A 57,671-nucleotide genomic window follows, 5' to 3' on the forward strand; every position below is an offset into this window, starting at 1 on the left:
GCCGCTTACTAGCCGTGATGTGGGAACGAATGTAAACTTCGTTTTTACCATAAGATCACGATTTGTTTGAAATAAAAAATTGGTTAAAAAAGGTCGTTATTCTTGATGTACAAGAAGCAGCCGTTAAACTGCTCATTGCCAATTTTTTATATTAGGTCGTCTTAAGTTTTGGCGTAAGCCACTTGAAAATCAGGACACAAATTATACAATTATCCACAAAAAACGGAAAGCAGGCGACAAAATTTGGGCCCAGCCCCACTTAAAAAGCCCCTCGGGCATCGCCATTGGTCCTATTGTAAGGAATGTTGAGGAAATCCAGAGAACCTGGCTTCACACGAATGTAAAAGCTGTAAGTGCCCCGCTGCGGCTGCCAGCTTGCTCCCGCTTCCCAGCAATGCAGGTCGCGTGTAAACCCGAGAGAGGGATAAGTGATGCCCTTTCTGACAAAGTCATAACCAAAACTGCCGATATTGATGAACCAGTTTGGCGTAAGCTGTACACTGCCATTGAAGTTGATCGCGTTGGTGCTTATGAATAAGGTGTCCCGCCCGTCTGCCAGTGCGTCCCATTCAAGTGCCATGTTGTGGCTGATGCGGAAATTCTCGAAAAGGCTCAAAAAGTCGGTTTCCTCTACCCTCTCCCTACGCCCATCCTGCCGTTCCCTAGCCTCCTCTGCAGTGGTCTCAGTGACAAGCTCCTCTTCTTCCCCAAAAAGGAGCGCTCGTATTTTACCGACCGTAATATTGGTATTAAACCTGGCCGAAGCGCCGTCGAAACGCAAAAGCTTCTGATCTGCCTTCCACCTCAGCTCATCGATACGCCTGCCATTGGCATCCGTATTATAAGGATCGAAAGTAGCTCGGACCCCTACCGTGGTCATCCCTTTGAACATACGTGTGGTGCCCGAAAGGTTAACGGGGCTCCACTGTAAGGAGTCCGCCGCAAAGTTGTAATTGCCAGAGACGATGATGTTGTCGAACAGCTTCAGCTTCTCCTCTGTAGAATCTTTTTTGGAAAAGTATTTGGCCTCGAAAATGTTGTTGATGCTGTAGCTCAGCGCCATTTGCTCCCCACTAGCCGAGGGGGCGCCAAATATCCCGCCCTGGAAAATGGAATACCGGTCGAACATATCAAGGGTATTGGGGTCTCTGACTTCCCGGAAATAGCCGAGCTCTTCGCGGGTGTAGTCGGGCGTATAGCCAAAGGAAAGGCTTGGCTTCATGACGTGGCGGAGCCCTCTGAGCTTGCCATTGCCAAACCGGACCGTACCGAATATCTGTGTATTCAGGCTGATGCTGGCATTGAACTGCCGGTAGGCTTCGAAGCCAGAGACCTGCCGCTCCACCACCTCCCCATAAGAGAGGGTGTCAAAAGTGACCTTCCCGCCGTCCACCAAAGTATCTACGCGCAGAGCAGAAGGGTCGAAATCCCTGCGCAGGGTCCTTAAGTACCATACCTCATCGTAATTCACGGAAGGGTTGAGGTTGAAATAGCGCAATACCTTGAAGGACGTACCTGCATTGACCCTTTGCTGCACCCCAAATTGTGCATTATCGAGAGTCTCCTGAGTAAAAAGCGTAGAGTCTACCGCCTCGAAGCGGTTGCGGGCTTCCGCATTGTAGCGCAAGGTGATGGCTTCATACCATTTTTCCGGCCCGGCCCTGTTTTTTCGCTTGAACGGGTTGAGGGCCTGTGTCTGGAATTGCAAGTTGGGGAAGCTCACCGAAACAGCGCCAGTGTTGGAGTTCTGGCTATGGTTAAAAGAAGCTGCAAAGTTGAGGGGCTTGTCCCTCCAAGTTTTTGAGAAGGTCAGGTTGGAGCGCAGCTGATTGTTCTGTACCCGCTGATCATTAAAAACCCGCTGCTGGTAATTGTTGGTCTGTATGTTTATCGAACCCCCAAAATTGATAGTGGGATGGGCCGAGCGGTCCTGCTGATGGTTCCACTGGAAAATAAAAGACCTTGGCCTGGTAATCACTCCTTCATCATCCTCATTCCGCCTTATATCGTACCCAAGCTTGAAGTTGCCATTGTACTTATAGCGCTTATTGTACTGGGAGATGGCATCTACCCCAAAGGTGCCTTTCAGGTACACCCGGCTGGTCAGGGAGAGGTTGAAGTGGTCCCCAAGAGGGAAATACCAGCCTATGCCTTCCAGCCCAAACCCCCATTGGGGGGAAAACTGATAGTCCCGGGGGAAAAGCAGCCCGGTCTGCCTGCCTTGCGAAATGGGGAAAAAGCCAAAAGGCAGCCACACTGGCGTGGGGACGTTCATGATTTCCAGGTTGGAAGGCCCGACCACGACCAGCTTGTTGGGCACTACTTTTTGCTTTCGGCTGCGTATGCCGAAGTGGGGTTCTTCATGTGTACAAGTGGTGAAGATGGCATCGGAGCTGTACACTATATTTTGCGCTTCCCCGGTGCTATCTGCAGGCTCCTGGGCCAAAAACTTAGACCGGCTGCCGCGCACGATAACGTCTTCCTGCTGAGTGACGACCTCATACACTACCCCGCGCTTGGAGTTGAAATTGTACCGGATGCTATCCGCCGTGAAGCTTTGCCCGCCGTCTGCAAATTCAGGAAGCCCAGCCTGCCGCCCCAGGCTGTCAGGCATGCCTTCTGCTGTGACGATATTGGTTTTCCAATTGAAGATAATGTGTGCCGCTTTCAGGGATATATTGGTATAATTCACCTGCGCCTGCCCGTAAAGATGGACCTGCTCATTGGCCAAGTCGTAAATCATAGAATCCACTGCGCTGTAATCCACCGGCGCATCGAGCGAATCTTTGGACAGGATGATCGAGCTCATGTCCAAGCTGGTATTCACGGCAAGGGTATCCAAGAATGTAGGCAGCATCGTATCCTTGCGCAAAGAATCCGCCACAGGCTCCTCTCCTTCTTCGGGCGGCAAGGTATCCACCACAGCAGGCAACAGCCCTCCGGCAAAAAGCGTATCCACTTTGGGCGCAGCGGGCGGGATGCTATCCTGTGGGCTTGCAGGCTCCTGTGCCTGCAAACTGCTGTAGGCCAGCGACAGGAATAATATTATTATTGGTAACTTTGTCTTCAAGAATTCAATGACTTATATATGCGTCTGAAGAATGCGATAACCTTCCTACCAACGATGCTTGTCTGGATTGTGCCGCTGAGCGCTGCCGGGTTTAACATTTCGTTATCCTTTCCCCCCCTGGCCTGTGGTGCTACGGATAGTACCTTAACAATTCCTGAGCAGGACAGCAGCACCGTTTGCGATTACAGCCAAGAAAGCGGCAAAGGTATCAAACAACCGCTAATCAGCGAAGCAGATTACAGGATAAAAACCGTAGTCATTGATCCCGGCCACGGTGGCCACGACCCCGGGTGCCTGGGCGGGCACAGCCGGGAAAAACACCTGGCCCTCGGCATCAGCCTCGAGCTCGCAGCAGCGTTGAGGGCTCAACACCCTGAGCTGAACGTTATCCTTACCCGCTCTACCGACGTTTTCATCCCCTTGCACGAAAGGGCCGCTATCGCCAACCGCAATCAGGCCGATCTATTCATTTCCATACACTGCAACTATATGCCTGGCTCCGCAGCCACCAAAGGCAGCGAGACGTATGTCATGGGCCTGCATACCGCCGGCCACAACCTCAAAGTGGCTAAACGGGAAAACGCTTCCATATTGCTCGAGGAGGATTATGAAGCCAATTACGACTACGACCCCAACTCCGCAGAGGGGCATATCATGCTGAGCATGTTCCAGAGTGCCTACCTGGAGCAGAGCATCCTGTTTGCAGAAATGGTCGAGCAGCAGTTTGCTTCCAACGGCCGCAAAAGCCGGGGCGTTAAACAAGCAGGCTTTGTCGTGCTGAAAGAAACCACCATGCCCAGCGTTTTGGTAGAAACCGGCTTCCTTAGCAATGCCATTGAGGAGGCTTTCCTCATGACACCCGATGGGCAAAAAGCTATTGCCGGTGCCATGGCCCAAGCTTTCGAGCAATACAGAAGGGCCATAGAAGCTGCACCAGAAGACCAGCCACTGCAAGCCGTGCCTCAAGCTGCCCCCACCGCCCTGGCCTCCGTTGAGCAGCCCGTTTACCCCCCTACGCCAAAAACTGCAGCAGCGCCGCAAGAGCCGGCACCGCATCAACGCCAACAGCTCACTGCCCGTACACCCGTAAACACACCTCCTCCTCCTCCTGCCCCAACCCCTGTCTCCCCATCCCCTAAAATCATCACCATCCGGGGCACGGAGGCCGAACCGGCAAAAGCCTCCCCGCCCCCAACAGCTGAAAAACAGCCCCAACAGCGCCCAGCGCCAGCGCCCATTACCTTCAATGTGCAGCTAGCTGCCTCTCCCAGGCCTATCGATACCACCCACCCCAAATGGGATGATACCGGATACCTTATTGAAGTCATACAAGAAGGCAAACTCTTTAAGTATCAAGCCCGCAATTTCCTTACCCTGGAAGAAGCGCTCATCGCGCGCAAAGCACTTGAAGATAAAGGCTTTAAGGGGGCTTTTGTCGTGGCTTACCAAGGCAGGGAGCGCATTAGCCTGGAATTGGCCCGGCAGATACAGAGCCGGCCCTAACTTTGATTATTCAGAAAATAATTACAGTTTTCTGCCAAAGCAGGCTACCTTTGCACCGCTTAAACCGAACACGGCTATGTCAAACGAAGTAAAGGTTGGTATCCTGGCAATTGTCGCCCTCGCAGTTTCTTACTGGGGCTACAAATTCATCTTGGGCAGCAACGTCCTGCTCAAGTCAAACACTTATACCGTCTACTACCCACAAGTTGACCGCATGCAGGTTGGCACTCAGGTGTTTATCAACGGAGTGACCGTGGGCAGTGTAGCCGATGTTTCCCTGCTCAATGATATTGACCGGACCGTGAAAGTGGTGCTCGACCTCAACCCGGACATGACGATACCCAAAGATACCCGCGCCGTGATCGTCTCCACTGGGTTTATGGGCGGGAAAGCGGTCTTGCTCGAGTACGACAAGCCTTGCTCGGGCGATGACTGTGCGCAGTCAGGGGATACCCTCGAAGGGGTTTACAAGGACCTCTTGGGCTCTATGGTAGGCGAAGATGCCGTCGCAGATTATATGTCCATTGTGCAGAAGGGGCTGAACAACGTTCTGGACTCCCTCAACGCAGCGCTGCTCAGCGAAGACAGCGGCTCTCCCGTAGCAGAGGCAGTCCGCAACTTAAACCAGACCTTGGCCAACCTCAATTCCTCCACTGGCCAGCTCGACCGCATGCTGCGAGCATCCTCCGGCAATATACAGGGGTCTTTGAAAAATGTAGAGGCCATCACCGCCAACCTGCAGGCCAACAACGAAAAAATCAGTGCCATCCTTTCTAACGCAGACAGCCTCAGCAGCCAGCTCGTGGCAGCAGACTTACAGGCTACCATAGCTGAAGTCAATGCCACTATCGCTCAGCTCAAAGGCACACTGGCCAAAACGGATAGCGCCCTTGGCAATGTCAATGGCATTGTGGAATCTATTGGGGCAGGGGAAGGCTCTCTGGGCAAGCTCATCAAAGATGAAGCCTTGTACCAAAACCTGAACGATGTCAGCCGCAAAGCAGATTCCCTCATTACCGATTTCCAAGACCGCCCTTATCGTTACATGCCGCTGAAAAGCCGGCGGAAAGTTGAAAAATACGACCGCCAAGACGCCGCTTCGTCCAACTAATGGTGGAGTACCTGCCACGCTCTATTCGCAGCTTTTTGTACACTTTAGCCGTTAAGCAGGCATTCCTTGCCCTGTGGTGAGCTCAGCCGGCGCTTCCGCAGCTCCCGCCTGCCCAAGCCAAAGTACGGGGTAATCAGCTGCTGCCCCACGGAACGCCTCCCATTGCGCAGCAGCGTGAGCCCGGGCAGCGGTGAGGGTTGGAAAACGGTAAACAATCTCCCCTTTTGCTAAAACCGGCTCGAGCAATGCCCTGTAGCCCTCTCCCAGCTCATCCGCCCCAAGCGATACATCCGCTACCTTGTCCCCTACCGGCCGTGAGCCATCATATTTACGATATACCTGAAGCCGGCCGGGCACCGACTGCTTAGCCGCATCTTCAGAGTGTTTGGCTTTGCCTGCCCATTCCCCATTGGCTTCCATTATCGCAGAAAGCTTGTAGACGCCACCTAGAGAAGGGCTGCCATCTGCTGTAGCCAGCTTCGTGCCTACCCCCCATACCGAAATAGCGGCCCCTGCGGCCTTCAGCCGGGCGATCTCCTGCTCATCCAGATCATTGCTCGCTACGATTTTGGCATCATGCAGCCCGGCATCGTCTAACAATTGCCGAGCGGCTTTGCTCAGCTCCTTCAAGTCGCCAGAATCCAAGCGTATACCTGAAAGCGTATGCCCCCTCCCCTTCATCCAAAGCCCAACTTCGACAGCTTTGCGCACGCCCTCAAGCGTATCGTAGGTGTCTACCAACAAAATAGTATTGCCCGGCATCTGGGCCGCATAGGCAAGGAACGCCTCCTCCTCCGTACTAAAGCTCATCACCCAACTGTGGGCGTGAGTCCCTCTGACGGGTATGCCATAAATACGGCCCGCCATGACATTGCTCGTAGCGTGGCATCCTCCAAGAAATGCCGACCGGGAAGCGGTCAGTGCACCGTCAAGGCCTTGCGCGCGCCGCATGCCAAACTCCAGTACCGGATCGCCTGCAGCAGCTGCGGCGACTCCAGCCGATTTGGTGGCGATAAGGGTAGAAAAATTGACCAGGGTCAACAAAGCCGTCTCCACCAGCTGGCACTGAAGCAACGGGCCTTCCACCCTCAGCAACGGCTGATTGGGGAACAAGAAGGTGCCCTCAGGGGCTGCATGTACATCTAAGCTGAGCTCCATCCGCTGTAAGTAGTTCAAAAACCCTTCATCAAACAGCGGGGCGCCCGTGCCATCTTTCAGCCCCCCCAGATATTGGATGTCTGAAGCAGAAAATTTGTAGTGGCGGAGGAAGTCCACTGCCAGCTCCAAGCCCGCTGCAATCGCTCCGCGCCCTCCAAATGGCGGCTTCCGGTAGAACAGCTGAAAAGCCGCCCGCTGCCTGTACTTGCCTGTTTTCCAATACCCGTACGCCATAGTGAGCTGATACAGATCGGTCATCAGCCCGAGGTGCCCGGGGTAAAGCTGGGAAATGTGTGTGGCAGGCATTTTCATATACTTAGTTTTAATTTCAAACTAAGTTAAGGTTTGTTTGGTTCCCGCGCAAGCCCCGCACTAAAAAAAGCGCCCCTGCCCTACACCGGGCGTGAACCAAATTGTCGCAGGCGTTGACGCTACCCTGGCTTTAGGCTGGCATTGGCCTAGCGCTGCGAAGGGGTGGCAAGCCCGGTAGGGCCGAGCGGACAGCGAGCCCCGGAGCATAGCGGCACCTGCCCGCTGGCAGGGGCAGGCCCCTATACTTTCGGAAGGGGCAAGCCCTATCCCCCAAAAAAAACGACAATCTGGTTTGCGCCCCCTGCACCTGACCAACCCCCGGGGCCCGGGCTGCGTTATTAAACCGGACCAAACCACAAGCAATGCCCTCTCAACCGCTACACCTGCTTTTGCTGCCCGCCTTGCTGCTGCCGGCACTGTGCCATGCGCAAGCCTGGCAGTACCACAAAGACTTTGAAGGCCGCTTTGCAGTAGAAGTGCCCGGGGAAATGGCCAGTAGCACAGACACCGTAGAGGCCCCTGTAGGCCAGCTGGTTTATCATACCGCTTTCTATCAGCCGCCAAAAGCGGACAAAGCATCCGACAACCTCATGTACATGGTGAGCTATTGCGACTACCCGGAAGGCACTTTCCACAAAGACAGCCTCTCGCTCACTACAGCATTTTTCGAAGCGACTATGGACGCTGCCGCCTTTTCCGTCAACGGTGAGCTGCTTTATCAGACCGAGCGGGCATACCGGGGGCAGCCCGGGCGTTTTTGGCGCATTGACTACCTTGACGGCAATGCCATCATCAAAACTTGGGGCATACTTGATGGCGACCGCTACTACGCTGTTCAGACAGCCACGGTGAAAACCCGCAGCCTCAACACCTCAAGCGACCGTTTTTTCGACAGCTTCCGCATCATACCCCCTGAAGGGCTGCCGCCGGACGAATAGTCAGCCCTCCTATTCTTCATGCCGCCCCTTGCTCAGTTAGGGCAATGGCCCGCATTTGCTTATTTTGGGGCCAGACCAAACGAAACCGCATGCCCAAGATTGCTATTTTCCCCGGATCTTTCGACCCCATCACGGTAGGACACGTAGACCTTGTAAAACGGGCCCTCCCGCTTTTCGACCAAGTCATCGTTGCCATTGGGGTGAACAGCCAGAAAAAATACCTGTTCTCCCTAGAACAGCGGCTGCAGTGGCTCGAAGAAGTCTTTGCCAGCGAGCCCAAAGTCCGGGCTGGGCAGTTTCAGGGGCTCACGGCACACTATGCCAAAGCTACCGGTGCCCGCTATCTGCTCCGCGGCCTGAGGAATGCCTCCGACTTTGACTACGAAAAAACCATCTCCCAGCTCAACCACATCGTGGGCGAAGGCATAGAGACCCTTTTCCTCATCAGCCAGCCGGCCTATTCCCACATCAGCTCCACCATCGTCCGGGAGATCATCATCGGGCAAGGAGATGCAAGCCCTTTTGTGCCGGGCGAAATCCGGGAAGCCATCCTCAACAGCCCCCGCTGAGCACATCCGCGCCAACCCGACAACCGTTTTCATGGGCCTCCCCCTGCCTGAAGGCATGGGGCCGCTATGCTCCGGGGCTCGCTATCCGCTCGGCCCTGCGGGCTTCACACCCCTTCGCAGCGCTAGTCCGGCTCCGCTTTGATTGCCAGGCAATGCCAGGGTTATGCCCACCCTTTTGGCGGACAAAAAACTTGGCGCTTGCATAAACCGACCGTTCGGTTTATTTTTACAGCATACCACCCATCTGATGCCATGTCCAAAGCACAACTTACCCGCCAAAAAATAGTATCGCACACCGCTGTGCTGTTCAACCAAAAAGGCTTTGCCGGCACCTCTATGGAAGACATCACAGCCGCCACCGGGCTTTCCAAAGGCGGGCTATATGGCCACTTCCCCAACAAAGAAGCCATTGCGGTAGCCGCCTTCGAACATGCCGTACAGCAGATACGGCTCAAAGCCAGCGCCTATACCCGCCCCCACGAGCATCCGGCAGACAAGCTGCTCGGGGTCATTGAATTTTACCGTCAGCACATCCTTTCTCCCCCTATTGCCGGGGGCTGCCCGATACTGAATACCGCGACGGAATCAGATGACACCCACCAAGCACTCCGCGCATGCGCCATCAATGCCCTAGCCGCTTGGCAAGCCAGGATAACACAGCTGCTGACCGCTGGACAAGGACAGGGGCTCATCAAGCCCGAAATACAGGCAGTGGATTTCGCCATCTGTTTCATCGCATTGCTGGAGGGCGGCATCATGTTCGCACAGCTGCACAAGAGCAGCTACCACTTTGAAGCCGTAGCCGCCCAGCTCTCACAAATGGCAGAATCGCTCCGTGCCTAACCCACAACAACAATATGGATACTGCAAAAACGCTTGACCATCTTCAGACACAGCACATCCCAGACCGTCCAGAGCGCCCTACGGATTACCCTTGGGCCCTGCAGCTGATCCGCCTGGCCTTTCAGACCCTCGGGCGCCTCTTCCCGGGCAGCATGGCACGGCTGGCCTACCGGCTTTTTTCTACCCCAAGGGGCCGGGCCCGCCACCGCAGCAGCGACCCCTGGCTAGAAAAGGCACGCCTCTTTGAATTCCTGTACGGAAAACAAGTGCTCAAGGGGTACGAGTGGGGCTCAGGGGAAAAAGTTGCCCTCTTGGTGCATGGCTGGGAATCTCGGGGCACTGCCCTGAGGAGCTTTGTGCCCGCCCTATTGGAGGAGGGGTACCGTGTAGTAGCTTTTGACGGCCCAGCCCATGGCGATTCAGCAGGCAAACGGACAAATATCGTCCATTTTGGCGGTGCGGTGCGGTCCATCCTCAACCACCTGGGCCAAGTGCACAGCATCATTTGCCATTCTTTTGGGGGGGCATCCACCGTCTTTGCCCTGTCCAACCTGCCAAACGGCCACCAAGTGGAGAACCTCGTCCTGATCGGGGTGCCCAGCAAAATGGAACGGGTACTGAACGACGCGCTCGACACCATGGGGGCGCCAAAAGCCGTGAGGCGGAAGTTCGTACAGTTTGTAGAAAGGAAGGTCAAATTCCCCATACACCACGCCGATACGGCCAAAGGGGACCTCAACGGGAAAGTAGGGAGGATACTCGTCGTGCACGATGAGGAAGACCACCTCGTCCCCTTTGAAGAAGGGCAAGCCATTTTTGAAGCCCAAGAAGGAGCCTGCATGCTGGTTACCAAAAAGCTGGGCCATTTTAAGCTAATGAAAAATCCGGACCTCATACAGTACGTAGCCCGCTTTCTCAGAGGTGGCTGATGCCCCCCCTTTTGTCTTTTGCCCGCCCTCCCGCTACAAGAAAAGAAGGAGAATAGCAAAATTTGCTTATTTTTAGCCAGTTCAGAAACGGGGAAACTTTACCCGCAAAAACATCATTAACCGGCAAACATGAGACTAATCTTACGCTTCATTCCTCTCCTCTTTTTTGCAAGCGCACTCACTGCTCAACCTGTAAACGACGATTGTGACGGGGTCATTGACCTTGGCACGCTTCCTGCATGTACCGAGGACGTTTATGATAATGTTGGCGCTACAGCCTCCGATATTGGCTTTGGCAACATCCCTGCCTGCTTCAACGGTGGCAGCGTTCAGCGAGACGTGTTTTTCTCTTTCACTACAACTGCAGACCTTACAGACGTCACCATCACCCTTACCGGGGTGACAGACGGCGCTAACGGCAGCATTCTAAACCCTCAGATAAACGTTTACCGTGGCTTGTGCGCTTTTGACAACCTCGCCGACCTTGGGTTTTGCGTATCGGCAGCTGATGGCGAAGCTACTGCCCAAGTCGATATCCTTGGCTTGAGCCCAAACACTACCTACTTTATCCGGGTCAACGATTACTCTGCAACAGGCACTCCAAATTCGGGAGATTTCACCCTCTGCATTGACGAGTACGTCCCTGCCATCAATATCGGCGACTCCCCGGGAACCTCTGCCTGCTTTGGCACCCTTTACGATTCCGGCGGCCCGGAAGAAGATTACGGCAATGGCGAAAACAATACTTTCACCATCACGCCAGCCAATTTGTTCGAGTGCCTGGAGCTTGAGATACAGTCGTTCAATATTGAGAACAACTTTGACTTCCTCAACGTATATGCCGGCCCCAATACCGGCTCTCCCCTGATCGCATCTTTCACCGGCGCCAGCCTTGATCCCATTCAGCTGCAAGCGAGCACGACCAGTGTCACGATAGAGTTCACTTCGGATGGCAGTGCTACACAGGCTGGCTTCGAACTGACCTGGAACTGCAGCCCGATCGCCTGCGACGGGTCTTCCATTGACAATCCTACCGTCATCAACGGCCTGCCTTTTGAAGATGATGGGTATACCACCTGTGGCGCTATCGCTACTTTTGCGGAATCGCCCTGCGGCACCGCCCCCTTCCTGAACGGCGAGGAGTTTGTTTTTGCTTACGACTCCCCCGGCGGGTTTTGCGCTACGGTCTCTGTGACCGATGCTGCCCCGGGCACAGGCCTGCTTATCCTCGACGGCCCGCCCAACGATCCGGAAACGAGCTGTGTGGGCATAAGCGAGACCGGGACCATTCAGGGCGCGAACTTTGAAGATGCCGGCACCTATTATATTGTGGTCGCCCGCGCGAACGGCTGCACAGATTTCGGGCTTTCCATCACCGAATCAGATTGCAACCTCGAACCTTCGCTCGAAAATGCCTTGTGCAATCCGCTCAATGGCTGTATCTCTCCTGATGCACTGCCTTCTGTTTTTGTCTTCAACCAGGGCTTTGAGGACATCGCTTTCAACCAGGGGCTGAACGATGGCTGCTGGTTCAACACCGGCTCTACACAGCCCAACTACTATTGGTTCACCATCGAAGCCCAGGCTGATGGCCCATTTGGGTTTACCGTACAGGCAGACAACCCTGCAGAGGCTTCCGATATCGACTTCCAGGTGTGGGGGCCATTTACGCGTGAGCAGACTTGTGAAGACCCCGATTTTGTGGTGAACTTCATTGAGAACAACCAGCCAATACGGTCTTCCTACGCTGGCGGAGCAGACCCTACAGGGCTAGCCTCTATCCACCCAGTTACTGGAATTGAGGTGCTCGATGAGTACGACTGTGCCCCAGACCCTAACGGCAACGGGGACGATTTTTGCCGGGTGATCGACTGCCAGGAAGGCGAAATTTATGCTGTGCTGATCAATGACTGGGGCGATGATATTGCCAGTGGTGCTATATCCATTGATTGGATTGCTTCAGACCCCGATGTCCTTGCCCCGGTCACTGCTAATATTGCTGTGAACGATACCGCTATCTGCAGCGGCGAGAGCGTTGCGTTGCTGGTGGAGAGCTCTGTGAGCGACATCACCTGGCTCAAAGACACGGCTACCTTGTCCTGCCTCGACTGCCTCGACCCGATTGCTACGCCTGAAGAGACCACCAACTATGTAGCCATCATTGATGCCGTCTGCTATCAGGATACCGTCGAAGTCATTGTTGAAGTGTATGATGTAGACGCAGGCCCTGACGTTACCGTTTGCCGGAACGAAGAGATCGAGATCATTGCGGGCAGCAATTTCCTGGACGCAACCTATGAGTGGGATGCCCCTACAGGAGTAACGCTGAGCTGTACCAACTGTCCTAACCCGACCATTAGCGCAGACGCGCCCGGAGACTATGTGCTCACCGTAACTCTGTTTGCAAATGGCTGTACCCTGGAAGACCAAATGACGATGACCGTCCTTCCTCAGGAAGCAGCACAATATGAAATCAGCGATGACCTTGAAATATGCTTAGGCGAGACCGTTTCCATCGGCGGGCCGGGCATCGCGGGCGTTGATATCACCTGGAGCTCAAGCCCCGAAGGTTTTGTATCGGCCCAATCGAACCCTGCTGTTACGCCAGATACGACTACGCGCTACTACATCAGTGCCATGAACCAAGAATGCCCCCTGCCTACGATTGATAGCGTAGATGTAAGGGTTTTCATACCGCCAACCATTACCGTCGCTAACGATACGGCTGTGTGCCAGGGCGATTCTCTCATCTTGGGCAATACCATGCTCCAATCTGGAGTCGTTTATCAGTGGTCCGGGCCTTCGATTATCGATAACCCTGCCAACCCTAATACGCTAATTTTCCCGCAAGAAGAAGGCACGTACACCCTCACCGCCACTCGCGGCGCTTGTGTGGAAACTGCAACGGTAGACGTCACCATCACCCCTATCGCGATAGAAGTATTGGCTGAAGATACCCTTCGGATCTGCCGGGGCGTAGATGTCGTTGACCTTAGCGCAAGCATTACGCCCGCAGCAGAAACCCCGATATGGACTTCCACTCAGCCCGGGTTTGATACTCTGGTTGCGGCTAATATCACAGTAAGCCCGGAGTCTGTATCCACTTACTACGCCGAAGTAGCCGTGTCTGGATCTTGTTTCCGGATCGACTCCGTAGTCGTATTGGTCGACAGCCTACCTTCCGACCTTAGCCTCGCCCCTTTAGATACGACCATCTGCCAGGGTGAAATCATCACGCTGCAATCGCCAATTTATGAGCCGGGCGACTTCCCCGGCATTGATTTCCAATGGGGCCCACAATCGGGGCTGGAAACCCCAGACTCTCTTTACAATATGATTTTGACCGGTCAGGACACCATAGACTATTTCCGGGTAAGCACCCTTGGCGTCTGTGAAGACACGGCTTTTGCGCGGGTCAATGTAAACCGGGTGCCCATCATAACCATCTCGCCTATGGACACCACCATCTGTCCGGGCGATCAGGTACAGTTCCAGGTAGAAGTAAATGGGACCGCCACCGAGCAGGGCTGGGAAACTAATGCAGATCAACTGTCCTGCGATGACTGTTTGGACCCTACTACACTCCCGCTTGGCAATACCACCAGCTTTAGCTATAAAGCGACTAATGGCGAATGCCCTAGCGAGGTGAGCGTGCAGGTCGAAGTCCTGCCAACCCCTCCTTTTGAATTAGAAGGCGATATGGCCATCTGCTTGGGCGAATCCATCACCCTGATCCAAGGTACAGACCCGGATGCGGTTTACACTTGGACTTCCACAGACCCTAACTTCGGAACTGTGGCCGATGGTGCGCTGAATATTACCCCTACCGAATCGCACACCTACTATGTTGCTGCTACCTATGGCATCTGCGAGCCGGTCGTTGACAGCGTGCTGGTTGAAGTCATTGGGGATGTCGTCATCGATATTGTCCCTAACGACTTCATCATCTGCCCAGGAGATTCTACGGATATCAACGTAGCTGCCATCGGAGGGTCTAGCAGTGACAGCTATGAGTGGTCGGGCAGCGATGGCTCTACCTTCTCTGGCCGCAGCATCACGGTCTCTCCTGCTGATTCTACCGTTTATGTGCTCAATTATATCAGTGGCGGCGGCTGTACAGAGCTGACCGACTCCGTGCTGATTGAGGTAGAAGACATCGTAGACCTACAGGACATTACCATCACGCCCGATACGGTCTATGTTGAAGGCGATGATGTGGCCTTACAGGCGATTTACGAAACGACCTTTGACCCAGCCAACCTCACTTTTACCTGGAGGCAGGTTGGCCCAGATTCTACCTTTGTCATCGCCACCGGAGCAGGGCTGGATGTCATTGACTACACCCTTGACAACCCTGGGGAATACGGGCTGCAGGTCGAAATCACCACAGCCGTTGGTTGTACCTACATCCTGACTATTCCGGTTGAAGTCCAGGAAATTAAGGTCAATATGCCCAACGCATTCACTCCGAACGGTGATGACACCAATGACTTCTTCAATTTCCTGATTTCTGCGAACCCGGATAAAATCGAAATCCTCGAGTTTAAGATCTTCAACAGATGGGGGCAAGTCGTTTATGACAACGACACTCCAGAAACAGGATGGGACGGCAGGTTCAACGGCAAGGATCAGCCCTCTGAGGTCTACTACTACCGCGTGCAGCTGGCCCGCCCCAATGGGTTTGAGCTGGGCACTTTCCAGGGAGACCTGACCCTTGCCAGGTAAGGCAACAACGGGCGTGAACCAAAATGTGGCGTTTAAACTTTTCGGGCTTTATAGTCTGACATCGGCCTAGCGCTGCGGAGGGGTGATAAGCCCGATAGGGCCGAGCGGACAGCGAGCCCCGCAGCATAGCGGCACCTGCCCGCTGGCAGGGGCAGGCCCCCTAAAAAAACCGACACCCGGGTTTGCGCTCGGCAACAACTTAGTTCTAAAAAGCCGGTAGCTGGAGGCCCTAGCTACCGGCTTTTCTTTGCCCTCCAACGATAGGCCAGCTTATCCCGTAGCCAGCAAAGCATTTACCCTCAGCAATCCCGCTATTGACATCAGGTCTGTGATCTCTCCTGAGCAGGCCATCTGTAAAGCCTCGGCAAAAGGCAGCTTCCTCACCCTAAGATCTTCCGTATCTTCCGGAGCGGGCTGCCCCTGTACCAAGCCCCGTGCCAAAAAGATCGCCCCGGCCTCGTCCGTAACAGAGTTGGAGGTGTGAAAATCCATGATGTGCTGCCACGACGCTGCTTGCAGCCCTGTTTCCTCCAACAGCTCCCGGCGTGCACTTTCCAGAGGGGCTTCTGCCCCGATCGGGCAGCCGCCTTCCGGGATTTCCCAACTGTATCTGCCTAAGGTATACCGGTACTGCCCGACTAGCCAGGTATTGCCCTCTTCATCCAAAGGCACAATGCCAACAGCTTGGTTCTTGAAGTGGACCACCCCATAAACCCCTTCGGAGCCGCCAGGCGTGATGACTTCCCTATGGGTCACCTTTATCCAAGGGTTATCGTAAACCGCTTTAATAGACCTTGTTTTCCAGGGGCTTTTCATCTTGCTTTTTGCACAAAGAAAAGAAAAGGAAGCCTATCTTAGGAGCGCATGATCAAAATGAGCCAACTGTTATGAGCAAGAAGAAGACCCTAAAGCATCTAGACCGCGCCGACCAACGGCTGTCAGCCCTACTGCGCCATCTTGATAGCCGGGACAATGCCACCCTCAATCAACAGCCCTCCACAGGCGGATGGTCGGTCATACAGATTATGCACCATTTGATCTTGGCTGAAAAAGCATCGCTTGGCTATGTCCAAAAAAAGCTCAGCTTCAACCCAACCCTTAAAAAAGCAGGCATCGCTGCGGAATACCGTTTGCAGCTTGTGAATTTGCTTTTCCTGCTGCCTAAGCCCTTCCAAGCCCCTGCCGGAGTTGGCGATGAGGCCCTGCCAAAAGAAGCCGACTACCAAACGACCAAGGAGGAATGGCTCAACAACAGAAGGGCTTTGCGGGCTTTCCTGGCTGACTTGCCGGACGAGCGGTTTGGCAGAGAGCTCTACAAGCATCCGCTTGCTGGGAAAATGACGCTGAGCGGGATGGTACGGTTCTTCGGCACACATGTAAAACGGCACTTGGGCCAGATTGATCGGACACTGAAAGATGTTGAAGCCTAAGCGCGCTTAGGTGCCCGCCTCAAAGATACTTGCTCCCTTCTCGGACAGTGAGGCTGGGCAAGGGCTGTTGCCCAATGAAAGCACGGACCTTTTCAGGTTCAAATTTAGCATATTGCCGTAGCGCCCAGCCGCTCGCCTTATGCAGGAAAAACTCCCTGGTGCCCGCTACCGCTCTAACGTAAGTGAATAGCCGCTCTGCGTCTGTGTCTGCCTTCCACTTCAGCTGGAAAAGCAAGGCCGCACGCTGGAACCAGAAATTAGAGTGCCCGATCCAATTATCTGGGAACCGGCTGATCAGCTCAGGGTGGCGCTTGAGTATGCGCCCCGCAATGGCCGGCGACAAAAAGTCTACCGAGTCCCACCAAGTATGGAGAGGGATCAGCTCTTCTACCAGCTCTAGGATATCAGCGCCATGCAACGAAATCTTGCGCTCGAGCAAAGCCTGAGTACAATATTGCAGTTCCCTGGGCGCATCCTCAGCGAAACAGAGCCTGCATACAGATTTGAGCGCTTCTGCCTCTGGCCAGCCATATTTGTCGGTATGTATTTTCAAGACCTGCTTCCGTTCTGGGCTTTTGACCCCGAAAAAGCGAAAATGCCCTTTCATATAGGCAGACATGGCCACTGCGTTATCCTGCCGGCCGGCATGAGCAAGGGCCTCCGCTAATGCCCGTACGTATGTTGCTGCACTTACCTGCACAGTTCCTTTATCCTAGACTTGAAAACAGCGGGCGTTGCGGGCTCCATATCCATTCGGAAAACCTTTTCCCGGGCTTTCCGGGCGTTGCTGATGCCCAAGTACAATTGCCCCTGCCAAACCCCTGCGACCACCACTTGCACATTGGCATTTGCAGGCACCTGAAGGGCTGCAAACCCCCTTCCGCTTTGGTACATCCCAAGTAAAGCAGACTGTGCAGGGACAAGGACAAAGGCTTGGCATGCGCTTACTGGCAGTGCCCCCAATGCAGGCTTTGCAGACACCATAACACCGCGCCCTTGCTGCTGTACTGCTGCACAACAGTACCAGCCGGGGGCGGTTGCGCCAAAGGAGAGGTAGTCACGGGCAGCTTGCCGGATGGGGGTTGCTTTGCCAGACATCAGCCGCCACTCTAATACCTGACCGCCCCTTACTGCTTTCAAGGTGGGGATGGCCTCTGAAAACAAAGCCCAAGATTGCCCTGGGCGGGGGCGGGAGCTTAGCGGCACGTCTACTTGCAAAGGCAGTATGCTCTCTTGTGGGGCCCCATTGATAAGCACCTTCAGGTGTACCTGCGCCCGAGGGCTATTGCTATTGCCGCCTGCAGGCCGCCCAGCAAGCAGATAATCTTCCAGCCCTAAAAGCTCTGTCATCCGCACCTCCACGTAGGGCACGGCAACCCTCCCAAACGCGAATGCAGGCAGAGTAACTCTTGTACCTTTCTCCCCCACAAGGACGGTCCTGCGGGCAGGGTTTACCGTGAACACTTGCTGCTGAGGCCGGTTCTTCAAGTATAAGACCTGTAGGCTAGGCACATGCTCTTCTACAGGCATAGCAGCTACAGTAGGCACTATCCCCGTTTCCATATCGCTACTTGCTGGTATTTTTTTCCTCATAGTACTAACGCCCTTGCAGGGCTGTACTTCTCGCACTGCAATGCCAAGAAGCCAGCCCCTTATTCATCAAACCGAACGAGCGCAAACCTGATTGCCGATTTTTCAGGCCTGCCCCTACCGCAAGGAGGGGACCTGCCCAGCCTTCTTCGCAGGATGAGGGGCCTGCCCCTGCCAAAAGGCAGGCGCCGCTATGCTGCGGGGCTCGCTGTCCGCTCGGCCCTATCGGGCTTATCACCCCTTCGCAGCGCTAGGCCAATGCCAGCCTAAAGCCAGGATAGCGTCAACGCCTGAGGCATTTTGGTTTACGCCCAACCTAACCATAATAGGGGGCTGCAACTTTATACGGTACTTAGGCCGCTAAGGTTTCGGCAAACCCTAAACTAAGCTAGCTGTTGCCCAGCAACTTAAGATTATGCCTTGCACCTGCTGCATTAAGTGAAAGTATAGCGCATTGGTTTTACCCGCAAACTGCCAGCCACTAGACCGAGTTATTGGATAGTATTTCCACGCTCTAAGCCTTTTCTGGTACGCGGCCTTTAGCTGTCAAAATACGGCCCAATCCACTAACTTTCCTGCCGGACAGGCAAGCAGAGGGCGCGAGATAGTAAGGAGCAAGTCAAAATCAAAAACCTTGGATTGGCGGACTACAAAAACGCTCCGGCCATTCAACAGCGGCCGGAGCATTTTAAAGATAAGGATATCTTTCAATACCCTTGGGTGCATCAACAAGGGCAAGCCCGGAAAGGCAGCAATCACAAGGGCTAAAAGGAAGGATAATTATTTTGCTAAACTATTTCAGTTGCTTGTTATGGCAGCCCTATCGCTACTTCTCCGGCCAACTGTGCCTCAGGCCCTGCCGCTCCCGAAGCGCTGAACAGCTGTAGGCGCAGGTTGATGGCAACCCGGCGGGTAGCCTGCCCGAAAGCATTCACTTCATAAGGGGAAGCACTGATGACTTCAAAAAAGGTGCCGGGAGGCTGAGCGCCCCATTCAGAAGAAAAGACATTGCCATCAACATCTGTATACATTAAGGCGACCCCATTGAGGGCTCCCGGAAAATGGGTAGCTACTTCGCTAGGCTGCACCTCAATAGAAAAGTCATTAAAACAGCCAGATGCAGCTCCGCCCGGCTGCCCGGGAATAATAGTTTGGCACTGCTGGGCTATGCAGCCGTCTAAGTTTATACCCTCCAAGCAAATATCCAGCGGGGCTTGGAAAGGTAGAAAGGTGGTAAACACCTCTCCTTCTACAACGCCCTGCCACCGAAAGGTCTGCACCCAGTCCTGCCCAGGGAGCACCGTTGCGATGATCACAGAATCCAAACCGCCCGAATCAATTTGGAAACCCACCGTACAGGGCAGCGCATTGCCCGATAGGGGCGACACCTGCTTGGTAGTCGTGCTCGTACAATTGTCCGCCATCGTTGTCGTCAGGGTAACTTCAACTGGCATCTGTAAATCAGGGATAACGGCAGTCTGCCCTATAGCAAAAACGCTGTCTGCCAGCTCCCAGCTGTGCGCTGCGGCAGCAATGCCCGAAAAATGCCCGGAGGAAGCAGACAAGACTGCCTGGAAGATTGTGTCTATGACGGTTTCTCCGGGGCTCAATACTGGGACAAGCCCCGGCAAAAGCAGGCTGTCTAATTGAGCCTCCCCTGCGGATTGAAACCTAAAGGAAAGCTCAGGAGGGCAACCAGATTGGCAGCCGAGCGCTCCCAGCCGGCCTGTTGCCTGCCACAGCCCGCTGCTGTCTATAGCCCCTTCGGTATACATAAAATACCCCTCAAGCCCAGCAGAAAGGTTCAGCGGGGCTCCCTCCACCTCTCCTGCAACGCTGAATACAATATCCCCCTGAGATGGGGGCGGCAGTTCATTGGGGTTGCAGCTCAGCAGCAGCAGAGCAATCATATTCCCCCACACTGCACGCCTCATTTGCTTTCTCTTCATAACTGAAAATATAGTGCCAGGTCTAAGCTTGATGGATTTTGATGGATGTGGCCTGTCAGGGCCCAATTGAATTGAGCGCCTAAACGCAACCGATGGCTGAGGGCGAAATCGTAGCCTGCAAATACCCCTGCCTTCCCGTTAGGCAGGGCGCCCAGTGCTAAGCTGCCCGATGCCCAACGCTCGGCATCGCCTGGGCCGGCCTGCTCTTCCAACTTGACCGTTTGGCTGATGAAACCGGTTCCAGCGGCCAGCCAATGGAAGCTCCCCCCCGCTCTCCACCGGTGGCGGCCCAAACGATAAGTAGCGCCAAGCTGCCCGCCAAGATAATGAAGGGCCGTAAAGTACTGTTTGAACGTACGCTCTTCCAGGCCGAACCCAAAAGCTTGCTGCACGCTCTGCCCCCCTTCTACCCTGTTCAACGGCTGCGCCCGGTAATCTAACTGTAAAGCCCATCCCCAATTCCCGCTGAGCGGCCCCTCTGCAAAAACACCTAGCAGAGCCCCGCCATTTATAGGATTAGGGTATAGGCTCCCGCCGGCTATTGCGCCAAAAGCTAAGTGGTTGCCGGCAACCCTGCGCACCGGTTTGATGTAGGGTTCAGCCATGCTTGCCCCGGCTATGCTGAAGGTCAGCGTTGGGAGCTTGGAGAAAGAATAGGCCCTCTGCCCGGGCTTGCCGGCAGGGCTTTCAGCATTTGAGGCAACAGCTTCCTCTGCTTGTAGCTGCCCCGTGCTGCTCCATCCCCCTACACTTGAAGCTGCCGGCGCTATTGCTTTACGCTCATCTGCCCCAGCAGCTTTCCCGAGCTGGGCCACCTGAGCTGTCCGGCCAGCGCTAAAAAGAGGGCCCGTGTGTGTTCTCTTTGCCTTAGGGCTTGCAGCCTGCTCAGAATCGATCGTTTGTGCACGGGGCAAAGCTTCATCGCTAGCCCTTCCGCTACGCTGCCCTTCAACAGCAATTGCCCCGCTACGGCTTGCTACCGGCACTGCCAGTGCCTGAAGCTCAGGGGCCAGGCAAAGCGGAGCCCAAAAAGCGAGCAGGCCAGCTGTGACAACAATAAAAATGCCCAAGAAAAACCATACCCTGGCCTTGCCGCGCTGCCGGTCCCGCTCGTCCAACAGCGCAGACGCAGCTTCCCAAGCAGATTCGTCAAAAGCCAAATCCCGCTCAGATAGTTTTTTTTGAAAAAAATCATCCAGTCGATCCATAATACTTCTTTGTTCAGACTGCCCGGTAAATGCCCATAGCCCGGCTCATCATGTCCTTCAATTTCTTTCTTGCAGAGGACAAATGCCAGCGCGAAGTCCCTTCGCTAATGTCCAATAGCGCTGCTATTTCTGCATGATTGTAGCCGTCAATGGCAAAGAGATTGAACACCTTAGCTGAAACCGGTGGAAGTTGCTGTACCATTGCCTCCAATTGTTCTGCATCAAATTGCTTTTCTGCCTCATTGTAATCGACAGGAGCCGTTTCCAAGTCTTCCCCTGGCTTGTCCGACAGGGCGATCAGCTCCTTGACTTTCCGGTTTTTCCGGAAATCATCGATGAGGGTATTGATGGTAATCCGCTTGGCCCAAGGCAGGAAAGGCACCTCCTCGCCCAACTGATCCAGGTGGTCGAGTATTTTCAAGAATGCTTGGTTTAAGATACTGTTGGCGTCTGCCTGATTGGACCGGTACCGTAGGCATACCGCCATAAGCGGGGGATAGCAAAGTTTGTACAGCGCAAACTGAGCTCGCCTGTCGTTCTTCAAACAGCCTTGTATCAGGTCGCGGCTAACTTCCAAAACGGGGCTTAAATTCGGTGGTCCTAAATAATACCCCGGGGGCAGTTTCGAGCACTGCCCCCGGGGGGCATTGATTACGCGCCCCTAAGTTAGAGCTTTATCAGCTTCCGCGTCACCTGATGCCCATCCATGGCCACTTGCAGCCAGTACACCCCTGCTGGCAGTGTGCCCAAAGGCAAGGTAACCGTCTGGGCTCCAGCCTGGTTTTGGTGCGTAAGCTGTAGTTGGCCCTGGCTGTTGTACAAGCGGATGGCCTTGGCCAACGCCACGCCTTCTATATCAATGGTCACCGATCCGCGGGCGGGGTTAGGGGAAATGGCAACCGTTGTCAGCTCCTTAAAGGAAGTGGTAGAGCTGATGGCGTCTGCGCCTACTTCAAAGTATAAGCCTTCCACCCTGGGGTTATCGGGGCTGAGCGTCACCCAGTAAAAAGCCTGGTCATATCCTGGCACTTCTATGGCCACCTTGTAGGTCCCCCAGGCAAGAGAAGTAAATTCAAAATTGCCGTCCGCGTTGGAATAAGCATAAGCAACCGGATTTTCAGACTCGTCCAGTACAATCACTGTAGCACCTTCCAACGGCCCGCTGCTGCGCACATCAATATCGCCAGGCAAAAGGTTGGCGCCATCTTCTACGTAGCCGCCGATAAAGCCAGGCCCGCCAGGGTTTTCACCGGGCAGCAGCGTGATGCTGGGCGTCCACCAACTAGTGAACGGCAAGGTGAAGGTGCTGGCTTCGTCCCACCAAAGGACATTCCCGAAATAAGTGGGCAGGTGGCTTTCATAACCATAGGCCCCCTCAGCAAGTGCGACTTTGATGAGGTAATCGCCAGCTGGCTGTGGGTCAAAAGTGAAACTCGATGCGCCAAAAAACTGTGCATCCAAAGCCGTAGTATCTACTGCGGTCAGCGTCCCTTCTGCTTCATCGTACTGGATCAAGTAGGCCCAGCCTTCCACATATACCTCTTGGAGGCTATCGGGAAGGTATGCATAGCCATTGATAATGTAAGGCTGGTTGGGGTCTGGGACATAAGTACAGGCTGTCACTTCACAGCCAAGGTCCGTAGAGACCGTGACACAGAGGCTCCCTGGCTCAGCATTGGCCACAATTGGGCCAGTGGTGCCATCGCTCCATACAAAAGAAGCCTCGCCAGAAGCACCGGAAACTACTGCCTGGTAAGTGCTGCCTTGGAGCAAAATGATTTCCACGATGCAAAGGGAGTCATTGGGCGTGATCAGTTCAACAAAGGCACAGTCAGTAGCCGTACAGCCATTAGCAGAAGTGACCGTCAGGCAATATTCCCCGGTAGCGGTAACCGTGATGCTTGAGGCGTTTTCCCCTGTGCTCCAGCTGTAGGCAAATGGCGCTTCGCCACCTGCTACGGCATTCAGCTGAGCGCTGCCTTCCCCCATGCTGCCCACGGATACGATAGCATAGCAGGTAGTATCCTGGGGTTCTTCCCAAGTATAGCAATCTATGGCGAAACAGCCGTTGGCATCCGTGACGGTGACACAGTAGTTGCCAGGAACAGTTGGGGCTATAGCCTGAGTAGACTGCCCGGAGCTCCAAGAGTAGGCGAAGGGCGGCAGCCCTGTTGCATTTGCCGCCAGGCCTGCTGTAGAAGAAGCAATGGAGACACCGCAAACCGGCTGTACATCGCAATAGGTAAAGTCAATAACGACTGTGTAGGAGGAGGGGTCCCAAGTCCCGTCCCCAAAAAGGATGCTCCCATCGCAATTGGTTATGGAAGCGAAAACCCAGCCTTGTGTATCCACTTCGCCAATTTCCAGCTCAGCAGAATACGCCCCGGCCTCATCGGTGAGGGCGACAGCAGTAGAAAACCCTCCACTGATAAGAGAATCGGTCATGATATTGACCACCTGCCCGGCAATGGGGCTGCCATCGCTGTCTGCAACGGCCCCGCTCACGGTCAGTGTCTGTTGAGCCTGTAGTGTAGCCCCGAAAGCGAGCGCCAGGACGAACAAGCTGATTGTTTTCATAGAACGCATATTCAATAGAATTTTGGATGGGCAGCAGCCCGCGGCCTTCAGCCACCCGGGCGGACTTTAGCATCGCTGAGCTTATGCCAGTTTTAAATAATCATTTTACTTTGTGCCGGGCCGTCTGCCCTTTCGCAAGGCCCGTTCACCTACATACACGGAAGGAATAGCCCCGGCGTTGGGCAGCCACAAAAAAAAAGTTATGAAGCCACTTGCAGAAAGGATGCGCCCCCGCACATTACAAGAATATAAAGGGCAGGAACACTTGGTCGGGCAAGGTGCTGTGCTCAGGCAGGCGATTGAGTCGGGCAAAGTCCCTTCCTTTATTTTATGGGGGCAGCCAGGCATTGGGAAGACCACGCTCGCTCGCATTATAGCCAATGAACTAAAACGGCCTTTCCAAACCCTTTCTGCGATCAATTCGGGGGTAAAAGACGTACGGGAGGCCATACAGCGGGCAAAAGGGCAGCGTTTTTTTGACAGCCCCAACCCTATCCTTTTCATTGATGAAATCCATCGCTTTAGCAAATCTCAGCAAGATTCGCTGCTTGGTGCTGTAGAAGAAGGCACCATCACCCTTATTGGAGCGACCACCGAAAACCCTTCGTTCGAAGTCATACCCGCCTTGCTTTCCCGCTGTCAGGTTTATGTACTGCAGCCTTTGTCCAAAGCCCACCTTGTAGCCTTGATCGACGAGGCCCTCCTGCAGGATGAATTCCTTAAAGGGCAGGACATCAAAATCGAGGAATACGAGGCCATGCTCCTTCATTCAGGCGGCGACGCGCGCAAGCTGTACAATATCCTGGAGCTCGTCACCAACTACGGGAAAGCATCCGAGGCTATCCTCATCAACAACAAACTGGTGACAGAGAAGCTGCAGCAGAACATCGCGCGGTACGATAAATCAGGGGAGCAGCACTACGATATCATCTCTGCTTACATCAAATCTATCCGTGGGAGCGACCCCAACGCAGCAGTGTACTGGCTCGCCCGGATGCTTGAAGGTGGGGAGGATGTGAAGTTCATTGCCCGGAGGCTGCTGATTGCTGCCTCAGAAGACATCGGCCTGGCCAACCCCAATGCCCTTCTCATGGCATCGACTGCATTTCAAGCGGTACAGGCTGTTGGCATGCCAGAAGCCCGGATCATCCTCTCTCAAGCAACCATCTACTTAGCGACCTCACCTAAGAGCAATGCTGCATACCTAGCTATCAATCAGGCGCAAGCCAAAGTTAGAGAAACGGGAAACCTGCCTGTCCCTCTCCCATTGCGCAACGCCCCAACCCAACTCATGAAAGCGCTCAACTACGGGAAGGGGTATCAATACGCCCATGATTTCCCAGGCAATTTTGCCCCTCAGGCTTTTCTCCCCGAAGAGATTGCGGGCGAAAAGCTGTTTGACCCGCAGGATAACCCCGCGGAGCGCAAATTGCGGGCGCAGCTCAAAAGTTGGTGGGATGGCTGGTACGATTACTGATGCCTATAAGTATTTTGGCTGCGGCCCACCTACAGGCAGGTCTGGCAGAATAATGTCGCAGGCGTTGATGCTTTTGGGGCTTCAGCCTGGCATTGGCCTAGCGCTGCGCAGGGGTGTAAGAGCTGTTCGGATTTTACCCTTCGGGCTGCTCTTGCCAACTTTTGTCCTGCTCTTCGTTGTTTTTCGGTCACGTAGCTAGGCTATGTTCCCTCAAAACGCCTCGATCAGGGCAAAATTTGGCTGCGTTCGCTCCAAAAGCAAAATCTGAACAGCTCTAAGCCCGACAGGGCCGAGCGGATAGCGAGCCCCGTAGCATAGCGGCTCCTGCCCGCTGGCAGGGGCAGGCCCCTTAAAAAGACGGCAAACTAATTTGCGCCCCTTGCCGTAAGGTAAGAGCCATGCAAACAAAAAAGGCTGTGCAAATGCACAGCCTTATCTTATAATCCCATGAACATATCTAAATCGTGATGTATCAGTACCGTACAGAATCTTCCTCAATAGAAACGACCCTATTATAACCAATTAGCTTTCTGTACGCTGACCAATAATATTTTGAGCAGGGAAAACGGTAAGCCGCCCGTTTTAGTGCCGGGCGGCTCACTACTAACAAATTATAATCCCATGAACATATTAATCTGATGAAGCAACTCGATTGCTACTTTTTGCAAGAGTTATCTTCCTTTCACGTTACAAATATTGGGCTATTTACAGCGGATAACAAAGACACCTCACAGCAATTGTGAATACAAAAAAAATGCGCAACCCCTTCCCGAATTGGCTCCTAAGTCTTTTTTGTGAAAAAAAGGCATGCAATAGGACAAAAAAAAGTCGCACATTTCTGTGCGACTCTAAGCAATGATTATAATTCCACGAATGTATATACAACTTAAAAGGCGTTTCAAGCCTTTGTATTTCAGGTGTTTAGCAAATTAAACGGTAGTCAGGGAAAAAAATTATCAAGACCACCTTAAAATCAGGTCAAATTTAGCGTAAAACTTGGAACTTCTTATTGACTACGCCATCCTTTGTGAAAGCGCTCAACACATACATCCCGTTTTGGAAATTCGTGAGGGGCACCTGCATCCGATTCCCGAAGACGGCCTCTGTATCATAAAGAACCCGTCCGGTCAGATCATAAACAACTACTTTTTGCAGGTCGCGCTGCCCGTTCATATGCACATTGATGAAGTCCCTATTTGAAGGGTTGGGGTACAGCTTCAACAAGTGCTGATCGAGAGGCTGTGCCTCGTCTTCTTCATCAAAAAGAATGTGTACGGTAGCACCAGAGACATTCATCCCGAAGGACTGCCCGGCTCCATTCATGACCGTAGAGGTGCCGCCACCGACTTGGAGGGCCAGTTCGTTGTCATCATCACGGAAGCCATCAAGGTCATCGGAAATGATAAACCTCACCGTACCGATACGGCCGTGCCCGCTTGTGGCAATCGCATTGGTGCGGGTAAAGGCGGCATCAAGCCTCCCTGCCTGATCATCTCGCTGCATATGAAGCACTGCCGAGTTGTAAGTCAGCCAGCTATTGGATTCAAAATCAATAGCTACAGAGCCAGGCACTACGAAATCAGGGTTGTAATTGAAGGGGAAGGTGAAGCCATAAATATTTTCGGCAGGATCATTAGGCGTACCGAGCAGCATAGGCAGCTCTACCAAATCGCCGGGGCTGACAAAGATATTGCCCGACAGCACGATCTCATCCTCATAGTAAGGCATTTTCACAGCAGTCATACTGTGGGCACGCCCATAAAACTGGCTAATTGCGACCGTATCGAGTGCGGTAATCACGCTATCTCCATCTGTATCAAGGTGCTTGAGGTCTATAGGCAACACTTCAACGGGCCCTTCCCAGTCATCGCCATATTGGCCGTACCAAACATCGAAATTGACATCTGAGCGGGGGTGCCCCACCTCTCCTGTGGCCAAGCCTATCGGCAGGAGGTCTTCCATATTCACTACGCCATCAAAGTTGGTATCACCAGACCAGATGCAATCATCAAAACACATTGGGCTCTCCCCATCCCCTACATTCAGGATTTCGATATCGATCTTTACGGTTTTCTGGAAAGCACAGCTGCCATTTGCACGGACGCAGTAAGTCAGCTCGATTTCATCATTGCCCTGTTCCACCCCTTCATTAGGTATATAAATGACAAGGTTATAGCCTTTGACTTGCTGCCCAAAGATCAAGGTATCCACATGGCCTTCCAAAAATTGGGTTTGACCCATGCTGCCGCTTTCAACGATCTCGAAATTGTAGGTTTGAATGGGCACACTATAGCCTACGATAAGCGGCGTCTTTTTAGGCGTGCTCATTTGGAAATTCGTGAGGGAGGGCTCGTATTCACTTACATAAACATAAACCTTAGCAATTTCAGAATCTCCAGCGCCTCCGGGGGGGCAGGAAGAATAGGTGAACCAATCCACTCCGGTAAACCCGGCAGGGGGAGTGTAGCGGAATACGCCCCGGCCATCTGTTTGAGGTGTGTAGCTGACCGTGCCATACTGTGCCCCCTGCTGCAGGTTGACACAGCTCGCACTATTGCCGTAGCCATCGTTCGCTAAAACGTTGAACTCTGTTTCCCCATCGAAAGGCGTAATGTACACCTCGTCATCAACGGCAAAGGTATTGTCCTCGAAGTCAAGCACCTCCACTTGAATAACCTTAGACATGCCATTGTACTCGAAAACGAGGTAATCACCCCCCGTGAACCCCTGTTGGGGCTGATAGGATGCGATAAAGCCAGACTGATCATAAGTGCCGTTTTCCGGGCTTTGGACCAGTAGGTATTCTTGTGGGACAAAAACAGGGAGCTCCTGCCCACGTTCAGTGAAAAGGACCGTAGTATCAGGGATATGCCCTTCCTCGCCCAAGACATTTACGATGACCGTGCCCCTGTCACAGGCGCCGGCGTTGTCGCAGACTACATAGTTGAGGTAAGCAATGCCCTGAAACCCCGGCGCAGGGGTAAAACGGATTTGCGGGCTGCCGCTCACGAAATCGGCGGTGCCGTTGTTGACAAGCGGGATATTTTTGATGTGGATATTGCCCGTAGTCGTAAAATCGTTAGCCAGGACATCAATAAACACCTCTTCGCCCGTGGTCGTCGTTGCCTGATCAGGATGAGCAGCGACCGCTGATGGCTGTACCGAAATGTGAAAATTAACCTGCTCGTAGGTAAAGACAGAAGTATTGGGCTGTTTTTTCCAAACCAAAACCCGGAAGTTGTCAGAGCCCAAAGCCCCGTCCTCCCGGCGATAGGTGAGGGTGTAATGGAAAGGCTCCGTTTCTATCCAGGAAACGGTGCCAAATTCTGGCTGTGAAAGCAGCGTAGGGTCATTCGGCTCCGAAGTGAAGTCAATCTGAGCCGTAACTGAACTGTAGCCAGGAGCCTCGTAAATAGTATCCCGGACAGTCTCCTGCGCCCAGGCCATCACAGGGAGCCCGAACAAAAGCAGGATTTGGAACAGTTTTTGCTTGTGTAAAAATACATTCATGGATTGTGGATTTGACCTTGGCTTCATCGTGGACTATGAAGCCAGGTTTTCATTGCTTGCGTGAAACTAAAGTACAACAATTCTAAAAGTTTGTACGCATTTGAGACGGATAAGTTCCGTCTTGCGTACTCTCGTTTCCTTCTCTTTCATCCGGCTGATGCCTAAAAAGGCTAGACAAACCTAAAGGAACAGCTAGATTGTGAAAAAAATATCCTTACTTTTGTGCTTAATCCCGGTGCTATAGAGGGGCTTTCAGACCGGTCTTGATGTAGTTTTCGTTGCTATGGTCCAAAAATAACTAAAACACCTGACATGCACAACAGTAAGCTGTATGCCATCCTCAGGCACTTTGACAAATACGAGCAGAACCGGTGCCGCAAATACATCACCTCGCCCTACTTCAACCGCAGCGATGCCCTGGCCAGCCTGTACGACCATTTTACGGGCCATATCAATGGCAAAGCGGTAAAGCTAGGGAAAGAAGAGGTGTGGGAGGTTTTGCAGCCAGGCTCCCCTTATGATGATACCCGCTACAGAAAATACTGTTCTGACCTGCTCAAGCTCGTCGAAGGCTATCTGGCCCAGCAGGTCTACGAGCAAAACCCCATAGAGCAGGCTGCGCACTTCATGCAGGCCGTTGAGAACAGGAGGATCGATGCCCTGACCGCTACCGCCATGCGGACGGCCAAGCGGATTTCGGCCAAACAAAAATACCGTTCTGCAGACTATTACCTCCATCAGTACCAGATCGAGCGCCAGAAGTACGACCTCACCGAGTTTGAAAACAAACGCTCCGACCGGACCAATATTGAAGACATTTCTAAAAACCTCGACCTCTTTTACCTTGCTGAAAAGCTCCGTATCCTTTGCGCGGGGATCACTCAGCAGACTTTCGTCAAAGTAGAGTACCAGTTCTCGCTGGTCAATGAAATATTGCAGGAGCTCCAACAAGTAGATTACAGCGACTACCCCCCTGTTGCACTGTACTACCAAATTTACCTGACCCTCACAGAGTCAGAAAAAGAAGAGCACTACCACAAGCTCAAAAACCTGCTCAATGATTACGGCCACCTCTTCCCTGCCAGGGAGGCCAAGGACGTCCTCTACATGGCCGCCCAGAATTATTGCATCCGCAAAATCAACAAGGGCAACCGGCAGTTCACCCAAGAGCTCTTTTCCCTTTACCAGGACCTCCTTTCCAAAGACATCCTCACTGTGGACGGTGAGCTCTCCCCTTGGTATTTTAAAAACATCATCAATATTTCTCTGCGGGTGGGCGAATACGACTGGGCAGAAGAGTTCATCAAGGCGTATTCCCCAAGCCTGCCCGAACAGGTACGGGAGAACTCCCTCTCTTACAACCTCGCGCAGGTTTTCTTTTTCCGTAAAGAATACGAAAAGGTGCTGGAGCAACTGAGGAACGTAGAGTACGATGACGTCGCCTACAACTTAGGCTCAAAAACCATGCTGCTCCACACCTATTATGAAACGGATGAGATCGAGCCCTTGCACAGCCTGTTCGAAAGTTTCCGCGCTTACCTCAACCGGCATAAAGACATCCCGGCCAACCGGAGGAAAAACTACGGCAACCTCATCCGGTTCACCCGCAAACTTACGCGGATCGTCCCCGGAGACCATGCTTCTGTAGAAAAACTGCGCAAAGAGCTCGGTGAGACCAAAAATGTTGCAAGCCTAAACTGGCTAAAAGAAAAGCTGGCAGAACTGGAGCATTGAATAGGCCCAATTGATTATTGGCTGCCGCATACCCACCCTGCTCTTGACGGCAAAACCGGGTGTTCAGCCTTTTCAAAACACGGCAGCTGAAATATGTACAAAAAAAATAAAGCCTTGTAAACCAATGGCTTACAAGGCTAATTTGTAGCGGGAGCAGGACTCGAACCTGCGACCTTCGGGTTATGAGCCCGACGAGCTACCAACTGCTCCACCCCGCGATTTTGTTGACCGCTTTGCTCTTCTGCGTTAGCGGACTGCAAATATATAGGCACATAATGGGATAAACAAGTTTTTTTTTAAAAAAATAAAAAAACAACTGCCCCGCTACTCGTTTCCTTTACGCTGCCCCTAGTTCCTTAAGTCATAAATCTCTGATAATTAAGTTGAAGTTATTTTCCGGCTAATCAAGGCGAAGGGTCGCGACTTTAGCCCGAGCTAAAGGAGCGGTTCTTTAACGAAGCGTAGGCGGAAAAGAACGAAACTTGGGGTAGCAAGGGTTTATGGCTTGAGGCACTGGGCACCAAGGCTATCTTGGCTTATTTTTCTAGAGCGTGTTGGGGTTTTGGCCTTCTAGTCGAAAACGAGCAAATTTTTGATTAGACGAGACCCGAAAACCGGAGTTTAGCCAGGCCCCGCTTTTGATGCACAAAAGCGGGAAGGATTTCCGGGGCGGAGCATGAGCGAAAAAGAGTCCCGCTGTCTAGCGGGATAGACCGATTACTAAAGTCCCAATACGCTCTTAGTGGCCATAACTCAGCTTTTGTCATTTGGATGTTAATATTATTCCCTGCAAAAGGAGATATTAGCATTTTATTTTTCGGCAGCTGGTGCAAACACAAAATTTGTAAACCTCTGGCTTCCGTTTTTTCCAGCTTTCTGCTGATTGGCTAGGCCTTCATCCTGCCAACGCGCGAAAAAAGCATTCAATGCACTCTCGTTCTAAGGAGCGTGTTGGGATTTTGGCCTTCTAGTCGAAAACTAGCAAATTTTTGATTAGACGAAACCCGAAAACCGGAGCTTAGCCAAGTCCCGCTTTTGATGTACAAAAGCGGGAAGGATTTTCGGGGCGAAGCATAAGCGAAAAAGTGTCCCGCTGTCTAGCGGGATAGACCGATTACTAAAGTCCCAACACGCTCTAAAACCTAGATGTACAGCTTTGTATCCCTTTGCGCTTTCAACAAAGCACCAGCCCAAAGTCGTGCAAAACCTATCATTAATCGAAAATTCAACTTTTCCAGTGTAAACTCCCTCTTCATGAAAAAAGTGTACTTTTTTTTACTAGCGCTGCCCTTGCTCGGGCACTACACCCTCCAAGCACAGGAAGATTGCCCCCAAGGGGAACGCCTGCTCCTTGTTGAAATCCTCACTGATGCCTACGGGTACGAAACAGCATGGTCTGTATCAGACCCGGCGGGCAATGTGTATGGCAGCAGTGATTTTTTCGCTTACGAAAACAACGCCCTCTACCAGGCTGAAGTCTGCATACCAGACTCCACCTGCATTGCATTCAACATCGAAGACTCTTTCGGCGATGGGATTTTCTCCCCCGGCTACTATATGCTGGTCTTGGACGGAGATACCATAGCCTTGGGCGGGCAAAACTTTACCGATGCCATTGAGGAGTCTTTCAATTGCCAGCCCGGGCAGAAGTGCAATACGGCTATCACCGTATCAGAAGGCCAATACATCGCTGAATTTGACGACACCTGGTATTCCTTCACCCCTGATTCTGTAGGGACCTACCTCATCAGCACGTGCGGGCTAAGCGACTGCAATACCAAAATCTGGATTTACGACACCTGCAACGGTATTACTATTGCCGAAGACAATCAGAGCACCATATTCTATAATGACGATGAAAATGACTGCGCCCCACAAGCAGTGGTCGAGGCGTACTTTGACCCCGAGGCGACCTACCTGATCCGCATCGGAGACCATGAGGACGCCTGCGAAGGGGCCATCAGCTGGGAGCTCACCTACACCGGGCCGGTCGTAGGCTGCACAGACCCGGCCTCCTGCAACTTCAACCCGCTCGCTTCCGTTGATGATGGCTCCTGCCTGCCCCAAGGCGACCCCGATTGCCCTGCTGCACCGGACCTCCTCATCCGGCAGGACATCCTCGAGTCTTCCATCTACCTGACCACCATCAACTCCACAGACCCCTGCCTGATCGAGGAAGGCTGCCTGCACGGCTATGGCCAAAGGGATATCATACGGTTTACCACCCATATCGCCAATATCGGAGAGCTCGACTACTTCATCGGCCAGCCAGCCTTTTCCAATACTCAATTCACTTGGGACAACTGCCACAACCACTTCCACTATGATGGGTACGCAGAGTACATCCTCTTCGAAGAAGATGGCACGGAGCTCCCGATCGGCTTTAAAAATGGTTTCTGCGTCATCGACCTCGGATGTACGACGGGCTCCCCTCAGTACGGCTGCAACAACATGGGCATCACAGCAGGCTGCCACGACATCTACTCCTCCGGGCTCGAGTGCCAGTGGATCGACATTACCGATGTACAGGACGGGCGCTACACCTTTGTCACCCGGGTCAATTGGGACAACGCGCCGGATAAGCTCGGCCGGGTAGAAAGAGATACCCTGAACAACTGGGCACAGGTCTGTATATTGCTCGACCGCTCTTCCGGAGCCTTGGAAATCTCTCTGGATGACAATTGCGACCCCTATGTAGACTGTACAGGTACGCCTTATGGCGGTACAGCCGTAGATTGCAACGGCGAATGCGGTGGCACCGCCCTCCACGGAGACCTCGACTTCAACGGGGAACAGGAAATTTCAGATGCCATGGAATACGTCACCAACTTGTTCGATGACGACCTCGATGCCCTCCCTTGTAACGACCTGAACGCTGACGGGGAAATCACAGTGTACGATGCTAGCCTGCTCGCCAACTGTGTCAACTACGGCGTAGCTCATGCTCACGATGGCAGCGGCGCCCACGACCACTGCAATTTCCCCGCTGGGCTTACCAATGAAACCGATACTACTGTGCTGGCCATCATCGGCACCAATTTTGAAGAAAACTACGTCGATATCGGCCTGTACAACAATTCTGCCCGTATCAACGCCTATCAATTCGAAATGAGCGGGCTAGAGATCATGAGCGTGGAAAGCTTAGTTGACCCCGAAGAATACCCCGCTGCTATGTACGGGGCTGGCCAACGGGTAGTCGGCATTTCCTATCAGGACTCTACCATCAACAAAACCAATGCCATTCAGCCCCTCTGCCGGGTTTACTTCAGCCAGGCTACGGCCGATTATATCTGCATTGAAGAGGCCACAGAGGTCATCAACTACCATCAGGAGCGCACCCTGACCTATCTGCTCAATGCATGCGTGGAGTACGAAGCGCCGGTGGGCCTAAGGAATGCGCTACGGGAGGTGCCGGTCTCCGTTGCGCCCAACCCTTTTGCCAATGAAACACTGCTCTCTTTCCCGAACCCTAATCAGGAGGAGTTCCGCCTGGAAATCCTTGATGCTCAGGGCAAGATAGTACAGGCTATTGAAGGCATATCCGGCACTCAGGCCCGCGTGGACGGCTCCCAATTGCCTGCCGGGCTTTACTTTTTCCGCCTGAGCAGCCAAACAGGAATGGCCAGCGGAAGGCTTTCTGTAAAACGTTAACAGCAAGTATCGCCAATCGGGCACAAACCGGATTGCCGTTCTTTTGGGGCCTGCTCCTGCCAGCGGGCAGGAGCCGCTATGCTGCGGGGCTCGCTATCCGCTCGGCCCTGTCGGGCTTGCCACCCCTTCGCAGCGCTAGGCCAATGCCAGGCTGAAGCCCCAACAGCAGCATAAACGCCTGCCACATTTTGGGGTTCCACGCCCCTCCAATCTAAGGCTAAAAAAGCCCGGTGCGCTTTGCAAGCGCAACCGGGCTTTTTTATAGCGGAACAGAGGGCCTAAAACCAGTACTCCAGCATGTGCTGCTTTCTTCAGCTCAGCCGGGGGAGGCTATGATCTGCGCCCCCCAAGCACCGGCGGCCCCAACAGCAATAGCTGCCGGGGCCGTTGCCATCAGCGCCCCTCTTATTGCTTGACCCACTTGAGGGTGTGCCTGCCCTCATTCAGGATGACCTGCACCAGGTATTGGCCAGCTGGCCAGGCAGCCGCATCGAGGGCTATCTCAGAGACGCCAGAAGAGAGCCGCGCCAAATGGGAGGCTACCTGCTGCCCCTGAAGGTTGTACACTTCAATTACCGCATCTTTGGTGCTTTGTGCTGCAATCCTGACCGAAAGCTGAGCTGACCCCGGGTTTGGCGAAAGTACAATAGGGCGCTGCACCTCGGCCGTGCTGCCCGTATTTAAGGTCATAGCGCCCAAGCGTATATTGTCCAGCAAGATATTGTCACCACGGTTGAAGGGGTCGAAAGCTTTGCCCATGCCCGTGCGGGTCTCAAAACAGATCTCAACCTGCTGCCCCTCGTAGGCGGACAAGTCAGCCATTTTATTTTCAAAAGGCCCCGTGGCCAGCGACTCCGGGATGTACACCCCGCCTAAAGGCTCACCATCTACAAGCAGGCGCATCGCACAGACCCTTGGGCTGCTGCCCGGCACCTGATTGGACAAAAACACGGGAGACCAAGACTGTTTAAAGTCAAAGGTCAGCACGGGGTCTGATATTTGAGAAAGATCAGCGCAAAGGCAAACCTCAGCACCATAATCGGCATTCAACTGCCAAATTTCGTCGTTCGTGCCAGGCAGGATAAATTGGCCCTGCTCGTAAGCGGCGTAGCTATTGGTCCCTGTTATCTGTAGCCCCAAGCCTCCTGTAGCAGCAGCTTCTTGCGTCAAGCCTACAGCTACCCCTTCGCCAGACAGGACAAAAAAGGAATCCAGAGCTTCCTCCGCCCCCTCAAAGGTGAGCAGGCCTTGTTCTTCCACAGGGATGGGGTTGGGGGCCTGCCATTGCAAAAGCGTATCGTTGGCATTGAGGTAATCCGGCCCATAACTGACCCAAACATCAAAGCTGTTCGCCCGCTGTACAGGGATGCTTGCCTGGGTTTGGAAAACATGGGTAAACGCTTGCCCACGGTAAAGGGTCTGTGGCACTGTGGTAGCCTCAGAAACCACCGCCCCCCCATTGAGGCGGTAAGAAACGGTGAGGGGCTCGCCTGCTGCAATGGAGTCGCAGCCCAAAAAGACTATATCTGCGGCCACAGTTTCATCGCCCAAAAAACAGCCGGGGCCGGGCTGGCCTACGTTACCGGTTTTCAAATCTACATTCTGAGCCAGGATATTGTCTATGCGCAGCACCAGCGTGTCATTTTGGGATATATTATCCCCTGCCAGGGCCGACCAGATTCTCACTTCATGGTTGGCCGGGGCTGCCAGTGCCGCTGCTGGGGCAGAGAAGGCAAAGCTGAGGGTGTCTTGGTGCTGAAGCGCAGCAGGCAAGAAAAGGGTATCGGCAAAGACCGCTCCACCGTTGACCTGAAATGCGAGCGGGATGGGAGTGCCTGGCGCCAAACTGCTGTTGCAGCTCTCAAATGCTAAGCTGATTTCCAAGAGGCCGTCCTCCGGGAAGCCACAGGACAGGGAGTCTACATTGAGCAGTGCAAGGGGGCGCAGGTCATTTTCCGCAAAGGGCTCCCCTACCCCGACAGCCTGCCAGGCTGCAGTGGCTTGTGCAACCTCAAAACTGCAAGGCCCGTAGAGGTCTTCCGCAGCGAGGATGCTGCCAATCCTTGCATCGTGGTAGCCCGAAAGCTCGGTCAGGTAGAACTGAAGGTTGCGGAAGGCGATAGCTGCGGCAGTGTCCAGCCCTAGCCCGTCCACGGAAAAAGTGTCCATATTATCATTGGTGCCAGCACCGCCTTCTGTCAACAGGTAAAACCAGTGGTTTTGCACACCGCTATTGGTATGTACGCCGCCATTGTCGCCGGAGCCATCAAACCAACGGCTCCCCAGGTAAGTATCAGGGTGGCCATCCTGTCCGGGATCAGCCATATTCCTGAACCCATCGCTCTGCAGGTCTGCATCCTCTGCTATGGTCCAGTCAGCCAGTTCTGGCGTAGCATAGAACTCTACGACTGCACCGAAAATATCACTGAAAGACTCGTTCAGAGCCCCGCTTTCGTCTTGGTAAATCAGGCCTGCCGTATTTTGGGTGATGCCGTGCACAAACTCGTGGGCCACTACATCCATCGTAGCCAGAGAAGAGAAGGTGGAGTTGTTGCCATCGCCGAAGGTGGACCAGCTTCCGTTCCAGAAAGCGTTTACAACGTTGTTGCCGAAGTGCACATAGCTGATGAGGGGCATGCTGTCGCCATCCACCCCGATGTAGTTGTGCTTTTCCGCGAAATAATCGAAGGTCATCTCTGCGCCCCAGTGGGCATCAGTAGCCACCTCGTCCTGATTGGCATTGAAGTTGTCCCAGTAATTGTCTTGATCCCAAAAGTCTACTGCATCTTCTACATCCTCCCGCTTGCGCAGATTATAGGTCTCTATGCCTCCGCCGCGGGTGGTTTCCACCAAGCGGAAGGAGTCTGTGCCGACAGAATCGGTGACAATGGTGCGCTGCCCACTGTACTTGGTCTCCGCCTGGGCAGGAGTATTTTGCGTATGCAGAAGGTTGAGCTGCAGCAGCAGGGCGCCCGAATAGGCGTCGAGATAAACCCCTTCCCTCATTTGCGGCTGTTGTGCCTGTACGGTCATGCGGTAAGCCAGGCGTGGGGAGCTCAGCCCCTTGCTGAGGCCGTGCCAAGCCCATACGAGCTCCGGTTGCGGGTAAAAAGAAGTATCCGGGTTGCCAGTGATGCGCTTCAGCATGCGCTCCGCCCCCCAGCTTTCCCAGGAGTAGCGCTGCGCAGGCACTGCCCGGAGCGCTGCCCGGACTGCCTGCGCCTCGGTCAGCACCGCGCTGACCGGCTGATGCCCCAGCCCTTTGGCCCACCTCCCGTTCAGCATAGTTGGCGCTCCGCCACGGGTATGTACCAGCAGCTGTGCGCCTGCTACTTTTATGCCATCGTGGTACTGCTGAAAGCGGTAGTGTTTCATGCCCAGAGCATCCTGCTGCACCTTTGTCAGCCGGAAGGTGGTGCCCGGCCCAAGCCCCAATGCTGCATGCGAGGCGCGCAGCAGCGCAGCGGGGCTCAGCCCTGCGCCATTATGCACTTCGTACCAATACCCGCTGTCATCCATCGGGATGAGCCGGGCGCTGCTCTGCCCTGCCGGGCCAGGCGCTGGAAGCTGAAAAGACCAACCCAAAAAGGGCAATGCAAAGCTTGCCATGAGAACGTAGAGGAGTTTTTTCATAGGAAGGGTGTATTTAGAGCTTACTGGGGCTTTAGCAATGGGGCTTCAACCGTCCAATTTTCCGGCTAGAAAGCCAAAAAACCTACAAGCTCGAAGAAGGAAATAAGCAAAGGGCTTAGCCTAATGGGAAACTACTGAAAATGAGACAATAGGCTAAAACAGAAGGCTAATATGGCCAAAAGGTTGCAAAATCCAGCTTAGCACATATTCGGAGCTCGTTCCTTTTGCCAATCGGGCGCAAACCAGATTGTCGTTTTTTTGGGGGCCTGCCCCTGCCGTGAGGGCAGGTGCCGCTATGCTACGGGGCTCGCTCTTCGCTCGGCCTTATCAGGCCTGCCGCCCCTTCGCAGCGCTAGGCCAATGCCAAGCTAGAGCCCCCATAGCATAAACGCCTGCGACATTTTGGTTCACGCCCTGCCAATCAATGCTTTTTTTGCCTGGCTTCCTTACTGAATTCCCATTGCCTGCTCAACCCAATTGTAGTGGCTTCGCCAGAGCCCTGCCGGCTCAACAGGCAGGCATATAGCCTGACCAAAACGCTCCGGACAAACGCCTACTGCCAACGGAATCGCGCCCAGTCGCGCTGCAGTGGGGCGCTGAGGTAGGTCCAGCACAGCATATGGCTTACTTTCTGCCCTTGCCCCATGGGCTGTACATGTACCGCATTCGCCCCTGACTCGTTCAGCAGTCGCTCAAAATAAGGCAGGTGTGCACTACGCGAGACCAACGTGGTGTACCAAAAGCACCTTGTGGGCAGCTCCCGGCTTTCGCTGATGTAACGCGTTATGAACCCGCGCTCCCCTCCTTCGCACCAGAGCTCGCCTGCCTGCCCTGCAAAGTTCCGCCCGGCAGCTGCCTTGCCCAGCTTCCGCCATTTCCGCTCGTTCTCTTCTGCTGCGGCAGCAGCGGAAGCATAGAAAGGGGGGTTGCAGGCCACTGCGTCATAAACAGCCTTGCCTGTGATAGCCCCTTTCAACACCTGGCCAGGGTCTTGCTGCAAGCTTATGCTGACCCCTGCTTTGAAATGGGGGTTGGCAGCAAGATGGGCAGCTAGCGCCTGCAGCGCTTCCGGGCTGATATCCACTCCATGGAAAGACCAGCCGTAGAGCGCCCTGCCAAGAATGGGGTAAATGCCGCTTGCGCCTACCCCAATATCGAGGATTTGGACGCCCCCGCCATGGGGTGGCTGCCCGCCGTTCCCACTGCCTAGCAGATCAGCCAAATAATGCACATAATCTGCCCGGCCAGGCACCGGAGGGCAGAGGCTGCCTTCGGGGATAGACCATTCTTGGTAGCCATAGGCGTCCGCCAGCAGGCTTTTATTAAGCAATAATACGGCCTTCGGGTCGGAAAAATCTATGGTGAGCTGGCCGGAAGGGGAAGGTGACACATAAGCTGAAAGCGCTGGGCAAGCCTGCACCAGCTTGGCAAAGTCATACCCGTCCCGGTGAACGTTGCGGGGGTGCAATTGGTGTTTTGGCATTTTTTGCTGCATATCATTGATAAGGTATACCGTTGTTGCGGGTGAGCACCACAGGAAAATCTTCCGTAATGAGGAGGGTATGCTCATGCTGCGCAATGAAACCGCCATCTTCCCCTACCATAGTCCACCCATCTTCCAGCTCATAAACGTATTCGCTTTGGGTAGAAATAAAGGTCTCTAAGGCGATCGCTGTGCCAGCCTGAAGCACATCTGTGTTGTAAACATCCCGAAAACAGGGTACTTCTTCTGGGCTTTCGTGCAGGGAGCGCCCAATGCCGTGCCCACAGAGGTTGCGGATGACCCTGAGCCCCCGTTTCTTTGCTTCCTGCTCGATATAGGCGCCCAGGTCTGCAATGCGTACCCCGTGCTTAGCCCTTGGGATGGCCAGCCGGAGGATATCCATCGAAGCCTGTACCAGCCCCCCTAGGTTTTGCAGGTCTTTACCTAAAATGAAAGAGCCCCCGTTGTCACCGTAATAGCCATCAACCGCAGCAGAGACGTCAATATTGACCAAATCTCCTTCTTTAAGGATCTTCTCAGCGGTAGGGATGCCATGGCAGGCTTCTTCGTTGACGCAGATGCAGGCACAACCCGGAAATCCGTAATCCCTGGACGGGGCTGGATCCGCGCCAAAGCCCTCGAGGAGCCTGCGGCCGTACTCGTCCAGTTCGAGCGTGCTCATGCCAGGCTGTGCAAAGGCTTGCATCTGACGAAGGGTTTGAGCCACTGCTTCGCCAGCGCGTTTCATGCCTTCGAGGTCTTCCAGGGTAGCCACGTACATACGGGGTCGTCTTTTGGGTGAAGTCGCGAAGTTAGGAAAAAGGGGCTTTATAAAAGGAGCGTAAAACCCACATGCCTTTAGCCTTTGGGATGCAAGCGACAAATATTGTATATCTGCACGGTCAGTATGAGACATTGAAACCTCGTAAGGGGCTTGCGAGTACACGGGTGGAGCGACTGTAAGACGTCTAACTTCTTAGGAGGCAGTAGGCAAGTTGCTGTGCAACTAGAAGCCCATTTGTCTTTAGCAAATGGGTAGTCCCCCCACCCCGCTCAAACGTGCCAAGCTAAGCATCCGTTTGAAGGTCATTGCCATTGCCAACTAACACACTGTGGCCCCGGCTCCCCAGCAGGCTACAAACACATAGCGCTTAAAGCCTTGCCAATGGGGCGCAGAGGCTTAGCCTGGCATCGGCCTAGCGCTGCGAAGGGGTGTAAGAGCTAGTTAGGATTTTACACTTCGGGCTGCTCTTGCCGAATTTTGTCCTGCTCTTCGTTGTTCTTCGGTCACGTAGCTAAGGCTATTGGATTCAAGAATGGGGCCCTTTGTCCCATTCTTGAATATATCACGCCTCGATCAGGACAAAATTTGGCTGCGTTCGCTCCAAAAGTAAAATCCTAACTAGCTCTTAGCCCGACAGGGCCGAGCGGACAGCGAGCCCCGAAGCATAGCGGCTCCTGCCCGCTGCACCCACCCTTGCGGCAGGGGCAGGCCCCTATCCTTACGGAGGGGGCAGGCCCAAAAAACCATAACAATCGGGTTGGCGAAAAAAAATGCCCTGCTGTTGTCTCTTGGGCACAGCAGGGCGGTATTCAAATAGAATACGAAATTTATTTTATCCGCACTCGGAATGGCCGCAGCTCTTGCAGATCAGACAGCCTTCCTTGTAGATCAGCCCGTCTTGATCCCCACAGCTCGGGCAGGCGCTCTCCGCAGCCTTGGTCCCATCGGGCACAAACTGCTTCAAGGCACGGACCACCCCATTCTTCCAGGTGTTGATGTAATCTTCTTCTACGTTGAGCCCTTCTACAAGGTCTACCACATAAGGGATGGGCATACCGTGGCGCAGCACCCCAGAAATAAGCTTGGCGTAATTCCAGTATTCTTTATCGAAAGAGCGGGACAGCCCCTCTATCGTTACCCGGTAGCCCTGCTTGTCCTCGAATTGCAGGTCGTAGCGGTTGTTGCCCTCTTCATCCTGGTTTTTGATGACCCAGCCCCCGGTCACATAGCCCGGTATGATGAAGATGTCTTCAGATTTGCCGGTGAAAATCTCGTAGGGGCGGTTCTCAAATAGCCCGATCACCGCGATCCAGTCTTCGGAATTGTTTTTGAACCGGACCACAGCCGCTTCGAGGCGCTCAGGGCGCTTGGGCGACATGGTCTCCCGGAAGGCAGTGCCTTCCTTTTTCTTCTCCTTATCGGAAATAAGGACACCGGAGCGGGAGCCGTCCCGGTAAATGGTGCAGCCTTTGCAGCCGGACTCCCAGGCCGTTTCGTAGATTTTCTTGACCATGTCTTCGGTGGTCTCTTCTGGCACATTGACGGTGACGCTGATGGAGTGGTCTACCCACTTCTGAATGGCCCCTTGCATCTTGACCTTCTGCACCCAGTCCACATCATTGGCAGTAGCTTTGTGGTAAGGCGACTGCTCGATAAGCGGCTGAAGGTCTTCGGAGGGCATGTGCCGTACGGCCTCTACATCGTGCCCATTGGCAGACAGCCAGTCTAGGAACTTGTGGTGGAAAACGTTGTACTCTTCCCAGTGGTCGCCCACCTCGTCGATGAAAGATACCTTAGCGTCCTTATCGCTGGGGTTCACCTTGCGGCGGCGCTTGTAAGTGATGAGGAAGGCCGGCTCGATCCCGCTCGCGGTCTGCGTCATCAGGCTTGTGGTGCCCGTAGGCGCTATGGTGAGCAGGGCGATGTTGCGGCGGCCGTGGGCCAGCATTTCCTCGTACAAGGCGGGGTCAGCTTCTCTGAGCCGGTTGATGAACGGGTTCTCCGCCTCCCGTGCAGAATCGTAGACAGGGAACGCCCCCCTTTCTTTGGCCATCACGGCAGAAGAGCGGTAAGCGTTGATGGCCAGTGTCTTGTGCACTTTGGTACTGAACTCAATGCCTTCGTCGGAGCCATAGCGCAAGCCTAATGCGGCAAGCATATCGCCTTCGGCAGTAATGCCTACGCCTGTCCGGCGGCCGTTTACACAGGCTTTGCGGATTTTCTTCCAGAGCTCATACTCGGTCTGCTTGATATCTTCAGGCTCCGGGTCATTTTCTATTTTCACCAAAATGCGTTCGATCTTTTCGATCTCGAGGTCGATGATATCATCCATGATCCGCTGTGCCATCTGCACATGCTGCCCAAATTTCTCAAAATTGAACGCTGCTTTGGCGGTAAAGGGGTGGTCGACATAGCTGTACAGGTTGATGGCCAACAGGCGGCAGCTGTCGTAGGGGCAGAGCGGTATTTCGCCACAAGGGTTGGTGGATATGGTCTGATAGCCCAGATCTGCGTAGCAGTCGGGGACCGACTCCCGGATGATGGTATCCCAAAAGAGGACCCCGGGCTCGGCCGACTTCCAAGCGTTGTGTATGATTTTCTGCCACAACCTTGCTGCGTCGACCTCTTTCTCGTAGACCGGGCTGTCGGAATCGATTGGGTACTGCTGTTTGTAAGGCTTGTTTTGAATGGCAGCCCGCATGAACTCATCGTCGATGCGCACCGATACATTAGCGCCCGTTACCTTGCCTTGTTCGAGTTTAGCGTCAATGAAGCCCTCTGCGTCGGGGTGCTTGCTCGAGACCGTCAGCATCAGGGCGCCACGGCGGCCGTCCTGTGCTACCTCTCGGGTAGAATTGGAGTAGCGCTCCATGAAAGGCACTATGCCGGTAGAAGTCAGCGCGCTGTTCATGACCGGCGAGCCTTTCGGCCTCAGGTGGGAAAGGTCTTGCCCTACCCCGCCCCGGCGCTTCATGAGCTGTACCTGCTCCTCATCGGCTTTGGCGATCCCCCCGTAGGAGTCCGCGCCACTGCCGATCACAAAGCAATTGGACAGGGAGGAGACCTGAAAGGGGTTTCCGATACCTGCCATTGGGCTGCCTTGGGGGACGATATAGCGGAAACTTTTCAGCACTTCGTATACGGCTTCTTCAGACAACGGGTTAGGGTATTTCTCCTCTACGCGGGCAATTTCCCGCGCAATGCGGCGGTGCATGTCGTCGGGCGTGCGCTCATAGATGTTCCCATAGGAATCTTTCAGCGCGTATTTGTTGACCCAAACACTAGCGGCCAGGTCGTCGCCGTCAAAATATTCAACGGAAGCTTTCAAAGCCTCCTCGTAGGTGTAAGTCTGATCATAATCGGTTTTGCTAACCGGTGGCATTGCTGACGTTTCCATTCTTAGTATGTTATATTAGGATTAGACATATCCTTTTACGGCCTGTACAAACCGCACAGGCAACGCTTACCTGAACATGACCTGCACAGGTTTGGCGCGAATTGTTTTCTCCAGTGGAATGCTCTGACTATAGTCCAACAACTTAAGATTTGTGAAATTATGGCGCAGCTATTTTCCAGCTCGCAAGGCGAAAAACGTAGGCGATGCCTAAGTATCGGCGAGGCTTTTGAACGCAGCGAAATGAAAAAAGAGCAAATCAAAAATCACAAATCTTGGGTTGGCGGACTATAAATAGATGTGTCGCTTGGAATGGCAGCAGGAGCTGAACGCACAGTACCCCAAACCGCAGTTTTATGATGCCTGGCAAGCAAATCTAGAGCTCGAATATGGAAGTTGTCATCAAAAACTTTGGCTAGCCGCTACAGCTACTGCCCCGCTCCTCAGGTTTATGAAGCCTGAGCTTTGCGGTGCTCCGTTTTTCTGTCCTTAAATGTAACGGCCTTGCGGCAAAAAGTCACGGCTAGCCCTTGTATACTTTTCCACAGACTGTGGAAAACCTTCCAGGCTGAAGCGGTGCTCCGCCCGGCAGATATTGCACCAGAAGCGTGAAATGCCCCGCAGAGACAGCAATGAAGTGAGGCCTAGAGCGCTTGCCCCCTTGTAAAACGCTTGACCTTAGGGCATCCCAGCCCATTTTCAGCCCGGAGTGCTGCTCAATTTGCCCCAGAGCGCTCACAGCCTTTGGTACAATAGGCCAAGCCTTACGGCCCCGGCAGCGGCTGTTAAATGCCTTGCTGAAAATGTGGAAAACTCAAACAGAGGTGTGGAAAAACAGAAGGGCACCTTCCCGTAACAACGGTAGGTGCCCTAAAATTCAGAGGTGGGCATTACAGGATTCGAACCTGTGACCTCTGCCCTGTCAAGGCAGCGCTCTAAACCAACTGAGCTAAATGCCCGTTCAAAAATGCCAGCTTGGTATTGCCGGGGCACAAATATACACATTCCGGTTTATTCTAAAAGCCCAGGGTGAAAATTTATCTTTGCAGGTGCCCAAGGGAATGATTAGCTTAGTGACGGCAACCAACTATGCTATCAAACCATACGCTCCCACTTAAACGACAAACCATGAAAATCAAGCATCAACTGTTCTGGGCTATTGCCCTTTCCTTCTCTGCTCTGGCCTGCAAGCCCAGTGCTGAGCTGACGCAACAAGCCAACCAGGCCAAGCAAGACCTGCAGCAGTGCCAGGAGGAATCAGAACGTGCACAAGCACGTATCTCTGACCTGCGGGCCCAGCTCAATGACCGCAACGCCAAGCTTCAGGAGTCTATGTCGGAGAACAACCGGCTTTCCGCCCAGCTTGCCAACACTCAGGCAGCCCTTGAGTCGACTACCCGCGAGATGCAGGCTTCTTCCGATAAGTACGGCATTTGGTTCCGGGTACAGATCGGCGCATTTCAAGACCCTAAAATTGACCAGACCCTTCAGACCAACGAAGAAGGCATGGGGCTGGAAAACTCAGGAGACCTCCAAAAAATTGTCCTTGGGCGGTTCCGCAGCTACGAGCCTGCCAAACAGCTCCAAGCTCAAATCCAAAGCCTTGGCGTGAAAGATGCATGGATCGCTTCCTACAAGGATGGGGTGCGCATCCCTATTGAAGAGGCCATGAAAAATCAATAAACTCAAAGCTCATCAGCGGGGCTACAGTTACGGGGCAGGGGCTAAAGGCTTCTTTGCCCCGTATCTGTATTGACAAGGGCCTCATCCACAAAAATCCAGCTTTTGCCCCCGCGGCCCGGGTGCCAATCTGGATTCTTCAGCGGGCTGAGCACTTCCAGCCTGATGAACTTGGCGCGCACGGGCGCTATTTTTACATCAAAATACCCCATCTCGCTGCCTGCTACCTCTATGTCGCGTGCAGGCCAGCGCACCTCCCCTGCTTTCGTATACTGCTCCCCGTCCATAGAGGACCAAACCCTGGCGCCAGAAGGGAAGAAAATCCAGCTTGAGGGGTTGGACAAAGCGCTCAGCGTGAGGGTATGCACCTCAGTGGCCTCATCGAGCTCCAGTACTGTAGTGAAGTGCTGCCCCTCGTACCCTAGCCAATTGCCATCCGTAAAGGTGTTCCCTCCCTTGACCAAATCAGTGAGCGAACGGGCACCGTTGGCACCGTATTTCCCGCTTGGCTCATCAAGGAGCACAGCTTGCTTGACCGTGGCGCCGGCTTTTACAAACCTCGCTACTATCGTGTCGCTCCTTTCCCAACCTTCTTTCTGCAAAAGCGCCCGTACCACGGTAGAACGGTGCAGTACCACCGAGTCTCCTACAGGAAGGCAGCGCCAGGCGGTATCTGGAAGCTGTTGGATGCAGGCTTCTGCCCCTTTGAGGTTAGAAGTGAGCACGGCGACTGCCCTTTCCGTAAACAGGGTGGAAGCGGTATGGACTACCGGCGGGTTGAGCTTGCCCTTGCCGAACAGTGAACGCGCGGGGTCTAACACCCATGAGACATCTGGTGCAAGGGCTTGTGCCTTTGAGCGCCCTTCTGCAGTGACTGCAGTGGACCATAAATACACTTTTTCCAGCCCCGGCTGTTTAGACAATGCTTCCAGCCCCTGATCTGTAATTCTGGTCTGATATAGGTTGAGGGAAGAAAGCCGGGGCAAAGGGGGGAGCCCAGCCAGGTCTGCGTCGCTGACGGGCGTGCCCTGAAGCTGCAGCTTTTCAAGATTTGGGAAGCGGCTAAGCCCGGCCAGCTCCCGGAAGGGGGTCCAGCTCAAATCGAGCCCGATGATATGCTCCCCCCATGCTGACAAAGCCTCCAGCTGCTGCTCGCCCAAGCTGCTGTCCCGTGCCGCGCTAACCCTGAGCAGCGGCAGCCCGTCAGCGACCTGCTCTGCTTGAAACCCCAGCGCCTCTATCTGTGCTGCCGCATCCTCGCTCAGCGCGGGGAGGGCATTTGCGAAGGCATATGGGTTTGGGGCCAACAGCTCTTCCAAATGGGGTTTTACCTCTGCTGTCGCCTCCATCTCCGCTGCGGTGCAACTGCTGCACGCTCCGGCCTCTACCCACCATTTCAGCAGTGCGATTTCTTTTTCCTCCAACTGCAGCTTGCCCTCAGGCGGCATGTGGGCCTCATCCTGCAGGGGCAGGTGGATGCGGGCCATTATCAGATCTTCCTTTCCTTGCCCCCAAAGTGCCCCTGATTCGCCGCCAGCTTGTATGGCGCTGAATGACGATAGGTCCAGCCCGCCTTTTTTCTTAGATGGCTTATGACAGCTTACACATTTTTGATCGAGCAGCGGCTGTATGTAACCCTCAAAAAATGAGGCTTCCGTTAAATTGTACTGCAAGCCAGGGCCTTTGCCGGCGGGGCCAGGGAAAAGGAAGTCGGCACCATGGGTCATCACCCCTCCAAAATGCCCCGTAGCGCCTACAAGCACAACCGCTGTTGCCAGCAGTGCCTGATATAGCCGCTCCGACCATACCTGGCCTATCTGCCAAGCAGCAAGCCCGCCAGCCATTGCCACAGCGGTGGCAATGCCCAGCCATCGGTGCCATTCCAATGCTTCGCCCCCGTAGCCGGGCTCTTGGCTAAGCCCCCACCCGCTAAGACAGGACAGCAATGCGCCAGCAGCAGCTAAGCTTAGCGCCAGCCCGACCGCTTCTTTGTAAACAGGCTTGCGGTGCCTCAATACCTCTAGGACGCCTACGAACAGGATCAGCCCTATGGGCAGGTGCACAATAAGCGGGTGAAGACGGGAAGGGTCAGGCAATGCAGTCAGAAAAAGCATAACCATTGTTTTTAATCGTTAGGAAAAAGGAGGACTTCGTCCAAAAATATCCAAGCGCGCTGGCCTGCCCCGTCGTGCCAATCTGGCAAATATGCGGCTTGCACTTCCAGCTCTATAGGCTCAGCTGTAGCGCCAGCCAAAGGGATGTCCAATAATCGCAGTGCAGCCAACTGTCCTTTATCCGCCGGCCTACTGCTCCATCGCCCTATCAGGCGCCCTCCTTGGTAGGCCGATACCTCCTTAGGGGGGAATATCCAGGCCGCTGTGTCGTCGAGCGCCCCAAGCATAAGCTTGCCCGGCAGCTCTTCTCCTTCAAAATATATCTGCAACCGTAGCGTGCCAACCTCCCAGCCCAGCCATTCATCAGGAGTCGTACGGAACTGCAGCCCGCCCCTAGCTCGGTTCGATAGCGCCTGCGCCCCCTTCCCGCTGTACGAAGAAGAAGGGGGCTGCCCGAGCGCAACCCGGATGGTGAGGGCACGGGCGACATCCGTAATGGTAACTGCTTCTATTGGGCTAGGCTGGAAATCAGGGTGGAAGCCTTGAAAATAGAAAGTGCCCGACTCCCGGGCCGTGACAGCCCCTTTAACAACAGTTGCATTTTCCAAACCTTCTGCAACTGTAGCGTAGCGGTATAGGGTGCCTTCCTGCCCTCTGAGCACTTCCAAAATGGTGCTATCCTCAAAGAAAGGCTCCGGGGCATTGACCGCCGGGGGCGAGAGCTGAAAAAGAGCATGCCCTATAGCCGGTGGCTGCGCACTGAGCATGGCTGCGCCCAAAACAAGGCAGCACAATATTGAATTTCTGCTTTTCATACCCGTATCAATTTTATGGGGTAGGTGCCCCCTGCGTTCCACTGTGCCACGTAAAGGTTGTCATCCTCGTCTACGCATACATCATGAGGGTGGACGAACACTCGCACAGCCTGCCTCATCGGCTCCAGCCCGTTTTCACCATAAACAGGGGCAATGCCGCCGGGGGCAGAAACCATTTCCCCAGATGCGTCCAAGATGCTGATGAACCCAGAACCTGCACGGCCATCGCCAGACCAGATCGTGGCCAGATATACCTCACTGCGGTGTACGACAGGCCTGCAAATGAAAGCACCGGGGAGAAGGATGTCCTCAAGGTGCTCCCCTTCCATGGTGTACCGCTTCAACAGCTGCTGCTGTCGGGCCGTAACCAATAAAGTAGGCACTTCCTGACGTGTATCGATGGCAACGCCATGGGCATTCTGCAGCCCGGGGCGGCCGCCAAAAGCTTGCAACAGCCGGCCTTGGCTGTCGTACCGTAAAATGTACTGCTCCCCATACCCATCAGCTACATAAATATCTCCATTATCTGCCACCGCCACCTCGGTGGGCTTGTAGGCAGCAGCGGCATGGTAAAGCCCCGACTCTTGCGGCCACTCCAGCCGCATCACCTCCCGGCCTGCCCGGGTCAGTTTAAAGACCGCATTCCGCTCCGTGTCGGTGACGTAAAGAAAATCCTCCCCGCCTTCGTTTTTGAGCGTCAGCCCATGCGCACCAGGGAAATCAGTGCCCCAGGACTCGAGCAGGCGGCCGTCTTTATTGTACACCAAGAAATTGTTCCGGGTATGATTGGTCAGCAGCAATAGCCGGCCTAGGCTGTCCTGCACCATCTCGTGCGCATCCTTGACCGGGTAAAACCCTTTATGCAAAGCCCCCCAGTTCAGGTCGACCTGATATTGGAAACTGCCATGCCCGATCCGGAGCCCCGGCTGCCTCAACCAGCTGCCTGCCAACACCCCTGCTGCCCCAAGCCCAATTTGCCTGGCAAACTGTCTTCTTTTCATCTTGCTCATGTCAGCGTGTTTTAGGCCAGTAGGCCCTTCACCACATGCCCCTCTACATCGGTGAGCCGGAAGCGCCGGCCCTGGTATTTGTAGGTCAGCCGTTCGTGGTTGATCCCCAGCTGATGCAAAAGGGTAGCCTGGAAATCGTGGACATGCACAGGGTCTTCCGTAATGTTGTAACCAAAATCATCGGTAGCCCCGTACACCAGCCCGGGCTTTATGCCCCCGCCTGCCATCCACATCGTGAAGCAGCGGGGGTGGTGGTCGCGCCCATAGTTGGTGTCTGTCAAAGTGCCCTGCGAGTAATTGGTGCGCCCAAATTCCCCGCCCCAGATGACCAGCGTATCTTCGAGCATACCACGCTGTTTCAGGTCCATGACGAGAGCGGCAGAAGCCTGGTCTACATCCTTGGCCTGCCGGGCAATGGCCCCGGGCAGGTTGTCATGTTGGTCCCAGCCCATGTGGTACAGCTGTATGAAGCGCACCCCCCGCTCGGCCAGGCGCCTCGCCAACAGGCAATTGGCAGCGTAAGTGCCTGGGGTCATTGCGTCCGGCCCGTACATCTGGTAGATATAATCCGGCTCATCCTCTATGCTCATGACTTCCGGCACAGAAGTCTGCATCCGGTAAGCCATTTCGTATTGCGCTATCCGGCTTTGGACTTCTGGGTCGCCAGTCTCTTCTTGGTGCTTTTGGTTGAGCATGCTGAGGTGGTCTAGCATACGCCGGCGGTCAGCCCGGGTAAGGCCCGGCGCATCGTTCAGGTAGAGCACGGGGTCTTTGGCTGCCCGGAATTGCACTCCTTGGTGCAACGAGTGCAGGAAGCCATTGCCCCAGAGGCGGGAGTACAAAGGCTGCCCGTTCGGGCGGCCGGTGCCCCGGGAGAGCAGTACGGTGAAGGCCGGGAGGTTTTCATTGTCGCTGCCCAGCCCATAGCTCAGCCAGGAGCCAATGCTCGGCCTGCCGGGCTGCTGTGAGCCAGTCTGGAAAAAAGTAATGGCCGGGTCGTGATTGATCGCTTCCGTGTACATGGATTTCACGATGCACAGCTCATCTACGATTTTGGCGGTATACGGCAGCAGGCTGCTGACCCAGGCACCGCTCTGCCCATGTTGAGCAAATGGGAAAAGAGAGCCGACAAGCGGGAAGCTATCTTGGCCAGACGTCATGCCCGTCAGGCGCTGCCCTTGCCGGACCGACTCGGGCAGGTCCTCGCCCCGGCGCTGATTGAGCAGTGGTTTGTAATCGAACAGTTCCAATTGGGATGGGCCGCCGCTCTGGAAGAGATAGATGACGCGCCGGGCTTTCGCCGGATGGTGGAGGGCTTCCAAAATGCCCTGTGCCCCGTTGATCTCCTCTACTGCGAGCCCGTTCTCTCCCTGCCGGAAAAACCGCATGCCCAAGAGGCCTCCAAGGGCTGCCGTGCCAATACCTACTGCTGTTTTTGACAAAAAAGCGCGCCGGTTCATGCGCAGTGCGTGTTCTTCCATCGGGTTCATAAGCCTACTTTTTTAAAGGCCTGCTAAGCCTTGATGATTCAATGCTGTTTTTGGCCGCAGCCAATCACTCACCCCCTGTTGATGGCCACATCCAGGTTCAAGATGGTATTGCCCACAAACGCAAGGGCTGCATGTACAGCCAACGGAGTGCCATGAGCCGTTTCCTGTGCACCTGCGCCCACATATTGCTTTGCGCGTAAAGGCGCTTCTGCAAACACCTCCTGTTGCTGCTCAAAAAGCTGCAACAACTGCTCGAGCTCTTCGGCATCGGGCAAACTGGAGGTCACCGTACGGTACATCCATTTGATAGCCGCCCCCGGCTCCCCTTCCGCCTTCCGCCAAGCCCGGGCAGCCAGCACTTGGCTTGCCTCCACTATAGCCGGATCGTTCATCAACAGCAGGGCCTGCAAGGGGGTGTTGGTCTCTTGCCGCTCTACAGTGCACAAATCACGGGAAGGGGCGTCGAAAATCAGCATGCCAGGAGGAGGCACTGTCCGTTTCCAAAAAGTATAGAGGCTCTTTCGGTATAAGTCGTCGCCTTCGCCCTGCACGTAGCGGGCTGTAGAGCCGCCTCCGCCGCCAGTGGTTTCTTCCCATAGGCCTTCCGGTTGATACGGCTTGACACTAGGCCCGCCTACTTCCCTGACCAGCAAGCCGGAAGAAGCAAGTGCCTGATCCCGGATCATCTCGCCCTTCAGGCGAAGCCGGGGCGCACGGGCAAGCCATTGATTGCCGGGGTCGGCAGCGAGCTTTTGCGGGGAGGTTACAGCCGATTGCCGGTAGGCCGCTGACTCTACAATTAGGCGGATTAGGGCTTGAATATCCCAGCCGCTTTCGCGGAAACGGACCGCCAGATAGTCCAATAGTTCAGGGTGGGTAGGCAGGGCGCCCTGATTCCCGAAATCAAATGGGGTACTGACCAAGCCCTGGCCAAAAAATTGCTGCCAGATGCGGTTGACCGCTACCCGGGCCGTAAGCGGGTTGCCGGGCTGAAAAAGCCAGCGGGCCAGCTCAAGGCGGTTATCAGCAGAAACCCCATCGGGGTTGAACGCTTTGGGGATAGCCGGGCTTATCTGCTCCCCATACTGATCGTACTGCCCTCTTTTCAAGACGAAAGTCGGGCGGCGCTCCTCCTTTTCCGCCATGACCATGAGGTCTAGGGATTCCAGTTCTTCTTTGTTGTTGATAAAAGTGAGGATGTTGTCTATCTCCTCCTTCGAAATCGTAATGGAAGGCTCTGGGGCAAAACGCGCATTTTGGTTGAGCTCAGAGACGTACCCCCGCTCCGGCACGTTGTTGAAATAGCCAAACAGGCTAAAGTAGTCTTTCTGGCTGATGGGGTCATATTTGTGGTCGTGGCAACGGGCACAGTCCATCGTCAGCCCCAGGAAAGCTGTACCGAAAGTCTGCACGCGGTCGGCTACATACTCCACGCGGTACTCCTCGTCAATGACGCCCCCCTCTGCAGTAATTTTATGGTTGCGGTTGAAGCCTGTGGCCAGCAGCTGCTCCTTGGTTGGGCTGGGCAGCAAATCGCCCGCCAACTGCCAAATGACGAACTTGTCGTATGGCATGTTCTCCCGGAAGGCATGTATGACCCAATCCCGCCAAGGCCACATGGTGCGCTCGAAGTCGTCCTGATAACCATGGGTGTCTGCATACCTGGCCAAGTCCATCCAATCCAGGGCCATACGCTCTGCATAATCGTCTGTATCTAAAAACCGGCCGGCCCACTCTGCCCAGGCGCCCGGGCGGTTATCGGCTTCAAAAGCCTGCAGCTCCTCTGAGGTGGGAGGCAGCCCTCTCAGGTCAAAGGACAACCTGCGCAACAAAGCCGATTTCTCTGCCATAGGGGCCGGGGCTAGCCCGTTCTCTTCCATCTTTTCGTACAAAAACCGGTCAATGTCGTTCACGGCCCAACCTGCACCGGCCGCTGGCACAGCTGGGGCTACTGGCGGCGTGAAGGCCCAATGGGCTTTCCACTCTGCCCCCTGGGCTATCCATTTCTTGAGCACTGCCTTTTCCCATTCTGAAAGGCTGAGGTTGCTTTCCGGAGGGGGCATGGCCTCTGTGGGGTCTGCTGAATAGATGCGCGCAATCAGCGTGCTCTGCTCCGGTTTGCCCGGGACAATGGCAAAATGATCCTTAGCGTCGCCTAAGGCCGCAAATGCTGCAGCCTCTTCATGCAGCCCAAGCCCTGCATCGCGTTTGGCCTCGTCCGGCCCATGGCACTTAAAGCAGCGGTCAGATAAAATGGGCTTGACGTGGAAATTGAAGTCTACCACATCCGGTAAAGGCAGGCGCATGTCTGCTGTTGGTTGTTCGGCGGAACAGCTCCAAGACAGGCCTGCAATGAGCAAAAACCGGAGGAGCATAGTTGGGTTGGGCATGGCACAAAGATTTCAATATTGATAATAAGGCGGCTACTTTCCAAGAGGCGCTAGGCCCGGCTTTTCCGAAGACAGCGAGTACGGGCGGGCCCCTGGCGAGGCAGCCCATCCTTTAGCTGGTGCTGCCCCCATCTTCAGCTGCAGCTGCCCCCCGCTCTGTACCACATCATAATCCAGCCAAGCTTGCTCAAAAGGCTGCCCGTTGAGCTCCCCACCCTGAATGTAAACGTGCTGTGGGCTATTGCCCTCTGCTTTTATCACAAAGGTGTTGCCATTTTCAAGCTGTAGGGTTATCTCGTTGAACAAGGGGCTGCCCATGACATACTGAGGCGTACCTGGGCAGACCGGATAAAAGCCCATGGCACTGAAGACGTACCAAGCGGAGGTCTGGCCATTGTCCTCATCCCCGCAATAGCCATCCGGGCCAGGGTGGTACAACCGCTCCATTACTTCCCGGGCACGCTGCTGGGCTTTCCAAGGCTGTCCTGCATAATTGTACAGATATATCATGTGCTGAATCGGCTGATTGCCGTGGGCATAGTTGCCCATATCCGCAATCTGCATTTCACGGATCTCATGTATGGTGAAGCCGTAGTAGCTATTGTCAAACTTCGGAGGCATAGTGAACACCTCGTCGAGGCGAGCGGCAAAAGCTTCTTCTCCGCCCATCAGGCCCATCAGGCCAGCGATGTCATGAAAAACCGACCACGTGTAGTGCAGGCTATTGCCTTCTGTAAAGGCATCACCCCATTTAAGCGGGTTGAACGGGGCTTGGAAGGCGCCATCCTCGAGCCGCCCGCGCATCCATCGGGTTTCTGGGTCGAAGAGGTTGCGGTAATTTTGGGACTGCTGGTAAAACCGGTCGGCGACTTCGGTTTTCCCCATTTTTTCTGCCATGCGGGCCAAGGTGAAATCCGCATAAGCGTACTCTAACGTCCGGGCCGCATTTTCGTTGATGCCTACATCGTAAGGCACATAGCCCAGGCGGTTGTAATAATCTACCCCTGCGCGCCCGACCGATTGTACTGGCCTGCCCGCTTCTACCTCTGCATTTTTCAACATAGCTTCCAAGAGCAGCTCTGCATCAAAGCCTTTAACCCCCTTCAGGTAAGCATCAGCGATAATTGGGGCAGAATTCGAGCCTACCATACAATCGCGGTGCCCTGGGCTCGCCCATTCCGGCAGCCAGCCGGATTCAAGATAAGCATTGGCCAGCCCTTCCATGATCTTCCCGTTCAGCTCCGGGTACATGAGGTTGAAAAAAGGGAAAACAGCCCGGAACGTATCCCAGAAACCGTTGTCCGTAAATAAATAGCCCGGGCGCACTTCTCCGTTGTATGGGCTGTAATGCACGATTTGGCCATCGGCGCCCTCTTCGTAGAAAGCACGTGGGAAAAGCAACAGGCGGTACAAACAGGAGTAAAAGGTGCGGATGTCTTTTTCCTGCCCCCCTTTAACTTGTATGCGAGACAGCTCTTTATTCCAGCGGGCTTTGCCCTGTGCCCTGACTTCCTCAAAACTGAGGTTGCCTATTTCACGGTCCAAGTTGAGCTGTGCCTGCTCGGGGCTGATGAAGGAGGAGGCGACCCTGACTTCGACCTGCTCGCCACGGCTGGCCGGGAAGCCCACGGCTGCCCCTACGTGGCCTGCCTCGCTGTAAAGGCTGCCGGGCTGTAGCGCCCAACCGTCCTCCCAAGTGTGTGCCACGGTAAAATCCCGGTCAAACTCCGCCACAAAATAGTTGTGGAAGTTGTCCGGCACCCCACCGCTGTTGTTCCGGCAATAGCCGATAATTTTACGCTCCTCTGGCAGGATGCGCACCATAGAGCCTTTGAAAAAGGCATCGAGGAGGACCCAAGCGGTATCCGTTTCTGGAAAGGTAAAACGGAAATGAGCAGCACGGGAAGTGGGCGCAACCTCGGCAGTCACATCATAATCAGCCAAATAGACACTATAGTAATGCGGCTGAACCGTCTCCGCTTTGTGAGAAAACCACGACGCCCGCTCCTCTTCTTCTATCTTCAGCTCCCCGGTAAGCGGCATAAGTGAAAAAGCAGCGTAGTCATTGATCCAAGGGCTCGGCTGATGTGTCTGCTTGATGCCACGGATTTTATAAGCGTCATACTGGTACGTCCAGCCATCGCCCATTTTGTTGGTCATGGGGGTCCAGAAATTCATCCCCCAAGGCATGGCTATGGCGGGGTAGGTATTGCCATTGGACAGGCTGAACTCAGAATCTGTGCCCATCAAAGGGTTCACCCATTGGGTGTAATCTTCTATCCCTTTCCCAGAAATAGCGCCCGGGCCAGATGAAGGCTGGCAACTGGCCATAAAGGCCAAGAAGGGGATGGCTAAAAAAACAGCGCGTCGTCGCATATTATTTGATCATTATTTCGTCAAGGAAAAGCCACAGCTCGCCATCGGCAGCACCGTGCCAGGCTGGCGTAGGCCCATAGTTGCTGGCCTTCATGGTAAAGTATCGGTAACTGCCTTTTTCAATGGGCACCCGATAGCGGTGCACGGCTTTTTCGCCAGCTTCCTGAGCAGGGAGCTGGAGCTCACCTACTTTGCTGAGCTGCCCGGGGCTGCTGCCTGCCCAAACTTCAATGCTGCTGGGCGGGAAAATCCAAGAGCCGGTTTCCGTAAGGGCGCCCACCCAGACCTCTCTGGCCTGGCGGGGCTCGCCCAAATCTAGCTGCACTTCAATATCGTCTTTGATGCCTGTCCATTTATTGTCGCTATAGCTCTCAGAGCCGATCTGCTGGTCAAAAAGCTGCAGCCCGCCCTCTTCTCCGTAAGGGAAGCCTTGCTGCTCCACAGTGAAACGGGGGTAGCCTTCCGGCAAATCTGCCAAGATGCTCTTAAAAAATGGCTTGGCGTAAATGCCACTGGGGTTGAGCCTCGGGCTGTAAGCAATGGCTTGCAGTACCGCATCCTCTGTTATCCGGATAGGGCCTTGGTAGAGCTCGCTGGCCTCAGAAGGGGCACTGCCATCAAGGGTGTAATAAATGCGGGCACCTGCCTGGGCGCAGTCTAATTCGACTTCCCGCGATGCTTGAAAGAAAGCACCGCCCCTGGCCTCGAAAGGGGCTGGCGTGCCAAGCGGCGCTACCTCTGCTGCGGCTGTATCCGCAAAATCCCCCGGGAAGGTATGCGCTGGGGCGCTGCCCCACTCCCGGTTAGGGCGGGGGCCCATTTCGAATTTGAGCTCCCCCCCGCTCATGATGGCTTCGTAGGGCAGGTAGTTTTTTTCATAGGGCTTCCCGTTCAGCCATACCCGCTGTACGTAAATGTGCTCCGGCGCCCCCTGGGCCACCACGGTAAAGTCTTTACCGGATTCCAAATGCAGGACGGCTTTGGGGTGCAAAGGGCTGCCCAGCTGGAACACGCCATCGCCGGGGGCCACCTGGTACAGCCCGAGGGCGCTGAGCAGGTACCAGGCCGACATTTGCCCAAGGTCTTCATTATTGATGGAGCCTTCATCCGGGGTGTCTTTGTACATCGTCCGCAATACTTCGGCTACATACTGCTGAGTGAGCCAAGGCATACCGACGTAATTGAACAGGTAGGCCATGTGATGTCCCGGTTCGTCCCCATGCCCATACTTGCCGATAAACCCAGAGATGTCAACGTGCTGCTCGCCTTCCAAAGGGGCATCATTTTCAAAGACCCCTTTAAGCCATTTGGCGTAAGCCGCCCGCCCGCCGTGCAGCTGCATAGCGCCTTTCATATCGTGGGGGGTATAAGCGCTGTAGGCCCAGATGTTGCCAGAAATAAAATGCCCCTTTAGCGGGCTCCAGCGGGAAGTATCGAGGCGCACCATCTCCCCCGTGCGCCGGCGTGGCATCAGGTAGCCCGTCTGTGGGTCAAATAAATTGCGATAGGCAATAGCCCGCTGATCAAACAGTAGTTGGTCTTTCGTTTTGCCCATTTGCTCAGCTACCCGGGCTATCGCCCAATCGCAATAGTTCTGTTCGGTTGTTTTGGAGACAGAGACGCCTGTCTCGGCGGTCACATATCCGTACTTGAGGTAGTCGTCCATCCCGTTCAGATCACTGACCTGGCTGTGCTTCGTCCGGTCAAAAGCAGCGTAACGAATGGCCTCATAGGCTGCATCCCGGCCGATGCCCGGCACCTGCTTGAGCACCGCATCTGCTATAGGGGATACGGCGCTGTAGCCGATCATGCAACGGTTGTCATAGCCCAGGCACTCCCAGCTCGGCAGCCCTACTCCTGCATCAACTACCCGTGAGGACAGGCTATTGACAAAGGCTGCGGTCTTTTCCTGTTCTACTATCGTAAAGAAAGGGTGCAGAGCCCGGTAGGTATCCCAGGTCGAAAAATTGCTGTACTGTGGGATATCAGACTGCCGCACTTCGCCCTCCACATAGTACTGCCCGTCGGCATCAGAAATCAGATTGGGCGAGATGAAGGCGTGGTACATGCCGGTGTAATAAACCCGGAGCTGCTCTTGGCTTGCGCCAAAAAGGGTGACCTTGCCCAAGACTTCCCGCCACTGCGCTTCTGCTTTGGCGCGGGCCTCGTCAAATCCAGGTGTGCCCTCTGCCTCCAGATTGGCCTGCGCACCTTCCAT

General features: G+C 54.4%; 33 protein-coding genes and 2 tRNA genes (1 of these 35 running past the window's edge). 12 read left to right on the forward strand and 23 right to left on the reverse strand.

Features of this window, described 5'->3' with window-relative positions:
* Positions 1-259: 259 nt before the first annotated feature.
* Complete coding sequence (locus FRY97_RS04640) at positions 260-3,070, reverse strand: putative LPS assembly protein LptD (protein WP_147166271.1); 2,811 nt, start codon at positions 3,068-3,070, stop codon at positions 260-262.
* Between the two features lie 54 nt (positions 3,071-3,124).
* Here FRY97_RS04640 and FRY97_RS04645 point away from each other — a divergent pair, with 54 nt between their 5' ends.
* Both FRY97_RS04645 and FRY97_RS04650 read left to right on the forward strand, forming a co-directional pair.
* Entirely contained in the window at positions 3,125-4,573 is a 1,449-nt protein-coding gene (locus FRY97_RS04645; protein ID WP_170254501.1) for an N-acetylmuramoyl-L-alanine amidase family protein, read from the forward strand.
* Positions 4,574-4,649: 76 nt separating this feature from the next.
* Positions 4,650-5,684, forward strand: a complete 1,035-nt coding sequence (locus tag FRY97_RS04650; protein ID WP_170254502.1) for an MlaD family protein — start codon at positions 4,650-4,652, stop codon at positions 5,682-5,684.
* A gap of 51 nt (positions 5,685-5,735) precedes the next feature.
* Here FRY97_RS04650 and pncB read toward each other — a convergent pair whose 3' ends face one another.
* On the reverse strand, positions 5,736-7,154 hold the full coding sequence (gene pncB, locus FRY97_RS04655) for a nicotinate phosphoribosyltransferase (protein WP_211356810.1): 1,419 nt from the start codon (positions 7,152-7,154) through the stop codon (positions 5,736-5,738).
* 362 nt (positions 7,155-7,516) lie between these two features.
* On the opposite strand from pncB, the gene FRY97_RS04660 reads away from it, so the two are divergent.
* From FRY97_RS04660 to FRY97_RS04680, 5 genes are all read left to right on the forward strand, one after another.
* Positions 7,517-8,092 carry a hypothetical protein gene (locus FRY97_RS04660; protein ID WP_147166274.1) on the forward strand — a complete coding sequence of 192 codons (576 nt, stop codon included), beginning with the start codon at positions 7,517-7,519 and terminating at the stop codon, positions 8,090-8,092.
* Between the two features lie 89 nt (positions 8,093-8,181).
* On the forward strand, positions 8,182-8,661 hold the full coding sequence (gene coaD / locus FRY97_RS04665; protein ID WP_147166275.1) for a pantetheine-phosphate adenylyltransferase: 480 nt from the start codon (positions 8,182-8,184) through the stop codon (positions 8,659-8,661).
* A 198-nt stretch (positions 8,662-8,859) separates the two neighbouring features.
* Positions 8,860-9,504: a TetR/AcrR family transcriptional regulator gene (locus FRY97_RS04670; protein WP_147166276.1), complete on the forward strand. Its 645-nt coding sequence runs from the start codon at positions 8,860-8,862 to the stop codon at positions 9,502-9,504.
* A gap of 14 nt (positions 9,505-9,518) precedes the next feature.
* Complete coding sequence (locus FRY97_RS04675; RefSeq protein ID WP_147166277.1) at positions 9,519-10,433, forward strand: alpha/beta fold hydrolase; 915 nt, start codon at positions 9,519-9,521, stop codon at positions 10,431-10,433.
* 129 nt (positions 10,434-10,562) lie between these two features.
* Positions 10,563-15,158, forward strand: coding sequence for a T9SS type B sorting domain-containing protein (locus FRY97_RS04680; protein WP_147166278.1), 4,596 nt, complete (start codon positions 10,563-10,565; stop codon positions 15,156-15,158).
* 270 nt (positions 15,159-15,428) lie between these two features.
* On the opposite strand, the gene FRY97_RS04685 is transcribed toward FRY97_RS04680, so the two are convergent.
* Positions 15,429-15,974 carry an NUDIX domain-containing protein gene (locus FRY97_RS04685; protein WP_147166279.1) on the reverse strand — a complete coding sequence of 182 codons (546 nt, stop codon included), beginning with the start codon at positions 15,972-15,974 and terminating at the stop codon, positions 15,429-15,431.
* A 71-nt stretch (positions 15,975-16,045) separates the two neighbouring features.
* On the opposite strand from FRY97_RS04685, the gene FRY97_RS04690 reads away from it, so the two are divergent.
* Positions 16,046-16,588: a DinB family protein gene (locus tag FRY97_RS04690; RefSeq protein WP_147166280.1), complete on the forward strand. Its 543-nt coding sequence runs from the start codon at positions 16,046-16,048 to the stop codon at positions 16,586-16,588.
* A gap of 19 nt (positions 16,589-16,607) precedes the next feature.
* Here the strand turns inward: FRY97_RS04690 and FRY97_RS04695 are convergent, their stop codons facing one another.
* From FRY97_RS04695 to FRY97_RS04720, 6 genes are all read right to left on the reverse strand, one after another.
* The gene (locus FRY97_RS04695; RefSeq protein ID WP_170254503.1) at positions 16,608-17,288 is read right to left on the reverse strand and encodes a DNA alkylation repair protein; all 681 of its coding nucleotides are present in this window, start codon (positions 17,286-17,288) and stop codon (positions 16,608-16,610) included.
* Entirely contained in the window at positions 17,279-18,151 is an 873-nt protein-coding gene (locus tag FRY97_RS04700) for a hypothetical protein (protein ID WP_147166282.1), read from the reverse strand. Before FRY97_RS04700 ends, FRY97_RS04695 begins: the two co-directional genes overlap by 10 nt.
* Before the next feature lie 836 nt (positions 18,152-18,987).
* A complete protein-coding gene (locus FRY97_RS04705; RefSeq protein ID WP_147166283.1) occupies positions 18,988-20,127 on the reverse strand; it encodes a hypothetical protein in 1,140 nt (379 codons plus the stop codon).
* Positions 20,124-21,335 (reverse strand): hypothetical protein, encoded by a 1,212-nt coding sequence (locus FRY97_RS04710; protein ID WP_147166284.1) that lies wholly within the window; start codon positions 21,333-21,335, stop codon positions 20,124-20,126. The genes FRY97_RS04705 and FRY97_RS04710 overlap by 4 nt, the downstream gene beginning before the upstream one ends.
* Before the next feature lie 13 nt (positions 21,336-21,348).
* Positions 21,349-21,912 (reverse strand): RNA polymerase sigma factor, encoded by a 564-nt coding sequence (locus FRY97_RS04715; RefSeq protein ID WP_170254504.1) that lies wholly within the window; start codon positions 21,910-21,912, stop codon positions 21,349-21,351.
* An 89-nt stretch (positions 21,913-22,001) separates the two neighbouring features.
* On the reverse strand, positions 22,002-23,921 hold the full coding sequence (locus FRY97_RS04720; RefSeq protein ID WP_147166286.1) for a carboxypeptidase regulatory-like domain-containing protein: 1,920 nt from the start codon (positions 23,919-23,921) through the stop codon (positions 22,002-22,004).
* Between the two features lie 193 nt (positions 23,922-24,114).
* Between FRY97_RS04720 and FRY97_RS04725 the strand changes: the two genes are divergently transcribed.
* A complete protein-coding gene (locus tag FRY97_RS04725; RefSeq protein ID WP_147166287.1) occupies positions 24,115-25,389 on the forward strand; it encodes a replication-associated recombination protein A in 1,275 nt (424 codons plus the stop codon).
* A gap of 984 nt (positions 25,390-26,373) precedes the next feature.
* On the opposite strand, the gene FRY97_RS04730 is transcribed toward FRY97_RS04725, so the two are convergent.
* On the reverse strand, positions 26,374-28,899 hold the full coding sequence (locus FRY97_RS04730) for an Ig-like domain-containing protein (RefSeq protein WP_170254505.1): 2,526 nt from the start codon (positions 28,897-28,899) through the stop codon (positions 26,374-26,376).
* Positions 28,900-29,211: 312 nt separating this feature from the next.
* On the opposite strand from FRY97_RS04730, the gene FRY97_RS04735 reads away from it, so the two are divergent.
* The gene (locus tag FRY97_RS04735) at positions 29,212-30,633 is read left to right on the forward strand and encodes a hypothetical protein (RefSeq protein ID WP_147166289.1); all 1,422 of its coding nucleotides are present in this window, start codon (positions 29,212-29,214) and stop codon (positions 30,631-30,633) included.
* A gap of 145 nt (positions 30,634-30,778) precedes the next feature.
* Here FRY97_RS04735 and FRY97_RS04740 read toward each other — a convergent pair.
* A tRNA-Met gene (locus FRY97_RS04740) sits at positions 30,779-30,851 on the reverse strand.
* A gap of 1,036 nt (positions 30,852-31,887) precedes the next feature.
* Here FRY97_RS04740 and FRY97_RS04745 point away from each other — a divergent pair.
* A complete protein-coding gene (locus FRY97_RS04745; RefSeq protein ID WP_170254506.1) occupies positions 31,888-34,284 on the forward strand; it encodes a lysyl oxidase family protein in 2,397 nt (798 codons plus the stop codon).
* 405 nt (positions 34,285-34,689) lie between these two features.
* Here the strand turns inward: FRY97_RS04745 and FRY97_RS04750 are convergent, their stop codons facing one another.
* From FRY97_RS04750 to FRY97_RS04770, 5 genes are all read right to left on the reverse strand, one after another.
* Positions 34,690-37,917, reverse strand: a complete 3,228-nt coding sequence (locus FRY97_RS04750) for a M4 family metallopeptidase (protein ID WP_147166291.1) — start codon at positions 37,915-37,917, stop codon at positions 34,690-34,692.
* Between the two features lie 553 nt (positions 37,918-38,470).
* On the reverse strand, positions 38,471-39,400 hold the full coding sequence (gene rlmF / locus FRY97_RS04755; RefSeq protein WP_170254507.1) for a 23S rRNA (adenine(1618)-N(6))-methyltransferase RlmF: 930 nt from the start codon (positions 39,398-39,400) through the stop codon (positions 38,471-38,473).
* 13 nt (positions 39,401-39,413) lie between these two features.
* A complete protein-coding gene (gene map / locus FRY97_RS04760) occupies positions 39,414-40,181 on the reverse strand; it encodes a type I methionyl aminopeptidase (RefSeq protein ID WP_147166293.1) in 768 nt (255 codons plus the stop codon).
* An 835-nt stretch (positions 40,182-41,016) separates the two neighbouring features.
* On the reverse strand, positions 41,017-43,566 hold the full coding sequence (locus tag FRY97_RS04765; protein WP_147166385.1) for an adenosylcobalamin-dependent ribonucleoside-diphosphate reductase: 2,550 nt from the start codon (positions 43,564-43,566) through the stop codon (positions 41,017-41,019).
* Positions 43,567-44,462: 896 nt separating this feature from the next.
* A tRNA-Val gene (locus tag FRY97_RS04770) sits at positions 44,463-44,537 on the reverse strand.
* Between the two features lie 169 nt (positions 44,538-44,706).
* Here FRY97_RS04770 and FRY97_RS04775 point away from each other — a divergent pair.
* Positions 44,707-45,261 carry an SPOR domain-containing protein gene (locus FRY97_RS04775; protein ID WP_147166294.1) on the forward strand — a complete coding sequence of 185 codons (555 nt, stop codon included), beginning with the start codon at positions 44,707-44,709 and terminating at the stop codon, positions 45,259-45,261.
* A gap of 41 nt (positions 45,262-45,302) precedes the next feature.
* On the opposite strand, the gene FRY97_RS04780 is transcribed toward FRY97_RS04775, so the two are convergent.
* The 7 genes from FRY97_RS04780 to FRY97_RS04810 form a co-directional block, all read right to left on the reverse strand.
* Positions 45,303-47,372: a c-type cytochrome domain-containing protein gene (locus FRY97_RS04780; protein ID WP_170254508.1), complete on the reverse strand. Its 2,070-nt coding sequence runs from the start codon at positions 47,370-47,372 to the stop codon at positions 45,303-45,305.
* Between the two features lie 11 nt (positions 47,373-47,383).
* The gene (locus tag FRY97_RS04785; protein ID WP_147166296.1) at positions 47,384-48,187 is read right to left on the reverse strand and encodes a hypothetical protein; all 804 of its coding nucleotides are present in this window, start codon (positions 48,185-48,187) and stop codon (positions 47,384-47,386) included.
* A complete protein-coding gene (locus tag FRY97_RS04790) occupies positions 48,184-49,197 on the reverse strand; it encodes an NHL repeat-containing protein (RefSeq protein ID WP_211356811.1) in 1,014 nt (337 codons plus the stop codon). The genes FRY97_RS04785 and FRY97_RS04790 overlap by 4 nt, the downstream gene beginning before the upstream one ends.
* An 11-nt stretch (positions 49,198-49,208) precedes the next feature.
* A complete protein-coding gene (locus FRY97_RS04795; protein ID WP_147166297.1) occupies positions 49,209-50,687 on the reverse strand; it encodes a DUF1501 domain-containing protein in 1,479 nt (492 codons plus the stop codon).
* A 68-nt stretch (positions 50,688-50,755) separates the two neighbouring features.
* Positions 50,756-53,077: a PSD1 and planctomycete cytochrome C domain-containing protein gene (locus FRY97_RS04800; RefSeq protein WP_147166298.1), complete on the reverse strand. Its 2,322-nt coding sequence runs from the start codon at positions 53,075-53,077 to the stop codon at positions 50,756-50,758.
* Between the two features lie 33 nt (positions 53,078-53,110).
* Entirely contained in the window at positions 53,111-55,453 is a 2,343-nt protein-coding gene (locus FRY97_RS04805) for a GH92 family glycosyl hydrolase (RefSeq protein WP_147166299.1), read from the reverse strand.
* Between the two features lies 1 nt (position 55,454).
* Positions 55,455-57,671, reverse strand: the 3' portion of a protein-coding gene (locus FRY97_RS04810; protein WP_147166300.1) for a GH92 family glycosyl hydrolase. 801 nt of this gene lie beyond the right edge of the window; 2,217 of the gene's 3,018 nt are visible here — the last part of the coding sequence; its start codon lies off the right edge, out of view — the gene reads right to left on this strand; its stop codon occupies positions 55,455-55,457.

This window comes from Phaeodactylibacter luteus, assembly GCF_007993045.1.
GTDB classification, from domain to species: domain Bacteria; phylum Bacteroidota; class Bacteroidia; order Chitinophagales; family Saprospiraceae; genus Phaeodactylibacter; species Phaeodactylibacter luteus.

What these genes read in the sequence shown, in the direction of transcription:
- FRY97_RS04645 (WP_170254501.1), top strand. Translation starts at nt 3,125, where the DNA reads ATGCTTGTCTGGATTGTGCCGCTGAGCGCTGCCGGGTTTAACATTTCG.
- FRY97_RS04650 (WP_170254502.1), top strand. Translation starts at nt 4,650, where the DNA reads ATGTCAAACGAAGTAAAGGTTGGTATCCTGGCAATTGTCGCCCTCGCA.
- pncB (WP_211356810.1), bottom strand. Translation starts at nt 7,154, where the DNA reads ATGAAAATGCCTGCCACACACATTTCCCAGCTTTACCCCGGGCACCTC.
- FRY97_RS04660 (WP_147166274.1), top strand. Translation starts at nt 7,517, where the DNA reads ATGCCCTCTCAACCGCTACACCTGCTTTTGCTGCCCGCCTTGCTGCTG.
- coaD (WP_147166275.1), top strand. Translation starts at nt 8,182, where the DNA reads ATGCCCAAGATTGCTATTTTCCCCGGATCTTTCGACCCCATCACGGTA.
- FRY97_RS04675 (WP_147166277.1), top strand. Translation starts at nt 9,519, where the DNA reads ATGGATACTGCAAAAACGCTTGACCATCTTCAGACACAGCACATCCCA.
- FRY97_RS04680 (WP_147166278.1), top strand. Translation starts at nt 10,563, where the DNA reads ATGAGACTAATCTTACGCTTCATTCCTCTCCTCTTTTTTGCAAGCGCA.
- FRY97_RS04685 (WP_147166279.1), bottom strand. Translation starts at nt 15,974, where the DNA reads ATGAAAAGCCCCTGGAAAACAAGGTCTATTAAAGCGGTTTACGATAAC.
- FRY97_RS04690 (WP_147166280.1), top strand. Translation starts at nt 16,046, where the DNA reads ATGAGCAAGAAGAAGACCCTAAAGCATCTAGACCGCGCCGACCAACGG.
- FRY97_RS04700 (WP_147166282.1), bottom strand. Translation starts at nt 18,151, where the DNA reads ATGGAAACGGGGATAGTGCCTACTGTAGCTGCTATGCCTGTAGAAGAG.
- FRY97_RS04705 (WP_147166283.1), bottom strand. Translation starts at nt 20,127, where the DNA reads ATGAAGAGAAAGCAAATGAGGCGTGCAGTGTGGGGGAATATGATTGCT.
- FRY97_RS04710 (WP_147166284.1), bottom strand. Translation starts at nt 21,335, where the DNA reads ATGGATCGACTGGATGATTTTTTTCAAAAAAAACTATCTGAGCGGGAT.
- FRY97_RS04720 (WP_147166286.1), bottom strand. Translation starts at nt 23,921, where the DNA reads ATGCGTTCTATGAAAACAATCAGCTTGTTCGTCCTGGCGCTCGCTTTC.
- FRY97_RS04725 (WP_147166287.1), top strand. Translation starts at nt 24,115, where the DNA reads ATGAAGCCACTTGCAGAAAGGATGCGCCCCCGCACATTACAAGAATAT.
- FRY97_RS04730 (WP_170254505.1), bottom strand. Translation starts at nt 28,899, where the DNA reads ATGAATGTATTTTTACACAAGCAAAAACTGTTCCAAATCCTGCTTTTG.
- FRY97_RS04735 (WP_147166289.1), top strand. Translation starts at nt 29,212, where the DNA reads ATGCACAACAGTAAGCTGTATGCCATCCTCAGGCACTTTGACAAATAC.
- FRY97_RS04745 (WP_170254506.1), top strand. Translation starts at nt 31,888, where the DNA reads ATGAAAAAAGTGTACTTTTTTTTACTAGCGCTGCCCTTGCTCGGGCAC.
- FRY97_RS04750 (WP_147166291.1), bottom strand. Translation starts at nt 37,917, where the DNA reads ATGAAAAAACTCCTCTACGTTCTCATGGCAAGCTTTGCATTGCCCTTT.
- rlmF (WP_170254507.1), bottom strand. Translation starts at nt 39,400, where the DNA reads ATGCCAAAACACCAATTGCACCCCCGCAACGTTCACCGGGACGGGTAT.
- map (WP_147166293.1), bottom strand. Translation starts at nt 40,181, where the DNA reads ATGTACGTGGCTACCCTGGAAGACCTCGAAGGCATGAAACGCGCTGGC.
- FRY97_RS04765 (WP_147166385.1), bottom strand. Translation starts at nt 43,566, where the DNA reads ATGCCACCGGTTAGCAAAACCGATTATGATCAGACTTACACCTACGAG.
- FRY97_RS04775 (WP_147166294.1), top strand. Translation starts at nt 44,707, where the DNA reads ATGAAAATCAAGCATCAACTGTTCTGGGCTATTGCCCTTTCCTTCTCT.
- FRY97_RS04780 (WP_170254508.1), bottom strand. Translation starts at nt 47,372, where the DNA reads ATGCTTTTTCTGACTGCATTGCCTGACCCTTCCCGTCTTCACCCGCTT.
- FRY97_RS04785 (WP_147166296.1), bottom strand. Translation starts at nt 48,187, where the DNA reads ATGAAAAGCAGAAATTCAATATTGTGCTGCCTTGTTTTGGGCGCAGCC.
- FRY97_RS04790 (WP_211356811.1), bottom strand. Translation starts at nt 49,197, where the DNA reads ATGAGCAAGATGAAAAGAAGACAGTTTGCCAGGCAAATTGGGCTTGGG.
- FRY97_RS04795 (WP_147166297.1), bottom strand. Translation starts at nt 50,687, where the DNA reads ATGAACCCGATGGAAGAACACGCACTGCGCATGAACCGGCGCGCTTTT.
- FRY97_RS04800 (WP_147166298.1), bottom strand. Translation starts at nt 53,077, where the DNA reads ATGCCCAACCCAACTATGCTCCTCCGGTTTTTGCTCATTGCAGGCCTG.
- FRY97_RS04805 (WP_147166299.1), bottom strand. Translation starts at nt 55,453, where the DNA reads ATGCGACGACGCGCTGTTTTTTTAGCCATCCCCTTCTTGGCCTTTATG.